This window comes from Streptomyces sp. NPDC091280 (assembly GCF_044768565.1).
GTDB lineage: Bacteria > Actinomycetota > Actinomycetes > Streptomycetales > Streptomycetaceae > Streptomyces.
Genome location: NZ_JBIVUZ010000007.1, coordinates 520343 through 575004, shown reverse-complemented (window position 1 = coordinate 575004; position 54662 = coordinate 520343). Strand labels below are relative to the sequence as shown.

Here is a 54662-nt window from a genome sequence, read left to right as displayed (position 1 = left end):
GAAGGCGTCGAAGTCCTCCAGGGTGCCCAGCCGGGGGTGGATCGCGTCGTGCCCGCCCTCCGGCGAGCCGATCGCCCACGGGACACCGACGTCCTCGGGCCCGGCGGAGAGGGTGTTGTTGGGGCCCTTGCGGAAGGTCGTGCCGATCGGGTGGATCGGGGGGAGGTAGACGACGTCGAAGCCCATCGCGGCGATGCCCGCGAGGCGTTTCGCCGCCGTGCGGAAGGTCCCGTGGGGCTCGGCCGCCGTGCCCTCGGAGCGGGGGAAGAACTCGTACCACGAGCCGAACAGCGCCCGCTCCCGTTCCACCAGCAGCGCACGCGGCTCGGAGGCCGTCACCAACTCCCGCAGCGGACAACGTTCCAGCGCCTCTTCCACGTCCGGCGTCAGCGCGGCCACGAACCGCGTCCCCACCGGCAGCGAGTCGTCGCGAAGCGTCCGGGCGGCCGCCTGCACCGCGGCCCGTGCCGGTCCCTCGGGCATCCCGGTGACGGCGCGCGCGTGCAGTTCCGCGCCCTCCTCCAGCATCAGGCCGATGTCGATCCCGGCCGGGATCTTGATGCGGGCCGCCCGCCGCCAGGTGGCGACGGGGTCGCCCCATGCCTCGACGACGTAGGACCAGCGGCCTGGCGCGTCCGGAGTGACCTCGGCGCCCCAGCGGTCGGTGCCCGGGGCGAGCTCCCGCATCGGGGTCCACGGGCCGGGGCGGCCTTCGGGGTCGTACAGAACGACGTTCGCGCCGATCGTGTCGTGGCCCTCGCGGAACACGGTGGCCGTGACCTGGAACGTCTCGCCGACCACCGCCTTCGCCGGGCGCGCGCCGCTGTCGACGGCCGGTCGTACGTCACGTACCGGAATGCGGCCGATCGGGGCCGGGGTCGTGTTCACGGGTCTCACCTCCGCCGTGCTCGTGGCCGGGCCGTTCGCCCGGTGGGGGCCAAGCTGCGCCGGAAGGGGGACTACCTTCCGGCCGGGGAACGCCGGTCGACGGCGACCGCGACCGCGGCGACCTCGACCGCGGTGACCGTGGCGGTGACGGGTGGCCCGCGGTGTGCGCCGGCCGTCGTGCGGGGGCGTCCGTTCTGCTCCTGGAGGTACGAGCCCACGCTGCTGCGCAGATAGCGTTCCGCGGCCTCCGCCGCCTCGCGCGCGCAGCGCTTCCCCATCAGCACGCACAGGGTGTAGCCCGCGTCCTCGAAGGTGGCCCGTACCGTCCGGTCGTCCGGCGACGCGAGCATCACGCGTTCCCACGCCCGGTAGCGGCGCAGGTGGCGGGCCGCTTCGGCCTTGGCGGGTAGCAGCATGGCGCTGTTCACCTTCCGCCCCGGCGGACCGCGTTTCCCGACCATCGGGTGGCGGCCGTGCGCGGAGCGGCATGGCTCCGGCACGGCAGTCGAGGCTTTCACTCATGGTGCACACGTGATGACCAAGCGTCTTGTTGGATCTTCAACCACCCCACCCGTCGCTCGTGTTGCACGAATGGCCTAGCGCTCGCACCCTGGAGCTGACTCAGAAGCGATCAGTGCTCACGCTTCGTGTGCGGGGCCCCGGCCCCGCAGGGCGAGGAGAAGCGCGGGCTTCGCCGGTAGGGAGCCAACCAAGATGAACACCGCAGTGCCCTGCTACTACCACCTCGACGTGGAAGTCAGTCCGGAACGGGTCGGGCAGGTCAGGCGCATCCTGGCCGCCCATCTCCGCCTCTGGGACCTGGACGTGCTCGTGGACCCCGTCTGCCGCGGCGCCGAGCTGCTGCTGCGGGCCATCGACGAGCACGCCACGGACAAGTACACGTCGATCGAGCTCTGGTGGAACGGCCAGCACCTCATCACCGCGATCGGCGACAACGACCGCGAGCTGCGCCCCGACCAGGACCTGCGCACCTGCCTCAGCCGGATCGCCGCGATGAGCGACGGCTGGGGCTGCTGCGCCACCGACGGCGGAAGCAAGGTCATCTGGTTCTCGCAGCGCGCCCGCAGCGGCGAACGCGTCCCGCGCGTCCCCCGGACCCCGGCGCCGCGCCTGCGGGAGATGCTGAAACTTCCCCGCGACGTACCGGCCGCCCCGCCGGCCCGCCCGCCGCGCGACGTCCTGGAGGACGCCCGGTGACCGCGAGCCCACGCCGGAAAGGGGTGTCCGTGTGGAGCGGGCACCCCCATCCATTGGGTGCCTCCTACGACGGGAAGGGCACCAACTTCGCACTGTTCAGCGAGGTCGCCGAGCGCGTCGACCTCGTCCTGGTCGAGGACGACGGCAGCCACCGCGACATCCGGCTGCCCGAGGCCGACGGCTTCGTGTGGCACTGCTACCTGCCGGGTGTCGGCCCCGGGCAGCGCTACGGCTACCGGGTGCACGGCCCGTGGGACCCGGCCGCCGGACACCGCTGCAACCCGGCGAAGCTGCTGCTCGACCCGTACGCCCGCGCGGTGGACGGACAGATCGACAACGACCCCTCGCTGTACGAGCGTTCGGCGGGACCTGCGCCGGGCGACAGCGCCGGACACGGCATGCTCGGCGTGGTCACCGACCCCGCCTTCGACTGGGGCGACGACCGCCCGCCCCGCCGCCCGTACGCCGACACCGTGATCTACGAGGCCCATGTGAAGGGGCTGACCCGCACCCACCCGGAGGTCCCGGAAGAACTCCGGGGCACCTACGCGGGACTCGCGCACCCGGCCGTCGTCGACCATCTCGTCTCGCTGGGCGTGACCGCCGTGGAACTGATGCCGGTGCACCAGTTCGCGCAGGACGGGGTGCTCCAGGACCGCGGCCTGTCCAACTACTGGGGCTACAACACCATCGGCTTCTTCGCGCCCCACAACGCCTACGCCGCGCACCGCGAACGCGGCGGACAGGTCACCGAGTTCAAGTCCATGGTGAAGGCGCTGCACGCCGCCGGACTCGAAGTGATCCTCGACGTCGTCTACAACCACACCGCCGAGGGCAACGAGAAGGGCCCCACCCTGTCCTTCCGTGGCCTCGACAACGCCTCCTACTACCGTCTGGTGGACGGCGACTGGGGCCACTACTACGACACGACGGGCACCGGGAACAGCCTGCTGATGCGGCACCCCTACGTCCTTCAGCTCATCATGGACTCGCTGCGCCACTGGGTCACCGAGATGCGCGTCGACGGCTTCCGCTTCGACCTCGCCGCCACCCTGGCCCGGCAGTTCCACGAGGTCGACCGGCTCTCCGCGTTCTTCGACCTGATCCAGCAGGACCCGGTGATCAGCCGCGTCAAGCTCATCGCCGAGCCGTGGGACCTGGGGGAGGGCGGCTACCAGGTGGGCAACTTCCCGCCGCTGTGGTCGGAGTGGAACGGCAAGTACCGGGACGCCGTACGGGACTTCTGGCGCGGCGGCGAGCACACGCTCGGCGAGTTCGCGTCCCGGCTCACCGGCTCCTCCGACCTGTACCAGCACAGCCGGCGACGGCCGCGCGCCAGCGTCAACTTCGTCACCGCGCACGACGGATTCACCCTGCGCGACCTGGTGTCGTACAACGACAAGCACAACGAGGCCAACGGGGAGGGGAACCGGGACGGCGAGAGCGTCAACCGGTCCTGGAACTGCGGCGCCGAGGGGGAGACGGACAACCCCTCCGTACTGGAACTGCGGGCCCGGCAGCAGCGCAACTTCCTCGCCACGCTGCTCCTTTCGCAGGGCATCCCGATGCTGGGGCACGGCGACGAACTGGGCCGCAGCCAGCGCGGCAACAACAACGCCTACTGCCAGGACAACGAAGTCTCCTGGATCGACTGGGAGTTGACCGACGAACAGCGTGAACTCGCCGCGTTCACCCGGTACGTGATCGGGCTGCGCGCCGCCCATCCCGTGCTGCGCCGACGCCGGTTCTTCCGCGGCGAGACCGCCGTGCACCCCGGACAGCCGCTGCCCGACCTGGTGTGGCTGCTGCCCGACGCCCGTGAGATGACCGACCGGGACTGGCAGCGCTCCGACGCGCACTCGGTGGGCGTCTTCCTCAACGGCGACGCCATCGCCGAACGCGACCCGCACGGCGGGCCCGTCGTCGACGACTCCTTCCTGCTCCTGCTCAACAGCTACTGGGAGCCCGTCGACTTCCGCCTCCCCGACGACACCTACGGCGAGCGCTGGACGACCCTCATCGACACCGCCGAGCCGCAGGGCACCCCGGACGAGACGGAACACAAGGCGGACACGGAGCTGCCGGTCGAGGCCCGGAGTCTCGTGCTGCTGTCGCGGCCGGCCCGGCGCTGAGCGTCAGGGGGTCGCGCGCGAGGTCACCGTGAACCGGGCGCCGTCCGGGTCGCGCAGCACCGCCTCGTGCTCGGTCTCCCGCAGGACGCTCCCGCCGTGCGTCGCCACGACCCGGGCGCACGAGCGGATGTCCGCGACCGCGAAGTGGACCTGCCAGTGCGGGCGGACGGTCGGGTCGGGAGCCGCCTCCAGCGCGCCCGACCCGATCCGCGCCACGACCTCGCCGCCGCTGCGCAGCACCACCTCGTCGCCCTCGTAGCGGACCTCGCAGCTCGCCGGGTCCGCCGACGCCCAGTCCAGGACCTCGCCGTAGAAGATCGCCGCGTCGAAGGCGTCGCGGGTGTGCAGACGGACGAAGGCCGGGGCCGAGCGGCGCCAGGTCTCCCAGCCGCCCATCAGGTCCCCCTCCCAGATGCCGAAGGCCGCGCCGTCCCGGTCGGCGAGCAGGGCCGCGCGGCCTGGCGGGAAGGAGAGCGGACCCACGGCGACCGTGGCGCCGCGCTCGCGGACCCGGGCGGCGGTCACGTCCGCGTCGGGCACGGCGAAGTACGGCGTCCAGGCCACCGGAACCTGCCACATGGACGCCACCGCGGCCAGACCGGCCACCGGCAGATCGTTCGCCGTGGCGATCCGGAAGCGGTCGCCGAGCCGGGCCGAGCGCCACTTCCAGCCGAACACGGCCTCGTAGAACGCCTCGGTGGTCTCCACGTCGCGGCTGGTCAGGCTCACCCAGCAGGGGGCGCCGAACAGGGAGCGGGTGGAGACGGAGTCCGGTTCCGCGGAGGGCGGCTTCCTGGCGTGGCTCATGCCCCCAGTGTCCGGCCGGAAGGGGCGGCCGTGCCTGTCGAGCGGGTGTCTTGACCATCCTTTTGGGTTAGTTACCTCTGCTAAAGAGGTAATCTCGGGGGTGTGGAGACGGACGACTTCCCGGAAGAGCTGGCCGACGCGCTCGTCGGGGTCCAGCGGCTGATCCGCAGACGGCTGCGCAGCGAGATGACCCTGCCGCGCCTGCGGGGCGCCGAGGTGGAGCTGCTGCGCCTGGTCGAGGCCCGGCCCGGTATCGGTATCTCGGACGCGGCCAAGGAGCTGTTCCTCGCGAGCAACTCGGTGTCGACCCTCGTCAACCAGCTCGTCCGCGACGGCTACCTGATCCGCGGCACGGACCCCGCGGACCGGCGCGCCGCCCGTCTCCAGCTCACCGAGGCCGCCAGGAACCGCCTCGGTGACTGGCACGCACGGCGCGCGGCTCTCGTACGGGGGCAGGTCGACCGTCTCGACCCGGCCGACCGGGACGCGCTGCGCGCGGCGATCCCGGCGCTGCGCCGACTGGCCGTCAATCTGCACGAGGAGGCCGAGGACTCATGACGCAGGACACCGCCACCGAGCGGGCTGCGGCCGTCAGCTGCACCCGGCTCGCCTACTCCTTCGGCGAGACCACCGCGGTGGACGGGCTCGACCTGTCCGTGGGGGAGGGCGAGGTCTTCGGACTGCTCGGCCCCAACGGCGCCGGGAAGACCACCGCCATCCGCTGCATCACCACCCTCCTGCCGGTTCCGGCGGGCATGGTCCACGTCTTCGGCCACGACACGGCCAAGGACCAGATGTCCGTGCGCCGCATGCTCGGCTACGTCCCGCAGCAGCTGTCCGCCGACAGCGGGCTCACCGGCCGCGAGAACGTCGCGCTCTTCGCCCGCGTCTTCGACGTCCCCCGCAAGGAGCGCCCCGCCCGCGTCGCCCAGGCGCTGCGGGCCGTCGACCTCACCGACGCGGCCGACCGGCTCGCCAACACCTACTCCGGCGGCATGGTCCGCCGTCTCGAACTCGCGCAGGCACTGGTCAGCGCGCCCCGCCTGCTCATCCTCGACGAACCCACCATCGGCCTCGACCCGATCGCCCGCACCAGCGTGTGGGAGCACATCAACGCCGTGCGCGAGGCCACCGGCATGACCGTCCTGGTCACCACCCACTACATGGACGAGGCCGACCAGTACTGCGACCGCGTCGGCCTGATGCACCGCGGCCGCATCCGCGCCCTGGGCACCCCGGTCCAGCTCCGCGAGGGACTCGGCGAGCGCCGCCGGGCCGCCGGAGCGCCCGCCACCGATCCGCTGCCCACCCTTGAGGACGTCTTCCGGGACATCGCCGGCAGCGGTCTCGAAGACCAGTCAGGAGGTTTCCGCGATGTCCGAAGCACCCGCCGCACCGCGAACCGCGTCGGCTGACCGCACCCCGGCGTACGACCTGGACCTGCTGCTCACCCCACCCCGCCCCCGGGCCGGCTGGCGCCTGCTGCCCGCCCGCGTCGTCGCCATGTGCGCGGTCGAACTCCAGAAACTCCGCCACGACCGCACCGAGCTGTACACCCGGGCCGTCCAACCGGCCCTGTGGCTGCTGATCTTCGGCCAGACCTTCACCCGCATCAAGGCGATCCCCACCGGCGGCATCCCCTACATCGACTACCTCGCCCCGGGCATCATCGCCCAGTCCGCGATGTTCATCGCCATCTTCTACGGCATCCAGATCATCTGGGAACGCGACGCCGGCATCCTCAACAAGCTCCTCGTCACCCCCACCCCGCGCTCGGCGCTGATCACCGGCAAGGCCTTCGCGGCCGGAGTGAAGTCACTGATCCAGGCCGTCGTCGTGGTCGTCATCGCCGCGCTCCTCGGGGTCGCGCTCACCTGGAACCCGCTGAAGCTGATCGGCGTCGGCGCGATCGTGATCCTCGGCTCGGCCTTCTTCTCCTGTCTCTCGATGACCATCGCCGGCATCGTGCTCAGCAGGGACCGGCTGATGGGTTTCGGACAGGCGATCACCATGCCGCTGTTCTTCGGCTCCAACGCCCTCTACCCCGTGGCGATCATGCCCGGCTGGCTTCAGGCGGTGAGCAAGGTGAATCCGCTCAGCTACGAAGTGGACGCCCTGCGCGGGCTGCTGCTGGGCACCCCGTCGCATGTCGGGACCGACTTCGCCGTCCTGCTGATGGCCGCCGCCCTCGGCATCGCCGCCGCTTCCTCCCTGCTCGGACGCCTGGCCCGCTGATCTTGCCGGGGACGTGATGTGCGGCACGCCCCCGATCGCGGTTCGACGGCCGGAAAGCGGATTCTTCCTGCGCACGGCTTGATCAGTGATCAAGCGGACGAAAACGCTGGCCACAGCGCATTCCGCTCATTTGACAGTGCGCTGAGCACACAGATAGGAAGCAGCTCTCTGAGGTCGAGAGGGTGCACTGTGTACGAGCCGAACGTGGTCGGGGACTGGCACGAGTACGACGAACATGCCGGTCTGCGGGTCCGCGTCCACAGCCTGGCGGCTGCCGAGCCGCCGCGCGGACGCGACGACGCCGCCGAAGGGCTGACGTACTTCACTCTCCGTGTCACCGTCGAGAACCGGGGCGCCCGGCATCTGGGCGTCCACCTGGAGGACGGGCAGCTCGACATCAGGGTCGGCCCGGACGGCGAGAGCGCCTTCATCGACTGGCGCAGCTCGCAGTTCATCGAGGGCTTCGACGTCTATCCGCTGCGCCGCGCCACCGCCGTCCTGTACGCGGCGGGCCCGGAGGCGTCCCTGACCCAGGTCGACGTCCAGGTGCAGCTGCGGGTCGAGGAGGAGTGGACGCAGCGGCGCCTGTGGGCGGGCGGCATCGGGCTGTGCGAGGAGGCCGTCGCGGCCGGTGCCGGACGGGACGGCCTGGCGCACCAGGTGAGCAACTTCCTCCGCGACCAGGCGGAACCCGGCACCCCCTGAGACCCGAGGCGCCGGGCTCCCGCGGTCAGTGCGGGATGCCGTCGATGATCTCGCGGGCGCCCTGCCGCAGCAGCGCCACCGCCACCGAGGTGCCGAGCGTCGCCGGGTCCAGCCGGCCCGCCCATTCGTGGGCGTTCAGCCGGGTCTTGCCGTCCGGGGTGAACACACAGGCGCGCAGCGACAGTTCACCGCTCCGGTCGACCTGGGCGTACCCGGCGATCGGGCTGTTGCAGTGCCCCTGGAGGACATGCAGGAACATCCGCTCCGCCGCCGCCTCGCGATGCGTCGCGGGGTGACCGAGCCCGCTGATCGTGTCGATGACGTCGGTGTCGCCCTCACGGCACTGGAGCGCGAGAATGCCCGCGCCGATGGGCGGCATCATCGCCTCGGCGGAGAGCACCTCGGTGGCCACGTCCGGCCGGTCGATGCGCTCCAGGCCCGACATCGCGACCAGCAGCGCGTCCGCCTCGCCGGCCGCGAGCTTCTCCAGCCGCCGGTTCACGTTGCCGCGGAAGGGCACGCACTCCAGCTCCGGGTGCGTGGCCGCGAGCTGCGCGACCCGGCGGACCGAGGAGGTGCCGACCCGGGTACCGGCGGGCAGCTCGTCGAGCGTCAGCCCGCCCGGGTGGACCAGCGCGTCGCGGATGTCGTCCCGCTTCAGGAACGCGGCGAACGTCGTCCCGGCGGGCAGCGGCCGGTCGGCGGGCACGTCCTTCATGCAGTGCACCGCGAGATCCGCCTCCCCCGCGAGCAGCGCGGCGTCCACCTCCTTGGTGAACGCCCCCTTGCCCTCGACGGCGGACAGGTCGCCCATCCACTTGTCGCCGGTCGTCTTCACCGGCACCACCTCGGTGCGCACCTGCGGATGAAGGACGGCCAACTCGGCGCGGACACGCTCCACTTGGGCCAGCGCCATGGGCGAGTCGCGGGAGACGATTCGGATCAGTTCGGGCACGGACATGCGGACACGATAGACCGTCCGGCACCCCTGCGTGGACCGGACCCCGACAGCGGACGACTGTGACGTACGCGTCACACCGTGTCGGTGAGGACCACACGCAGCGTGCGGTGACCCGTCCCGTCCGCGGCCACGACCGGTTCCCCCGGCCGCCCGTCGACCGTGCACGACCGCACCCGGCTCCCGCCACCGCTCAACGTCACGTCCAGGGTCGTGCCCCGGTATCTCAGCCCGCGCAGACTCACCCCGCCCCAGGCCGGGGGCAGACACGGGCGCAGCCGCAGCGCGTCCTCGGCGAACGTCAGTCCGAACAGTCCCTCGTGGACCAGCCGCAGATACGCCGTCGCCGACCAGGTCTGGTCCGGCTGCGACACGAAGTGGTCGGCACGCCCACTCGCGCCGCCCTGCCAGCCGCCGTCCACGGCACCGGTCACGGAGTCGTACAGCTCGTAGAAGCCTCCGCTCGTCGCGATCAGGGCGGCGAGGGTGTCGACGGCGCGGGCGAACGGCCCGGTGCGGCCCGCGTCGGCCGCCGCCTGTCCGTACAGCCCGTGGACCATCGGCCACACCATCACGTTGTGCCGTCCCGGGTGCCGGTCGTCGAAGCGCGGGAAGTGCGGCCAGACGTTGACGATCCCGTACGGCTGCCAGTGCGTGGCGTCGAGGATCCGGCCGGCGCGTTCGGTGTCGGCGACGCCGAGGAGGACGGCGAGGGCCAGCCCGGCGCCCTCCTGGGAGGGGTCGAGGTGTCCCGACAGGGGGCCCTCGCCGTGGACGAGGTAGCCGTAGGTGCCGGCGTCCGCGCGCCACAGGTGGCGGTCGATCGCCGTGCGCAGCCGCGCCGCGTCCGAGCGCAGCGAGGCGGCCTGTACGGGGCGGCCGAGGGCCTCGGACATGGCGGCGAGGGCGAGATGGGCGCCGTAGTAGAGGCAGTTGGTCGACAGGCACATCAGTGTGTCGGTGTGCGGGTGGTCCAGGACGAACGACGAGTGGACGGCGGTCGAGGCGGGCGGGCTCGGGTAGCCGGAGATGCCGTCGTTCATGAAGCCCGGGCCCTCGAAGAGGCCGAACGCCGGGTTGAGGTGCTGGGCGCGGCGGGCCGCGAGGGTGCGCGCCGAGGTGTCGTGCGCCCGGGTGAGGAAGTCGCGGTCGCCGGTGACCAGGTAGTGGTGGTGGGCGGCGATCACCCACACGATCTGGTCCCACCACTGGTTGTCCTGCTGGACGACGAGCCCGTCCCGGGTGCGGTCGACCACGGACCACAGGGTGTTGCGGGCGATCTCGGGCGCCAGCAGGCTGACCCCGCTCCACGCGTTCACGGCCGCGTCCCGGGTCCAGCGCTGGGGCGCGGGATAGCCGCCGCCCGCCCGGACGACCGTGCCGGGCGGATAGCTGAGCAGGCCCGACCCGTCGTAGACCGAGCGGTCGGCCCCGATGGTGTTGGCGCCGGACACGGACCGGAGCGCGGACGAGTACAGGGCGCCGAGCCGGCGCTGCGTGGCCGGGTCGTCGAAGGCGAGGGTGGGCATGGTGTATCCGTTCCCGGGGTCCGGGCCCTGCGCACCCGCGGGGATGGCCGTCGCTCCGGCGATGCCCAGCGCGATCAGGAGAGCCCGCCGCGAGACCCTGCGTTCAGCTGCCACGTTCCGTCCTCTCGGCCTCCCGGGGGTGAGACGGTCCCGGGAGCCCTGAGAACGATGGTGCCCCGCGGACGGTACCGTCAGGCGCCGTCGCATACGTGATCCACGAAATTTCATTCGCCCTCGTTTGCGTGCACGCGTCCTCACGCGTCGTCCGGCAGATCGGCGGCCGACTCCTCCGGCGCCAGGTCGGGGCGCAGTCGCAGCCAGGACGGCTGGCGCAGCATCCCGGCCCGGGTACGGGTGCTGTAGCGGACCTCGCCGACCAGCCGGGGCACCACCCAGCGCGCCCCGGCCACCGCCGGCACCGGATCGAAGGGGCAGCTGTCGGTACCGGCGGCCCCCAACAGCGCGGCGAGTTCCGCGCGTTCGGCCTCGCTCCAGCCCGTGCCCACATTGCCGACGTACCGCAGCCGCCCGGCCACGCGCTGCCCCACCAGCACCGCGCCCGGCAGCCCCGACAACCGCCCTTTGCCCGGCACCCAACCGCCGATCAGTACGTCCTCGGCGCGCAGATTGCGGATCTTGATCCAGGCCCGGGAACGCACCCCCGGCTCGTACACCGAGTCCAGCCGCTTGCAGACCAGCCCCTCCAGCCCGTGTTCCGCCGTGGCCCGCAGCGCTTCGGCGCCATGCCCGGTGAGAGCGGCGGGAGTCGACCAGTCCGGGCCGCGCAGGTCCAGCCGCTCCAGCTCGGCGCGGCGGTCGGTGTAGGGGAGCGCGAGGAGCGGCCGGTCGAGATGGGGGACGTCGAACAGCACGAGATGGACAGGGGTGTTGGCGGCCCGGTGCGCCGCGAGCGCGGGCGAGGCGGCCAGGCCCATGCGGTTCTGGAGCAACTGGAAGTCGGCGCGCCCCAGTTCGTCCAGGGCCAGCACCTCACCGTCCAGGATTGCCCGCCTGCCGCCCAACTCTCGCCCCAGGGGCAGGAGTTCGGGATAGGCGGCGGTGATGTCCGCGCCGGAGCGGGCGCGCAGCAGGACGGTGCCGTCGCCGGGGAGGTACACCAGGACGCGCTGGCCGTCCTGCTTGGTCTCGTAGGCCCAGCGGGCGTCCTGCCCGGCGGGCGGGAGGGCGCCGGGCGTGGCGAGCATGGGGGCGATGCGGGGGAGGGGCACGCCACAGGTGTCGACGGCGAGCACGGGCGGCACGCCTTTTCGGCGGGTGGTTCGCCTGAACGGGCGCCGTGTCAGCGGCCGGGGCCGGTCGGCGGCGGCGCCTGCACCAGCCCCGACTGGTAGGCCATCACGACGAGTTGGGCCCGGTCGCGGGCGTCCAGCTTCGTCATGGCGCGGTGCACATGGGTGCGGACGGTGAGCGGGCTGACGTACAGCCGCTCGGCGATCTCGTCGTTCGAGTGGCCCTCGGCCGCCATCGCCATGATCTCGCGTTCCCGGGCGGTGAGGACGTCGAGCCGGTCGGGCGTCGCGAGGCGGGCGCTCGGCGTGGGCGCGGCCAGGAAACGGGTGATCAGGGTGCGGGTGGCGAGCGGGGAGAGCAGGGACTCGCCGGCGGCGACCGTGCGGATGCCGGAGAGCAGTGCCTCGGCGGTGACGTCCTTGCCGAGGAAACCGCTCGCGCCCGCCCGCAGCGCCTGTGCCACGTACTCGTCGACCTCGAAGGTGGTGAGGATGAGCACGCGGGTGTCGGACAGCGCCGGGTCGGCACAGATGGCGGTGGTGGCGGTCAGTCCGTCCGTGCCGGGCATGCGGATGTCCATCAGGACGAGGTCGGGGCGGTGTTCGGCGGCCAGCGTGATCGCCTCGGCGCCGTCGGCCGCTTCGCCGACCACCTCCATGTCCTCGCAGGTGTCGATCAGGATCCGGAAGGTGGCCCGCAGCAGGGCCTGGTCGTCGGCGAGCAGCACGCGGATGGTCATGGGGTTCTTTCTCCCGGTTCCGGGGCGCTGGGGTACAGCGGCAGTTCGGTGGTCACTTCGAAGCCGCCCTCGACCCGGTGCCCGGCCCGCAGGGCACCGCCGACCGACCGGGCGCGCTCCCGCATCCCGATCAGTCCGAAACCCTCGCCCGGGGCGGTCGCGGAGACGGCCGTCGCCCCCGGGCCGTCGTCGGACACGGTGAGGATCAGCCGGTCGTGGGAGTAGCGCAGGCGCACCTGCGCCGCCCCGGTCGTGGCGTGCTTGCTGACATTGGTGAGCGCCTCCTGCACGATCCGGTACGCCGTCAGGTCCACCCCGGCCGACAGCGGGCGCCGCTCGCCGACCGTGGTGACGGTGACGGTGAGCCCGGCGCCGGCGAACGAGCCGGTCAGTTCGGCGAGTTGGGCCAGCCCCGGGCTCGGGGCCAGCGGGGTGGCGGGATCGTCGGCCCGGCGCAGCAGCCCCACCGTGCCCTTCATCTCGCGCAGCGCGGAGGAGGTCGTACTGGCCAGCTCGGTCAGGATCCGCTGGGCGTGGTCGGGGTGGGTGCGCGCCAGGTGGGCGGCGGTGCCGGCCTGGGCATGGGCCAGGGCCAGATGGTGGGCGACGACATCGTGCAACTCCCGTGCGATGCGCATCCGTTCCTCGGCCACCCGGTGCCGGGCCTCCTCCTCCCGGCTGCGCTCGGCGTACTCGGCGCGCGCCTGCACCGCCTCCAGGTAGGCGTTCCGCAGCCGGACCGCGTTCCCGGCGACCACGGGCAGCAGCAGCCAGGCGGCCGGGCCGACCGTCTTGAACGGCCAGGGGTGGTGCACCGTGTCCACCACCGTCGCCGTGGTCACCAGCAGCACGACCGACGCGAAGAAGTAGCGGCGGGCCGTCCGGCGGCGGGTGAGGACGGCCAGCCGGTACAGGGCCAGCATCAACGGCCCCAGCAGCAGCGGGGTCAGGAGGCAGCCCTGGGCGGCGGCCCCGGCGGCGGCGACCGCGGTGACGGCGACGACCGAGCGGGGGCGGGTGCGCTGCCAGAACAGGGCCGCGCAGGAGACGGCGGCGAGCGCGATGGTCGGGGCCACCGTGTCGGGACCGGGACCGCGCGGCACGTTCAGTTCGCTGCCGAAGAGGAACATGGCGAACAGCAGCACCGCCGACATGGTGTCGACGGTGCGGATGTGCTCGTCCGCGTAGCGCTGCCAGTTGTCGTGCATCGATGTCTCCGGTGGGTCTCCTGGGACCATGGTGGGTGATGTCCGGTCCGGATGTCGGACCGGGTCCCGCAGGTGGGGTCCGGGGACAGGCGCCGGGGCCGCCCGCGTCACGCGCCGCGGGCGGCCCCTCGTGGGGAGGGCGGGTTCAGGCACGGGTGATCGGTATCGGTTCGGGTACGGCGGGGGCCGCGGGCTCCCTCCGGGTGAGTGCCTCGCCCTCGACGTCGATGTTCGGCAGCAGCCGGTCCAGCCACTTCGGCAGCCACCAGGCGGCCCGGCCCAGCAGCGCCAGTACGGCGGGCACGATCGCCATCCGGACGACGAAGGCGTCGAGCAGCACGGCCGCCGCGAGCCCGAAGCCGATCATCTTGATCATCGACTCGCCGGCCCCGATGAAGCCCGAGAACACCGCCATCATGATCAGCGCGGCGGCGACGACCACCCGGGCGCTGTAGCGGAACCCGGTCGCGATGGCCTGCGCGGGCGGGTCTCCGTGGACGTAGGCCTCCCGCATCCGGGCGACGAGGAACACCTCGTAGTCCATGGCGAGTCCGAAGACGATGCCCACCAGGAAGATCGGCATCATGCTCATGATCGGGCCGGTCTGCTCCACGCCCAACAGGCTCGCGCCGTGGCCCCATTGGAAGACCGCGACGACCGAACCGAGCGAGGCGAGCACCGACAGCAGGAAGCCGAGGGCCGCCTTCAGGGGGACGAGGACCGAGCGGAAGACCAGGAGCAGCAGTACGACGGCCAGACCGACCACCACCGCGAGGTAGGGGATGAGCGCGTCCTGCACCTTCTGGGCCACGTCGATGTTGACCGCGGTCGTGCCCGTGACCAGGAACGTCGTGCCGGTCGCGGACTCGATCGCCGGACGTTCGGCGCGGATCGTGTGGACGAGGTCCTTGGTCTTCTCGTCGCTGGGGCCGGTGGACGGGACGGCCGAGAAGACGGCGGTGTCGCCCGCCGTGTCGAAGCGGGCCGGGGAGACCGAGACCACGCCCTCGGTCGCCGCGATGCGCCGCGAGATCGTCGTCACGGCGGCCTTGGTGCCGGTGGCCGACTTCGCGTCGACCACCACGGTCAACGGCCCGTTGAAACCGGGCCCGAAGCCCTTCGCGAGGTCGTCGTAGGCTCGGCGTTCGGTGGTGGACGTGGACTTCACCTCGTCGCCGGGCATGCCCAGTTGGAGGTCCGCCACCGGGAGCGCGAGCGCGCCGAGGCCCACCACGCCGAGCAGCAGCACGGTGACCGGACGGCGCAGCACGAACCGCGCCCAGCGGCTGCCGCCGTTGTTCTCGCCGTTCTCCTCGAACCGCCCCTTCACGCGGGCGGAGCGGGACAGCACGGCGTTCGGCCAGAACCCGAGCAGCGCCGGGACCAGGGTCAGCGCGATCAGCACGGAGACGACGACCGCGCCGGCGGCGGCCAGCCCCATCTTGGTGAGCGTCGGGATGCCGACCACCGACAGACCGGCGAGCGCGATCACGACGGTGAGCCCGGCGAACACGACCGCCGAACCCGCCGTACCGGCCGCGAGTCCCGCCGCTTCCTGGGGCGGGTGCCCCTTGGCGCGCTCCTCGCGGTAGCGGGAGACGACGAACATGGCGTAGTCGATGCCGACCGCGAGGCCCAGCATGGTGGCCAGCGTGCCGGTGGTGGAGGACAGGTTCAGCGCCTTGGCCAGGGCCAGGATCGAGGACATGCCGATGCCCACGCCGATGACGGCGGTCAGCAGCGGCAGTCCGGCCGCCGCCAGCGAACCGAAGGTGATCAGGAGCACCAGCGCGGCGATGGCGATACCGATCGCCTCGGCGCTGCCGCCCGCCGAGGGCTGGGTGGCGAGCGCGGTGCCGCCGACCTCGACCGTCAGGCCCGACGCGCGGGCGTGGTCGATCGCCTTCTGGAGATGGGACTTGGCGGTGTCGGTGAGGTCGTGCGCCTTCACCTTGAAGGTGACGGTCGCGTACGCGGTCGTCGCGTCGGCGCTCACCGCCTTCGCCGTGAACGGGTCGACGGCGGAGGCGACCTGGGAGCCGTCGGCGGCCTCGGCCACCAGCTTCTCGACGACCGCGCGGTTCGCGCTCGCGGTGATCTTCCCGCCGTGCGGGGCGACGAACACGATCCGCGCGTTCGCACCGTCGGCGGCCGAGCCCGGGAAGCGCTGCCCCAGCAGGTCGAACGCCTTCTGCGACTCGATTCCCGGCATGGACGACCCCTCGTCGGGGGCCTCGGGGGCCCGCACGGCGGCGAAGCCCACGGCGGCCAGCACGGCCACCCAGAAGACGGTGACCCACCAGCGCCGCCGGAAGGCGAGCCGGCCCAGTCGATGGAGAAAAGTAGCCACGGGACGGAATGCTCCACATCTGATCTCGGGGACCGTCCCACACTCCCGGCCGGACCCCCGTCCCGTCGTCGTGCGGCTGCCGACACTCGTGGCTACTGAGAACGCAGTACGCGCGGCCGGCCGGGTCATCCCAGGGCACGACCGGCCGCGCGCGTCACACGTTCTGGAGGTACGCCAGCACGGCCAGCACCCGGCGGTGCCCGCTGTCGCTCGGCGGCAGGCTGAGCTTCAGGAACACATTGCCGATGTGCTTGCTGACCGCGCGCTCGGTGACGACCAGGGTGCCCGCGATGGTCGTGTTGTCGTGGCCCTCCGCCATCAGCTTCAGCACCTCGCGCTCGCGCGGGGTCAGCGAGTCCAGCGGTGAATTGCGGCGCCTGGTCAGCAGCTCGGTCACCACCTCGGGGTCGAGGGCCGTACCGCCGGCCGCCACCCGGTCCAGCGCGTCGAGGAACTCGTCCACGCGGCCGATCCGGTCCTTGAGGAGATAGCCGACCCCGCTCGCCCCGACACCCAGCAGCTCGGCGGCGTACGACTCCTCGACGTACTGCGAGAGCACCAGCACCGGCAGCCCCGGGATCTTCTCCCGTGCCTCCAGCGCGGCCCGCAGGCCCTCGTCGCGGAAACCGGGCGGCATCCGCACGTCCAGCACGGCCACGTCCGGCCGGTGTTCGAGCAGCGCGGGCAGTACCTCGGGCCCGCTGCCCGCGACGGCCACCACCTCGTGCCCGGCCGACGTCAGCAGGAGGACCAGGCCCTCCCTGAGCAGGGCGTTGTCCTCGGCGATCACGACCCTCATGACAGTCCCGCCTCCAGCACACTCACCAGACGCACGGCAGCTCCACTTCGATCACGGTAGGTCCCCCCACGGGGCTGGTCACAGTCACATCGCCGTCGAGCGCGGCGACCCGGCGGCGCATGCCGAGCAGCCCCGATCCACCCGCCTCGTCGGCTCCGCCCCGGCCCTCGTCGCGCACCCGGACGCGCAGTCCGGTGCGGGCGCGGGCGAGGTGGACCTCGGCGCGGTCGGCGCCGCTGTACTTGGCCGCGTTGGTCAGCGACTCGGCGATCACGAAGTACGCCGCCGCCTCCACCGCCGCCGGGGCGCGCGGCCCGTCGTGTCCGTCGGTCAGTCCGTCCACGGTCACACCGACACCGAGCGCGCTGCTGGCGGCGAGCGCGCGCACCGCGCCGACCAGGCCGCGGTCGGTGAGGATCGGCGGATGGATCGCGCGGACGACGTGCCGCAGATCCGTCAGCGCCTCCTCGGCCAGCGTCTGCGCCTCGTCGAGCATCCGGCGGGCCGCCGCCGGGTCCTGGTCGTAGGCCCGCTTGGCGAGCCCGATCCGCATCGACAGCGACACCAGCCGGGCCTGCGTCCCGTCGTGCAGGTCCCGCTCGATCCGGCGCAGTTCGGCCCCGTGCGCGGCGATGGCGCCCGCCCGGGTCTGCACCAACTCCTCGACCCGTACGGCCAGTTGCGCCTTGGGCGAGGGCTTCAGCAGAGCGGTCGACCACTCGGCGTCCAGGTCCGCGAGCCGGCTGATCAACGGCAGGACGAGGGCCTCGCGGCGCAGCAGCCCGCACCACACCCCGTCGACGACGAGCCCCAGCGGCCACAGCGGCAGCATCAGGACGGGCAGGGCGCCGTAGCCGTAATACGCGACCATCCAGCGGAAGTCGGTCAGTGTGCCGGGGTCGCGGACCGCCGTGCGCAGCCGCTCGCGGACGGTGCCGTCCAGCGGCTGGTACGCCTCCGGGATCTTCCGTCCCGTCCAGGCGCCCGCCTGCTGCCGCTTGGCCCCGGCGATCCGCCGGATCAGCAGCACGGTCTCCGGCAGCATGAACGCGCCGACCACCGTGACCGTGAGGATCGCGGTGATCAGGAGCACGGTGATGAAGATGTACGACCCGAAGGCCATCGCGGCGGAGAAGACCAGCTGGAGGGTCGCCCGGCCCGCCTGCCGCAGGGTTGCGCGCATGGAGATCAGGTTAGGCGCAACGGCCCGGGCGCGGGGGAGCCGTACGGCCGGCGGGGGTGCAGCCCGCTCCACCACGGGTTCGGGAGACCGCTCCACCGGGGGTCCGGGAGATCGCTCCCTCGTGTCGTCGGGCGGACGACGCAATCGTTGAAGCACCACGTCAACCAAGGTCCAAGTCTGCTCGATCCGGAGGAAACCATTCATGAAGCCGCTGCTCGCGTCGAGACCCGTGCTGTGGTTCCTGTTCCTGTTCAATCTGGTCGTCGCCGTGGCCGCGCCCTTCGTGGCCGACGGGCCGCAGGCCGTACTGACGGGTGTCGGCATGGGGGCGGTCTCGCTCGGGGCGGGCGTCAGCCTGTTCCGCACCCGCCGGAAGACCGCCTGACGACCTCCTCGCGTGAGGGGTGTGTCCACGGACCCGGCGCCGATCTGGGGGAGTGGCCGGCGGCCGGGTCCGGGACGGCGCCGACCCCCGTCCCCACGGGTTCGGCGCGGGGGCCGTCTTCCGCTCAAGACGGCCCCGGCTCTGGTGAGCGAGGGCTTCCTTGAGTTAGGCAAGCATATGGGACTTACTTGAGTCAAGCAATCGAATGGATATTGCTTGAGTCAGGCAAGTGGAGCGGTAGGCTGAACGCATGTCCACGTACGGCAGCATCAGTGAGGCACGACCCCTCGCCCGCGGCGGCGGACAACACCTGCTCGTCGCCGTGGACGAGCCGCACAACGCCGAACTTCTCACCACGACACTGGAGTTGGCCGGCTACCGGATCGGGACGGCCGGCAGCGGCGCCGAGGTCGTGTCGCGGTTGGCGGAGCACCGGTTCGAACTGGTCGTCATCGACGCGGAGTTGCCGGACCTGCACGCGCTCGGACAGGACGGCGGCCTCGCCGCGCACCGCCCGCCCGTCCTGCTCCTCACCGCCTGGGAACCCCTGGAGGCGCTGCTGCCCGAACTCGGCGCGGGGCAGCGGGACTACATCGCCAAGCCGTTCCGGATCGCCGAAGTCCTCGCCCGCGTCCAGGTGTTGCTGCGCGCCCAGGCCGGTGGCGACCGGGACGGCGCGCTGCACTACGCCGACCTGGTCCTGGACGACACCACCTGCCAGGCGCGCCGCGGACGGCGCACGCTCGATCTCACCCCGGCGGAGTTCCGGCTGCTGCGCCACTTCCTGGTCAACGCGCACAAGGTGCTGTCCAAGGAACAGATCAGCCGCTACGTCTGGGGCGACTGCCGCGGCGACAACGCGATGGAGCAACTGATCTCCCGGCTCAGACGCAAGGTGGACCAGGAGGGCACGGCCCTGATCCACACCCGCCGGGGCTTCGGCTACTGGCTGGGGAGAGCGGCGGGGGAGTGAGGCGCGAGGCGGCGCGCGGGCCGGGGCGGCGCGGCGCCGCGCGGTGAGGACCAGCGGCGCGCGGGCCGCCACGACGACTTCGACGCGCACCCGCTCCCCCCGGCCCGGCTCAGCCGGCGGCCGGGACCGATCCTCCAGATCACGGCGCTGAGCACCGGATCGAGGCTCATGCGCCCCGAGGGCCGGAGTCGGCACCGGACCTCGGCGGCGCGGCCCCGCGCGGTGAGGATCCCCGGCACGCTGGCCACCGCGACGACTTCCCGCTCTGCCCCACCGCTGTAGGCATCGGCGGCTTCCGGGCGGCGACCGCGATCCCCATCGGCAGGTGGGCGTACGGCTGTTGAGGCGCGCCCACCGATCGGAGACTCCGGCGAGCGCCAGGCCGTGAGTGGTGGGGCACACCCCTCGCGCCCTCGCCGAGCCGACGAGCTGCGTCACGACGCCATCGCGGGCCCCGCCCCTCTGCGCATCGACCACGCCCGGCCGACGCTCGGCCGCCACACGCTGCCCTGTCGACCACGCCGGAGCCCGACACGCACCGCAATACGGCGGACAAAATTGTTGACAATCTTGTTTGGCTAGATTTAGGTTCGACAGGCACTCACTCAGGGAGGGCAACGATGCCGAAAGAAGCCCGTCCGAGCACCGGGGAGCAGGCCAAGCAGCATGCGCTCACGCAGCTGCGGCAGGCGATCCTGCACGGCGACATGGCACCGGCACAGCGGCTGGTGGAGAACGAGCTCGCCGAGCAACTCGATGTGACGCGGGCCAGCATCCGCGCGGCACTGATCGATCTGGCGGCCGAAGGACTGGTCGAGCGGATCCGCAACCGGGGCTCACGGGTGCGGGTGGTGACCGTGGAGGAGGCGGTCGCCATCACGGAGTGCCGCATGGTCCTGGAGGGACTGTGCGCGGCCAAGGCGGCCGTCGCGGCCGGCGACGACCAGCTGGCCGAACTGGCGGCCCTGGGCCGGGCCATGACCAAGGCCGTGGCCGACGGCGAGCCGGTCACCTACTCCGAGCTGAACCACGAACTCCACGACAGGGTGAGGGAGTTCTCCGGCCAGCAGACGGCCGTCACCCTGCTGGAGCGGCTCAACGCCCAACTGGTGCGTCACCGCTTCCAGTTGGCGTTGCGGCCGGGGCGTCCGCAGCAGTCCCTGAACGAGCATCTGGCGATGATCGAGGCGATCACGGCCAGGGACCCGCAGGCGGCCGAGGCGGCCGTCCGCGCCCATCTCACCAGTGTGATCGAGGCGTTGCGCGACTGAGGCGCGGCCGATCGGCGCGACTGGGGGCGGGCGCACACCTGTCCACCAAGGAGATTGACGTAATGACGCACGGCAACGCGCCCGCAACCCCACGATCGACACTCGTCGTCACGGCGCACGCCGGGGACTTCGTGTGGCGGGCGGGCGGAGCCATCGCCCTGGCCGCCGCCCGCGGCGAGAAGGTCACCATCGCCTGTCTGACCTTCGGCGAGCGCGGCGAGTCCGCCAAGGCCTGGCGCGAGGGCAGGCAGCTGGAGGAGATCAAGGCGATACGCAAGGACGAGGCCGAACGCGCCGCCGCCACCCTCGGCGCCGAGGTCCGTTTCTACGACGCCGGCGACTACCCCCTGGTCGCCACCGCCGAGTTGACCGACCGACTCGTCGCCGTCTACCGCGAGACCCAGCCGGACGTCGTGCTCACCCACCCCACCGAGGACCCGTACAACGGCGACCATCCCGCCGCCAACCGCATGGCGCTGGAGGCCCGCGTCCTGGCGCAGGCCATCGGCTATCCCGGTGCGGGCGAGATCATCGGTGCCCCGCCGGTCTTCTACTTCGAGCCGCACCAGCCCGAGATGAGCGGTTTCAGGCCCGAGGTCCTCCTCGACATCACCGAGGTCTGGCACACCAAGCGCAAGGCCATGGAGTGCCTCGGCGCCCAGCAGCACCTGTGGGACTACTACACCGACCTGGCCGTCCGCCGGGGCGTCCAGCTCAAGCGCAACGCCGGCCCGAACCTGGGCCTGGCCCACAAGACGATGGCCGAGGCGTACATGCGTCCCTACCCGCAGATCGCGAAGGAGCTGGCATGAGCACGGGCGGCGTGATCGTCACCAACCCCCCGAAGGCCGACGCCCGGGACGTCGAGGCGCTGTCCGCGTTCGGAGTGGCCACCGTCGGCGAGGCCATGGGCCGCACCGGTCTGCTCGGTCCGTCGATCCGCCCTGTGCAGCAGGGAGTCCGGGTCGCCGGCACCGCGGTCACCGTGCTGAGCTGGCCCGGCGACAACCTCATGATCCACGCGGCCGTGGAGCAGTGCGGCGAGGGAGACATCCTCGTCGTCACCACCACCTCCCCGTGCGTGGACGGCCTGTTCGGCGAACTCTTCGCCACCGCCCTCCAGCAGCGCGGGGTGCGCGGAGTCGTCCTCAACACCGGCATCCGCGACACCCAGGAACTGCGCGACATGGGCTTCGCCGCCTGGTCCCGCGCCGTCTCCTCCCAGGGCACCGTCAAGGCCACCGGCGGCTCGGTCAACGTGCCCATCGCCATCGACGGCCAGGTCGTGCGCCCCGGTGACGTGATCGTCGCCGACGACGACGGCGTGGTGGTCGTACCGAGGGAGCGGGCCGGTGAGACCGCCGAGCGGTCCGCGGCCCGCGAGGCCAAGGAGGCCGCCACCCGCGCCGCCTTCCTGGCGGGCCAACTCGGCCTGGACCGCTACGGGTTGCGCGACACCCTCAAGCGGCTCGGCGTCGAGTACCTGTCGTACGAGGAGTACACCGGAGCCGGGTCGTGACCGGGCCCGCGGAGGTGCGCTGCGTGCTGATGCGCGGCGGCACCTCCAAGGGCGCCTACTTCCTGGCCGAGGACCTTCCCGCCGACCCGGCCGAGCGCGACGACCTGCTGCTGCGTGTCATGGGCAGCCCCGACCCGCGCCAGATCGACGGCCTGGGCGGCGCCCACCCGCTGACCAGCAAGGTCGGCGTGGTCTCCGTCTCGGCCGACCCCGAGGCCGACGTCGACTACCTGTTCCTCCAGGTCGCCGTCGACCGCCCCGAGGTCACCGACCGGCAGAACTGCGGCAACATCCTCGCCGGAATAGGCCCGTTCGCCGTGGAGCGGGGGCTCGTGGCCCCCGGTGCCGACGAGACGTCCGTGCGCATCCGCATGCTCAACACCGGGGAACTCGCGGTCGCCAGCTTCCCCACACCGGGCGGCCGGGTCGACTACACCGGCACCGCCGAGATCTCCGGCGTGCCCGGCACGGCGGCCCCCGTGGTCATCGAATTCCCGCAGGGCGCAAGCCCGTTGCTGCCGACCGGCCGGATCCGGGACGTCGTCGCCGGCACCGAGGTGACCTGCGTCGACAACGGGATGCCGGTGGTCCTCGTCCCGGCCGCCGCGCTGGACGTCACCGGCTACGAGCGCCCCGAGGAACTGGAGGCGAACCAGGCTCTCGCCGAGCGCCTGCGGGCGATCCGCCTGGCGGCCGGCGGGCTGATGGGCCTCGGGGACGTCGAACCCACCACGATCCCCAAGCTCAGCCTGCTGGCACCGCCCAGGAACGGCGGAGCGGTGACCACCCGCACCTTCATCCCCGTGCGCTGCCACACCTCCATCGGCGTCCTCGGCGCCGCGAGCGTCGCGGCGGGACTCCTCCTGCCCGGCGGCGTGGGGGAGGGCATCGCGGAGGTGAACCCGCACGGTGACCGACTGCGCGTCGAGCATCCCACCGGATTCCTGGACATCGAGACCAGCGTCGACGCCGGACCCGGGCACCCCGCTCCCGTGGTCCGCAGAACCGCGGTCGTCCGCACCGCGCGAAAGATCTTCGACGGAACGGTCTTCCCCCGGCCCGCCGCCCCGACTCCCGTACCCGCACCCCCTCTTGGAGGCAACGATGGCTCCGCCGCTCGGTGACATCGCCCATATCGGCCACGTCCAGCTCTTCACCCCGGACCTGGACGCCAGTGTCGCCTTCTTCACCGACTACCTCGGGCTGACCGTCAACGGGCAGGACGGCGACACCGTCCACCTGCGGACCTACGACGACTACGAGCACCACAGCCTGGTCCTCACCGCCCGCGACCGGCCGGGCCTCGGCCGTCTCGCCCTGCGCACCTCCAGCGAGGAGGCCCTCCAGCGCCGCGTCAAAGCGGTCGAGGAGGCGGGCGGCACGGGCCACTGGGTCGAGGACGAACCCGGGATCGGCAAGCTGTACGTCACCACCGACCCGGACGGCCACGAGCACGCCCTCTACTGGGAGAGCGAGTACTACCGGGCCCCCGACGAGCTGAAACCGGCCCTGAAGAACCAGCCGCAGGCCAAGCCCAACCGGGGCGTGGGAGTACGGCGCCTGGACCACATCAACTTCCTCGCCGCGGACGTGCTTTCCAGCGCCGAGTTCCAGCAGCACGTGCTCGGAGCGCGGCCGACCGAGCAGATCCGGCTCGACAGCGGCCGGATCGCGGCGCGTTGGCTGACGTACACGGCCAAGTCGTACGACGTCGTCTACACCGAGGACTGGACCGGGGCGACCGGACGGCTGCACCACATCGCCTTCGCGACCGACACCCGTGAGGACATCCTGCGGGCGGCCGATCTCGCCATCGACACAGGCGTGTTCATCGAGACCGGCCCGCACAAGCACGCCATCCAGCAGACGTTCTTCCTCTACGTCTACGAACCCGGCGGCAACCGCGTCGAGTTGTGCAACCCGCTCACCCGACTCGTCCTGGCGCCCGACTGGCCGCTGATCACCTGGACCGAGGAGGAGCGGAAGAAGGGGCAGGCCTGGGGCCTGAAGACCATCGAGTCCTTCCACACACACGGGACTCCGCCGGTCGCCTGAGCGACGCGCGGCGCGGTCGCCGGAGTCACCCCCGACTCGATTGTCGATGAGATTGTTGACAAAAACGTTGACTATCCGGCGGGTGACTCCTTAGCGTCTGGCGCACCAAGCACGAGAGGTAACCAACGATGTCTTCCTCCCCCTCCCCGTCCCCCGCCCTGTCCGCCCGAAGCAGCCGACTGGCCCTGCTGGTCATCGGCCTGTGCTGGCTGGCCGTCCTCTTCGACGGCCTCGACATGTTCATCTACGGCTCGGTGCTCCCGCACCTGCTGGAGACGAAGACCTTCGGTCTCACCGCGGACCAGGCCGGCGACCTCGGCAGCTACGCCACCTTCGGCATGCTGGTGGGCGCTCTCACCGCGGGCACGGTCGCGGACCGGATCGGCCGCAAGCAGCTGATGATCGCCTGCGTGACGCTCTTCTCGCTGGCCTCCGGGATCTGCGCGATCTCCGGCAGCGTGGAGGTCTTCGGCCTCGGCCGCACCCTCGCCGGCGTCGGCCTCGGCGGGCTGCTGCCCACCGCGATCAGCATGGTCTCCGACTACGCCCCGCGCGGCCGGACCGCCCTCACCATCGGCCTGCTGATGACCGCCCACCACGCGGGCGGCATCCTCTCCGCCTACGTGGCCAAGTGGCTGGTGGACCCGGTCGGCTGGCGCGCCGCCTTCTGGGTCTGCGTCCTCCCGCTGCTCTTCGTCCCGGTGCTGCTCAAGCTGCTGCCCGAGTCGCTGAGCTTCCTGGTCGCCAAGGGCCGCACCGACGAGGCCGCGGCCCTCGCCGAGCGCTTCGAGGTCGAACTCCCCGCCGCCACCGGCAAGAAGACCGCCGCCGACCGCTGGGACGCGCTGCGCGACCTCTTCACCGGCGGCCGGTGGATCCAGACCCTGCTGTACTGGTTCGCCTCCTTCGGCGGCCTGCTGCTCGTCTACGGCGTCGCCACCTGGCTGCCCACCCTGATGCGCTCCGAGGGCTACGCGCTGGCCGACGCCCTCACCTTCGTCGTCGTCTTCAACCTCGGCGGCATCGTGGGCATGCTCGCCGCGGGCCGCGCCGCCGACCGCTTCGGCGCCCCGCGCATCTCGGCGATCTGGTTCGCGCTCACCGCCGTCGGCGTCTTCCTGCTCGGCGTCCACATGAACCAGGCCGTCACGATGCTGGTCGTCTTCCTCACCGGCGTCTTCCTCAACAGCGCCCAGACGATGATCTACGCGACGGTCTCCATCCGCTCCACCCCCGACAACCGTGCCACGGCGGTCGGTTGGACCTCCGGAATGGGCCGCTTCGGTGCCGTCTTCGGCCCCTGGCTCGGCGGCCGGCTGCTCGCCTCCGGCAACGGCGACTGGGGCTTCACGTCCTTCGCCATCGCCGGACTGTCGTCCATGGTGTTCATCGGGATCGCGGCCCTGCGCGGCTCCAGGCAGGCCGAACGGACCAGCGCCGAGCAGGAGTTGGTCTCCGCCCACTGACGTGGCGCCCGAAGAGCCCGCGCCGGGAGACGCGGGCTCTTCGGGTACCTTCGGTCAGTCCTCGCCCATCTGGTCCTCCGCCGAGAGGTGTTCCACCGTCCTGCCCGTCTCGGTGAACGTCCGGGTCACATGGCCCGAGGAGTACACCCACAGGATCCGCAGCGGGGTGTCGCCGACGTTCCGGAACAGATGCGGGACCGGCGAGGGGACGTACGTGGTGTCGTAGCGCTCCAGCCGTGTCACCTCGCCGTCGACCCACACCTCCGCCTCGCCCTCCAGGATCGTCACGTGCTCGTCGCAGTTGTGCGAGTGCAACGGCGCCCCGGAGCCGACCGGATACACGCTCATCCCGCTGGTGATCAGGTTCTCCCCGCCCGCCGACGGCGTCGTGACGAGGGGCGTCGTGACGACGGCGCCGCCCCGGTCGAGCAAGGGCACGGACGCGACCTTGATGATCGTGGTCATCGGGATTTCCTTTCCGGCTACACACTCTCGCGTCGCACGACGTTAGGCCTCGCGCGGGGCAATGGGTGCCCTCCGGCGTGCAGCTTTACCTTGCATTTCCGGAGGGGTGAGCTTCCCGGACCCGGCTGTAGCGTCGGCACGCAACGCACGGCAGCACGAACCGCGCACTCAGCGCGCACGGAACGCGCCGGAAAGAAAAGGCAGGTATCGGCCCATGAGGCTCCCCGTTCTGACCGAAGAGGAAATGGACCCGCGCCAGCGGGAACTGGCCGCCCGCATCGCCGGCCGGCGCGGCGCGGTCCGCGGCCCCTTCCGGGTCTGGCTGCACAGCCCGGAGATGTGCGAACGGGCGGAATCCCTCGGCGCGTTCGCCCGCTTCGACAGCAGCCTCCCCAAGCGCCTCAGCGAACTCGCGCTGCTGATGGCCGCCCGCAACTGGGACGCGCAGTACTCCTGGAACGCCCATGTGCACCAGGCGATCGAGGCCGGCGTTCCGGAGGCCGCCGTCAAGGCGATCGCGGAGAAGCGCGAGGCCGTCTTCGACGACGAAGTGGACCAGGCGTTCTACCGTTTCTGCCGCGAGATCCTCGACGACCACTTCGTCACCGACGCCACCTTCGCCGCCGCACTGGCCCACTTCGGCCCCAAGGGCCTGGTCGACACCGTCGGCGCGCTCGGCAACTTCACCATGCTCGGCATGTGCCTCAACACCTTCCAAGTGGACCTCCAGGCGGACAAGGAACCCCCGTTCCCGGACATCCGCGGCCACGGTCGTAGCCGGGAAGAAGGTTGACAAGATTGCCGACAATCCTCTTTCGTTGGTCACCGAGGACAACCTGAACAAGGCACCCCGGTACTGTCCCGAGCCGCCCGCACGACCGGCACCGCCGCCGGGGCCCACCCCTGGCACACGGGGGCCTCCGGAGGAATCATGGACCGACTGCTCCTCATGCACAGCTTCGTCACCGTCGCCCAGGCCGGCAGCTTCAGCGGCGCCGCCAAGAAGCTGGGCTCGTCTGGCTCGCTGGTGTCACGGCACGTCGCCGAACTGGAGCGACAGGTCGGCGTCCGCCTCGTCAACCGCACCGCCCGCTCGGTCAGCCTGACCGAACCGGGGCTGCGGTACGCCGAGTTCGCGGCCCGCATCCTCGACGAGATCGAGGCCGAGGACGCCGGCATCGCGCACCTCCACGACCGCGCCGAGGGCACCCTGAGCATCATCTGCCCCAAGTGGATAGGCAGCCTGGACCTCGGGGACGCCATCGCCGCGTTCTCCGCCGCCCACCCCAAGATCCACGTCCGCTTCGAACTGGGCGGCATGTCGGACCGTACGTACGACTTCCTGGACAGCGGTTTCGACGTCGCCTTCCACACCAGGGATCTGCGGGACTCCAGCGTCCGCCTGAAGAAGATCGCCTCGCTGCCCTTCGTGCTGTGCGCCTCCCGGACGTACCTGGACCGCTGCGGCCCGCTCACCGAGCCCAACGGCCTCGCCCACCACGACTGCCTGGTCCACGTCAACGACCCGGTCTGGCGCATCGGCCACGGACACGCCAGCACCCTGCACAAGATCCGCAACGTGGCGTTCTCCTCCAACTCCTACCTCGCCCTCCAGAAGGCCGCCGTCCACGGCCGAGGCATCGCCCTGCTCCCGCAGCGCCCCGCCTACGACGACCTCCTCTCCGGCGCCCTGACGGTCCTGCTGCCCGAACTCGCCGTACCCGACCGCCCGCTCTTCGCGATCTACGGCCCCGGCCAGGCCACCCCGCGCAAGGTCAGCGTCTTCCTGGACTTCCTCGCCGAATGGTTCGCCCAGAACCCCATTCCGGCCATCGGGTCGTAGCCGCAAGAAACGATTGCGAATTCAGACGAGCCCGGACCATTGAGGCCTTCACGACCCGAAATCTAGGCTCGCCGGGCGACCCGCGAAACGAGGCATCCATGGGAATCCAGAGAATCGAATCGGTCACCTACGGCATCGACGACGTGGACGAATGCGTCCGATTCTTCGACGACTTCGGTCTGTTCCTGCTGGAGCGCACCGAGGAGCACGCGGTCTTCGAGACGCTCGCCGGGCAGACCCTCCACCTGGACACCCTGCCCGGCCCCCTGCTGCCGCCGCCGGTGGAGGCCGGGCCGACGATCCGCGAGGTCGTCTGGGGCGTCGACACCCCTGCGGAACTGGCCCGCCTGGTCGCCGCCGCGGGCCGTGACCGCGAGGTCCACGAGAGCGCCGACGGGGTCTTCCACACCGTGGACGAGAGCGGCTTCGGCGTCGGACTCGCGCCGGCCCGTCCGAAGAACACCGACGTGAGTCCGCGGCCCGCCAATGCGACGGGCAGCGTCGACCGCTGGAACACCCCGCTGGAACCCCTCACCCGGGCCTTCCCGCTGCGCATGTGCCATGTCGCGCTGAACATCGTCAAGGAGGGCCGCGAGGAAGCCGTCGCCTTCTACACCGAGCGGCTCGGCTTCCGGCCCACCGACATCGTCGAACCGATGGGCGTCTTCATGCAGGCGCCGGGCGACGACGACCAGCACACCATGCTGCTGTGCCACCGCCCCGACCGCGCCGGCGTCAACCACATCGCCTACGAGGTCCCCGGCTTCGACGACGTCATCGAGGGCGGCAACCACATGATCGAGCGCGGCTGGCGGGAGGCCCGCAGACTCGGCCGCCACACCGTCGGCTCGAACGTCTTCCGGTTCGTCCACGCCCCCTGCGGAGGCCGGGTCGAGTACGCGGCCGACATGGACCGCGTCGACGACACCTACGAGACCCGTGTCCACGAGACCACTCCGCCGCACCACATCTGGGCACTGCGCTCCCACCGCGACCAGGACGCCCCCGCCACCTGACTCTCCTCCCAGCCTGAGAGGGCACCCACTCATGACCTCCGACCACGGCTACCCCGCCGTCCGCATGTACATCGCGGGCGAGTGGTGCCAGGGCGGCACCGGACGGACCGCCCCGATCGTGAACCCGGCCACCGAGAAGGTGATCGGCGACGTACCCCTCGCCACCACAGCCGACCTCGACCGCGCCCTCGAAGCGGCCACCGAGGGCTTCCGCGCCTGGCGCGCCACCCCGGTCGCCCGGCGCTCCGCGATCCTGCACACCGCCGCCGACCTGATCACCGAGCGCGCCGCCGGGATCGGCCGGATCATGGCGCAGGAACAGGGCAAGCCGCTGCAAGAGGGCACCACCGAGGCCCTGCGCACCGCCGACACCCTGCGCTGGCACATCGAGGACGCCCGCCGCGCCTACGGCCGGATCATCCCCTCCGCACCCGGCACCCTCCTCACCGTCCGCCGCGAACCCGTGGGCCCCGTCGCCGCGTTCGTCCCCTGGAACTTCCCGGTCGGCGGCCCCAACCGCAAACTCTCCTCCGCCCTCGCCGCGGGCTGCTCGATCGTCATCAAGGCCTCCGAGGAGACCCCGGGCACGGCCGCCGCCCTGGTCGCCTGCTACGCCGACGCGGGCCTGCCGGCCGGAGTCCTCAACCTCGTCTTCGGCGAACCCGCCGAGGTCTCCGCCCACTTGATCCCCTCACCGCGGATCCGCCTGGTCGCCTTCACGGGCTCGGTCCCGGTCGGCAAACTCCTCGCCGCCCAGGCGGGCGCGGCCATGAAGCCCACCCTGATGGAACTCGGCGGCCACGCCCCGGTCGTCGTCTGCGCCGACGCCGACCCGGTGAAGTCCGCCCGCAGAGCGGCCCGGGCGAAGTTCTTCAACGCCGGCCAGGTGTGCACCTCACCGAGCCGCTTCTACGTCCACGAGAGCGTCGTCGCGGACTTCACCGCCGAGTTCGTGCGGGCCGCCGAACAGGTCACCGTGGGCGACGGCCTCGACGCGGGCACCACCATGGGGCCGCTCGCCAACGAGCGCAGGCTCCAGGCCGTCGAGAGCCTGGTCGCCGACGCCGTCGCACGCGGCGCCAATATCCTCACCGGCGGTCAACGGCCCGAGCGCGACGGCTACTTCTACGCCCCGACCGTCCTCACCGACGTACCGGCCGACGCGCGGCTGCTGCACGAGGAGCCCTTCGGCCCGCTCGCGCCGATCCTCCCGTTCACCGACCTCGACGAGACCCTCGCGCTCGCCAACGCCCTGCCCTACGGCCTCGCCGCCTACGGCTTCACCGAGTCCGCCGCCACCGCCGAGAAGCTCGCCGACACACTGGAGGCCGGCATCATCTCCGTCAACCACTGCGGCGGCTCCGTCGCCGAGGCACCCTCCGGCGGAGTCAAGGAGAGCGGCTACGGCAGGGAGGGCGGCCCCGAGGCCCTCGACGCCTACCTGGTCACCAAGCGCGTCTCCCACCTGCTGGCGGGCTGAACCGCCATGAGGTACACCCGCGTCGCGGTCGGCGGCCGGGCGGTCTGGGGCCGCGTGGGGGAGCGGGACATCGAGCTGCTGTCGGAATCCCCGCTGGACGGCGATCCGTCCGTCCTCGGCACCGTCCCGGTCGCGGACGCCCACTGGCTGCCCGTCGTCGTCCCGCCCGTGTTCTACGCCGTCGGCATGAACTACCCGCGGCACATCGCGCACGCCGGCGCCGAGACCCCCGCCCGCCCCGAGGTCGGCTACCGCGCCAACAACGCGCTCACCGGCCACCGTTCGCCCATCGTCAAGCCGGACGGGGTCGAGGGCCGCTTCGAGGCCGAGCCCGAACTCGTCGCCGTCATCGGCCGCAGACTCCGGCACGCCACCCGCGACGAGGCCCGCGAAGCGGTCTTCGGCTGGACCATCGGCAACGACGTCAGCGCCCGCGCCTGGCAGCACCAGGACCGCTCCTTCTGGCGCAGCAAGAACAGCGACACGTTCAAGCCCATGGGGCCGTGGATGGAGACCGACGTCGACGCGCTCGCGCAGACCACGACGCTCCGGGTGAACGGAGAAGTACGCGCCTCGTTCGCCACCGGCGACATGGTCTTCGACCCCTACGACCACATCGTCGAGCTCACCAAGCACATCACCATGCACCCGGGGGACGTGCTGTGGATGGGCGCCGAGACCACCTGCCAACTCGAACCCGGGGACACCGTGGACATCGAGATCAGCGGCATCGGCGTCCTGTCCAACCCCGTACACCGTGAAGGGAATCCGTCATGAGCAGCGCACCCCGCTACATCCACCACGTCAACTTCCCCACCACCGACCCCGACCGGACCGCCGAGTGGTACACGAAGGTCTTCGGGATGAAGCGGATCCAGCCCAAGTCCAACACCCGCGTGGTGCTGATGACCCGCGGCAACTTCGACCTGCACTTCACCCCCGTCGAGGAGATGGAGCGCATGGCGCCCTACCACTTCGCCGTCGAGGTCGACGACTGGGACGACTTCCTCGCTCACCTCAAGGATCTGGGCATCCGGCACACCCGGCCCATCGAACGGCCCGAGAACCAGTCGAAGTTCTGCTACATCCACGACCCCGACCACACCATGATCGAACTCGTCTTCCACGGCCGCCGCCCCAACTGACCCCGCACGTACAGGAGTTCACTCCCATGCCCATCGCCGACTCCGACGGCACCTCCATCTACTACGAGCGCCACGGCAGCGGTCCGGCGATCCTGTTCGTGCACGGCAGCGGCGGCCACCACGCCGCCTGGTGGCAGCAAGTGGCCGCTCTGCGCGAGGAGTTCACGGTCCTCACCGTGGACCTGCGCGGCTTCGGCAAGTCCGACGCGCCCATCTCTCCGCACTCGTCCGGGCCCGAGTTCGACGGCCAGGACTTCCCCGGCGACGTCGTCGCCGTACTGGACCAGGAGGACCTGACCGACGCCATGCTGGTGGGCCAGTCCATCGGCTCCGTCGCCGCGCTGCGCGCCGGACTGCTGCGGCCCGAGCGCGTCGGCTCCGTGGTCCTCGGCCACTCCCTCGGCGGCATCAGCCACCCCGAGCTGAAGGAACTCGCCGCCGCCGACCGCGCCGAGGCCGTCAAACTCCCCGTCATCGACCGCCTGTTGACGAAGCGCTTCCAGCGGGAACGGGCCGATCTCACCTTCCTGTTCCAGCAGATGGGCACGTTCAACGTCGCCAGGATGCAGGACCTGCGCAACCTCGACACCGACGGCCCGTCCCTGGACGACATCCGGGACTCGGGCGTCAGGGTCGCCTTCCTCGCGGGCGAGAAGGACGCGGTGCTCAGCGTGAAGACCGTGACCCGCGCCCACGAACTGCTGGCCGGCTCGCACCTGGAGATCGTCCCGGACGCCCCGCACTCCATGTACTGGGAGACGCCCGCCGAGTACAACGCCGCCGTCGCCCACCTGCGCCGCACCCTCACCGCACCGAAGGAAGCAGCATGAGCAGCCTCACTCTGGACGCCGCCGAGGAGATCATCGACGCCGCCCACCAGCGCGCCCGGGAGATCGGGAAGGCGGTGAGCGTCGCCGTCGTGGACGCGGGTGGCTTCCCCGTCGCCATCCGCCGCCCGGACGGCGCCCGCCCGCTCACCCCGGACATCGCCCGCGCCAAGGCGTACACGGCGGCCGTCATGCAGCGCCCCGGCACGATGCTGAAGAAGTGGCAGGAGAGCCAGCCGGTCTTCTTCGCCCAGCTCTCCCAACTCCCCGGCGCCGCCATGCCGATCATGGCCACCGAGGGCAGCCTCACCATCAAGAAGGACGGCGAGATCATCGGCGGCCTCGGCATCGCCGGCGGCACGGCCGACGAGGACCAGCGGATCGCCGAGGAGGTGCTCGCCTCGCTCGGCTACGAACTGGAGTTCGCCGCCTGGGGAGTCGCCGGCCACCCCGCACCCTCCGCGCCCGGAAAGGACGCCTGAGCCATGGCCGACACGTTCAACTACCGCATCGACCACCACGGCAGCCTGGTCCGCCCGATCGAACTGACCACCGCTCGCAGGGCCGGCGACCCCGAGGCGCTGCGGAAGGCCGAGATCCAGGCCGTCGAGGACGCGGTCGTCCTCCAGCGCAAGCTGCGCTCCACCGTCGTCACCGACGGCGACTTCCCCCGCGACGACTTCCGCAGCGCGGTACTTGACGGAGTGTCAGGCCTGCGCCGCACCGGCGAGACCGACGCCGACGGCCTGGTGCGCTGGGTCGCGGAGTCCCTGCCGAAGGCGAGCGGCCCGCTGCTCGGGGACTGGGCGGCACGGCTCGCCGAGCTGACCGTCATCGCCCCCAAGGCCGCGCTGCCCTCGCCCGCCTACCTCGCCGCCACCACCTTCGAGCCCGGCCACGGACCCTCCTCCGCACGGGAGTTGGGGGAGGCCTTCGCCGAGATCGTGCGCGCGGAGATCGAGTCGCTGGTCGCCAGGGGCGTACGCCTGATCCAGCTCGACAACCCGCTGCTGCTGGGCCAGTTGGCCACCACCCCGGCCGACCCCGGCGCGCTCTCCTTCGCGGACGCCCTGGCCGTCGACGCCCTCGCGGTACGCCTGGACGACCGCCCCGAGGGCGTGAAGATCGCGCTGTCCCCCGGCTGGGCCGCGCCCACCGAGGTGGACCGGGCCCGCGCCGAGCAGCTCTACGCCGGCATCGGCGCCGACCGCTGGATCCTGCCGTTCGACCAGGGCACCCCGGCCGAACTCGCCCTGGTCGAGACGCTGCCCGACGAGCGGGACTTCTGCCTGGGCATCGTCGACGCGACCGTGCCCGAACTGGAGGACATCGACACGGTGATGGCCAGGATCGACGCGGTCGGCGAGTTCAAGGACCTGGAGGACGGGGCCGTATCGCCGTCCCGGGGCTTCGCCGACGTGGCGGACCGGCCGTGGCTGACCGTCGAGCAGCAGCGCCGCAAGGTCGTGCTGGTGGAGACGACCGCACGCTATGTCTGGGGCAACGAGTTCTGACGCGCGGGCCGGGAAACGCGTCCGCGCGCTTCCCGGCCGGCTCCGTCACAGCACCTCGGCGAACGTCACCTTCCGGTCGGTCAGCAGCGGCCACACCGTCCGCACGATCAGCTCGTCGAAGTGGTCGGCGGCCTTGTGCGCGTCGAAACCGGCCCGGTCGGCGTACTGCTCGTACAGCACGAAACTGCCCGGCACCTCCGCCTCCGCGTGCACCTCGTACGCCAGGTTCCCCGGCTCGGCCCGGGTCTGCTCGCGCGCCTTCAGCAACGCGGCGCGCACCGTGGCCTCGTCGACGGGCTCGCAGAAATAGCGGGCGATGACTGCGTAGGCCATGTCGTGTCTCTCCTCGGTGGATCTTCGGCAGCTGCCGTCCGGCCTGCCGATTCCAGCACGGATCAACCCTGTGCCGACCCGCGCGCGGCGCAATCAATGCCTGCCGGCGCGGGGCTGGTGGCACCGCCCTCACATGGTGTGTTGTCGCATTCGGCCCACTGCGGCCGACGACTGCGCAGACCGCGGACCCGCACCGCGGCGGACGAAGGAAGTGATCTTCATGCGAAGCCTGGAAACCCTCTCCGGTGGAGAGTGGGTGACGACCGGCGAGTGGATCGAGGTGCACGACCCCGCCGATGTCCGCACCCCCTTCGCGCGCATCCCCGCCCTCGCCGCCAAGGACGTCACCCGCGCCTACGACCACGCCGAGCGCGGCTTCGCCGTATGGAAGCGCACCAGCCCCTTCGAACGCGCCCGGATCTTCACCGACGCGGCCCGGCTGATCCGCGAGCGGCTCGACGAGATCGCCGCCGACGTCACCGCCGAGAACGGCAAGACCGGCGCCGAGGCCTGCGGCGAGACCCTCAAGGCGGCCGACTTCCTCGACTACTACGCGGGCCTGGCCCGCCAGGGCTACGGCACCCTCCTGCACGACGCCCGTCCCGACACCCGCGTGCACACCCAGCGCGAGCCGATCGGCGTGATCCTCGTGATCAGCCCCTGGAACGACCCGCTGATCACTCCGGCCCGCAAGCTCGCCCCGCTGCTCGCCACCGGCAACGCGGCCGTGTTCAAGCCGGCCACCGAGACACCGTTGTCGGGCCTGCACTTCGCCCGCGCCCTGCACGACGCCGGACTGCCCGCCGGGGTCCTGAACGTGGTCACGGGCCGTACCGCCGAGATCGAGGAGGCGCTCCTCGACGACCCGCGGATCGTCGGCATCACCTTCACCGGCTCGAACGAGGTCGGAGCCCGCATCCGTCGCCGTCTCGCCGACCGCAACGTCCGCTTCCAGGGCGAACTCGGCGGCAAGAACGCCTCGGTGGTGCTCCGGGACGCCGACCTGCCGTTCGCCGCGAGGACCGTGGTGGCGGCATCCTTCGGACAGGCCGGTCAGCGCTGCACCGCCACCAGCCGGGTGATCGTGGAGCGGCCGGTGTACGAGGAGTTCACCCGGCTGCTGGTCGCCGAGGTCGAGGCGTTGCGGACCGGTCCGGGCAGTGATCCGGCGACCACCCTGTGCCCGCTGTCCAGCCCCGGGCAGCGCGACAGCGTCCTCGCCCACATCGTGGGCGCCGTGGACCAGGGAGCCACCGTCCTGACCGGCGGCGCGGCGGACACCGAGGGCGACCGCGCGCACGGCTGCTTCGTCCAGCCGACGGTCCTCGCCGAGGTCACCGCCGAGACGGCGATCTGGCGCGAGGAGGTCTTCGGACCGGTCCTCGCCCTCCGTGCCGTGGACGGCTTCGCGCAGGCCGTCGACGCGGTCAACGACTCCGACTTCGGGCTCGCCGCCGCAGTGTTCACCCGCGACCTCGCCTCCGCGTACCGCTTCGCCGACGACGCCGAGTGCGGGCAGATCGCGGTCAACACGACCACCCCCGGCTGGGACGTGCACCTGCCCTTCGGCGGCTTCCACGACTCCGGCACCGGCTACAAGGAGCAGGGCGACGAGGTCCTGCGCTTCTCCACCCGCGTGAAGACCGTCGCCGTCCACCTCGGCGCCTGAGCCGGCGAGCACGACAGAGAGGAGGACGCCGATGGCCGACGAGACGATCGGCATCGTCGGCGCGGGCATCGTGGGCCTGGCCACCGCCCGCGAGATCGCCCTGCGCCGCCCCGGCACCCGGGTCGTGGTGCTGGAGAAGGAACCCGCGGTCGCCGTCCACCAGACCGGCCACAACTCCGGTGTCGTGCACGCCGGCATCTACTACGCGCCGGGCAGCCTCAAGGCCGACCTGTGCGTCCGGGGCGTAGCGATCCTGCGCGAGTACTGCCAGGACCGCGGGCTGCCGTACGACGAGATCGGCAAGCTCGTCGTCGCCGTACGGCCGGACGAACTGGTGCGGATGGAGGACCTGTACGAGCGGGCCGCGAACAACCACGTGCCCGAACTCCGCAAGCTCTCCCGCGAGGAGATCAAGGAACTGGAGCCGCACGTCGGCGGGATCGCGGCCTTGCACTCCCCGCGCACCGCGATCACCGACTACCCGGCCGTGGCACGGGAGTTCGCGAAGGACATCGAGGCCTCCGGTGGCGAGGTGCGGCTCGGCTTCCCCGTCACGTCCCTCACCGACGTGCCGGGCGGCATCGAGGTCGGGTCCGGGCAGGAGCGGGTGCGTGTCGACCGGCTCGTCCTGTGCGCGGGACTGCATTCCGACGCCGTGGCGAGGCTCGCGCAGGACAAGAAGGAGCCGCGGATCGTCCCGTTCCGGGGCGAGTACATGCTGCTCAGGCCCGAACGGGCCCACCTGGTGCGCGGGCTCGTCTACCCGGTGCCGGACCCCCGCTACCCGTTCCTCGGCGTGCACTTCACCCCGCGCGTCGACGGCAGCGTGGAGGTCGGCCCGAACGCCGTCCTCGCGCTGGCGAGGGAGGGCTACCGGCTCGGCCACCTCTCCGTGCGGGACCTCGCCGGACTCGCCGCCTACCCGGGCGCCTGGCGGATGGCCGCCCAGCACTGGCGCACCGGCATCAAGGAGTACCGCGGCTCGCTGTCCGCGAAGGCCTTCATGAAGGACGCGAGCCTGTACGTCCCCGGGGTCGGCATCGCCGACGTCGTACGCGGCGGAGCGGGCGTCCGCGCCCAGGCGCTGGATCCCGACGGCACGCTCGTGGACGACTTCCGCATCCATCGGGTCGGCCGGATCACGGCCGTCCGCAACGCGCCCTCGCCGGCCGCCACCGCCTCCATGGCGATCGCCGAGCACATCGTCGGCGCGGTGTTCGACACCTCGTCCACACCGTGAGAACGCCCTGCGTACAGCGGTGTTCCGCGCAACTACAGCTTGCACGTCCAGCGCTCGGCAAGGCCCCGTCGCCCGCCTAGCGTTCCTTCCGTAGAGACCTTCTAGAGAAAGAGTTCCGGACATGTTCGTCGTCGACACGCAGATCCACATCTGGAAGGAAGAGAGCCCGGACCGCCCCTGGGTTCCGGGAGCGCGCGAGCGCATCCGTCTCAACGGCCACCGCGAGGACCCCTTCTCGTACGAGGAGGCCCTGGAGCTGATGGACGAGGCCGGCGTCAACCGGGCCCTGATCCTGCCGCCGTCCTGGGAGGGCGACCGCATCGACTACGCCCTGGAGGCCTGCGAGGCACACCCCGACCGCTTCGGGATCATGGCGCGCATCCCGCAGAACAAGCCCGAAGAGGGCAAGGCGATGCTCAAGGACTTCGCGCAGAACCCGCATGTGAAGGGCACCCGCCTCACCTTCCACCGGCCGCAGGACCGCAACTGGATGATCGACGGCACCAACGACTGGTACTGGCCGGTCGCCGAGGAGTTGCGCATCCCGACGATGGTCCACGCGCCCATCTGGAAGCGGGAGTTGGGCGAGATAGCCGCCAAGCACCCCGAACTGAGGATCATCATCGACCACATGGGCATCATGGCCCGCTGCGTCGACGACGCGATCGGCTACTGGGTCGCGGAGACCGCCGACCTGGCCGCCCACCCGAACATCTACGTCAAGGTCTCGGCGCTCCCCGGCTACTCCACGCAGCCCTTCCCGAACAACAACATCCAGAAGTACGTGCGCGAGATGGTCGACAGGATGGGCCCCCAGCGCTGCTTCTACGGCACCGACATCACGCGGCTGCTCGGGCACGGCATCACCTACACCGACACGATCGAGCAGTTCACCAAGCACTGGGACTTCACGCCCGAGGAGCTCGAATGGATCATGGGCCGTGGTATCTCCGAGGTCCTGAACTGGCCGATCGAGGGCTGAGGAAGCGCGAGAGATGACCGACACCACCAACCCCCCGGGCGCCGACGGCGGCGACGCTCTCGTCACCGCCTTCAACGCCGTCGGCGCCGACTACCTCTTCTGCTCCTCGGGCTCCGAGTGGGCCCCCGTCTGGGAGTCCCTGGCCCGCCGCCACCGCGACGGACTGCCCTGCCCGCGGTACCTGGACCTGACCCACGAGACCGTCGCCGTCGGCATGGCCACCGGCTACGGACTCCTCAAGCGCCGGCCGCAGGGCGTGCTGCTGCACGCGGCCCCCGGCCTGCTCCAGGGCTCGATGGCCGTGCACGGCGCGCTGCTCGCGGGCGTCCCGATGGTGGTCGCCTCCTCCGAGTCGACCACCTACGGCGACGGCCCCGGCCAGGACCCGGGCGGCCAGTGGTACCGCAACCTGTCCGTCGTGGGCGGCCCGCACCAGATCGCCCAGCCCTTCACCAAGTGGTCCAACGAGGCCGCCAGCGTCCACACCCTGCCCACGATGGTGACCCGGGCGGCGGAACTCGCCTGGCGCGCCCCGGCGGGACCGGCCTACCTCAACGTCCCGCTGGAGATCCTGCTGGAGGAGTGGGACGGGCGCGAGGCCAAGCCGGTCGTGGCCCCGGGCTCGACCCACAGTTCGCCCGAAGAGGCCGACGCCGTCGCCCAGTTGATCCGTGAGGCGTCGAACCCTGTCGTCGTCACGGAGACGGCGGGGCGCGAGGCGGGCGGCTTCGAGGCGCTCGTCGCGTTCGCCGAGGCCTGGAACATCCCGGTCGTCGAGCCTGACTCGGCGGTCTGCGGCAACTTCCCGCGCACCCACCCGCTGCACGCCGGCGGCGACATCGGCCCGTGGATGGATGAGGCGGACCTCATCCTCCTCGTCAACTGCCGCGCCCCCTTCTACCCGCCCTCGCGCCGCCCCTCGAAGGCGACGGTCGTCGTCATCGACGAGGTGCCGCAGCGCCCGCACGTCGTCTACCAAGTCCTCTTCGCCGACGCGTACTTGGAAGGCGACGTCGCCAACACCCTGCGCCAGCTCACCAAGCGGGCCAAGGACCTCGACGAGACGGCCGTGGCCCGGCGAGGGGCCGCGCAGGAGGCACGCTTCGAGGCCGAGCGGAAGGCCGTCGCCGAGGCCGAGACGCAGGCCGCCGGTGCCGAGGGCATCGACCCGGTCCTCGTCGCCGCGACCCTGCGCACGCTGCTGGAGGGCCGGAACGGAATCGTCGTCGACGAGACCATCACCCACAGCCGGGTCGTCAAGCGCCACGTCCGGACGGCCGACCCCGACTCGTACTTCTACGTCCAGGGCGGCCTCGGCCAGGGCATCGCCGTCGCGCTCGGCGTCAAACTCGCCGCGCCGGAGCGCCCGGTGGTCCTCACGATCGGCGACGGCGCCTTCACCTACAACCCGGTCGTCCCGTCCTACGACGCCTCGAACGCCTACGAACTCCCCGTGCTGATCGTGGTGTTCAACAACCGCGTCTACAAGTCGATGAACCTCAACCACCGCAGGTTCTACCCCGAGGGCGCCGCCGCCGACACCGGCGAGTGGCTCGGCACCGATCTGCGCCGGCTGCCCCGACTGGCCGCGTTCGCCGAGCCGTTCGGGATGCACACCGAGACGGTCGACGTACCCGAGGCGCTCGCCCCCGCGCTGGAGCGCGCGCTCAAGGCCGTCACGGAGGGCACCACCGCCGTCGTCGACGTCCTCGTCACCCGCTGAACCAGGAAGGCATCCGCCACCATGTCCGACACCGCAACGCCCAAGCCGGGCAAGGTCCTTGTCGCCGCCGACGATCTGCGCGCCTTCTCCGCCGCCCTCCTGGAGAAGGGCGGCCTGAACGCCGAGCAGGCGCGCACCACCGCCGACGTGTTCGTGTGGGCCGCGCTGCGCGGCGTCGACTCGCACGGCATCGCCCGCGTCCCCGCCTATCTGGAACTGCTCGCCAAGGGCGTCGCCAACGCCGACGCCGACATCAGGATCGAGTCCACCGCACCGGCCGCCGCCGTCCTGGACGCCGACCGGGCCCCCGGCCCGGTGGCCCTGTGCGCAGCCGCCGCCGAAGCGGTGACCCGGGCCAGGGCCGGCGGAGTCGCCGCCGTGGGGGTCCGCCGGACCGTCCACACCGGGGCCATCGGCTACTACGTGTCGAAGATCGCCGAGCAGGGTCTCGTCGGCATCGGCTATGTCGCCGGTATGCCCAACATGGGCTACACGGGCGTCAAGGGCGCCGCCGTGGCGACCAGCCCGCTCGCCGTCGCGGTACCGGCCGAGGCGCACGCCCCGCTGGTCCTCGACATGGCGACCGCGACCATCGCGCTGGGCAGGATCCGGCAGGCGAAGGTGAGCGGCACCCCGCTGCCCGAGGGCGCGGCGGCCACCGCCGACGGCACCCCGACCACCGATCCCGAACTGGCCGTCATGCCACTGCCGTTGGGCGGCGCCAAGGGCTCCGGGATGTCCCTCGCCTTCGAACTCCTCACCAGCGTGCTGGTCGGCGCCCCGATCTTCGCCGCGTTCCACTCCGACGACCCGCAGGGCCGCGAGCACCGCCAGAACGCGCTGCTCATCGCCCTGGACCCGGCGGCCTTCGGCGACCCGGCCGCCTTCACCGAGGCGGTCGACGCCACGCTGGCCACCCTCAAGCGGCTGCCCCCGGCCGACGACGCCGAGGGTGTCTTCTACCCCGGTGAGCGCAGCGCGTCGATCGCCGAGGGACGGGCCGCGAAGGGCATCCCCGTGGCGCCGAAGGTGTGGCGTGAACTCGGCGAGGCGGCCGGGAAGTTCGGCCTCACCCCGCCGGAGCCGGTGCCGTCGGTGTGACGCGGTGCCACCGCGCCGACCGTACGAAGGGGGGACGGTCGGCGCGGTGCTCCGGTCAGGCGGTGCCCACCGCCTCCTTGATCTGACGGGCGATCAGCGCGTAGCTGCGCAGGGCCAGTTCGTCGTCCTGGCCGTCGTAGCCGTGGTCGGCGCCGGCCACGTCGACGTGCTCCACCAGAGCACCCGCCGTACGCAACCGCTCGGCGTAGCGCACGCCTTCGGCATGGAGCAGGTCGTACTCCGCCGTCACGACCAGCGCCGGGGCGATCCCCTTGAGGTCCGCGGTGTCCGAGGGATGGGCGGGCGACACCAGCCGGTCGGCACGCACCTTCGGGTCCGGGACGTACGACGTGTCGAAGACCTCGGCCATCCAGGGCCGCAGCACCGGCTTGGCGATGGCGGACCGTTTGTCCTTCGCGCTGGTGGCGAGGTCCAGCGGCGGATAGTGCAGCACCTGGAGCGCGATCGAGGGACCGCCCTCCTCCAGTGCCTGCCGGGCCACCGCCGCCGCGAGTCCGCCCCCGGCGCTCTGCCCGCCCACGGTGACGCGCTCGCCGTCCCAGCCCTGTTCGCCTCCGTGCTCGGCGATCCACCGCACCACTTCGAAGGCCTGCCGGGGCGGTGCGGGGAACGGGTGCTGCGGGGCGACGACGTAGTCCACGTTGACCACCACGACACCGGCCTCCGCCGCGAGGAAACGGCACAGCGGGTCGTCCAGTTCGGTCAGCGGTACGACGTAGCCACCGCCGTGGAAGTTCACGTGCACCGGGGGAGGCGGGCCCTCGCCGGCCGGCAGATACACCGTGGCGCGGGCCGGGGCGACCGCGGTCGGGATCGTCAACTCCCGTGTGTCGCGCGGGAACTGCGGCAGACGCTGATGCGAGGCGGCGGCGGAGCCGCGCCCGCTCGGGCGCCGGTCGGCCATGATCGACAGGCGCTGAAGGGACTTGGCGGCGAAGGCGGCCACTGCCGGCCGGGCCAGAACAGACATACCGCTCCATTCATGGAGTGCACGCGACCGGAGGAACGTGGTCCGACCGCCCGGGTCGATCGACAGGTTTCCTGGCGATGAATAGGGCGACGATAACACGCGCGCAAGTGCGGACGGAGGTGGTGATCAGTCCTCTGGAGCGCGGGAATCGCCCTGTGGTCAGCGGTGGTGGAGGTGCCCGCCCGCGTGCGGGTGCGCGCAGCACACGCCGTGCGGCGGGGCTGTGGCAATCGCCGGGCCGGCCGTCACGCACGCCGCGTGTTGCGCGGTCTCGATCATCTGCTCGCTGTCGGTCGCCGCGTCCGCCAGGCTCGCGCAGCACACGACGAGCAGCGCCGCGCCCGCGACGAACGGCAGGGCCCGGCGCCGGGGAGGCGGCGCCAGCAGCGCCCGCACGCGTTGCGGCACCGCCCCGCCGGTGGCGGCCAGCGCCGGGCGGGTCCGGTTCGCCGAGGTGGCGAGCGCCGCCCGGCCCACGGCGTGGGCGACGACCTTGCGATCACCTACGCGGGCCGCCGCCTCCTCGTCGGCCCAGCGTTCCAGGACGAAGCCGCCCGCGGCGGACAGCGGCCGTAGCAGCGGATTCACGGCGGCGCAGAGGCGCCAGAGGGTCTGGAAGAGGTGGTGGCGGCCGTGCAGATGGGCCCGCTCGTGCGCGAGCAGCGCCTCGCGCTCGCGGTCGCCCAGGCAGCGCAGCATGCCGCTGGACACCACGATCCGGCCTGGCTTCCCCGGCAGGGCGAAGGCCTCGGGCGACGCCGTGTCCAGGACGGCCAACTCCGTGTCCCCGGGCAGCTGTTCGCACTCCCGACGGGCCCAGCGCAGATGCCGTGTCTGACGGGTGGCGGCGACGGCGAGGCCCGTGGCGGAGGCGAGGAGGGTGAGCGCGGCGAGCCCCGCGACCGTGAGGTACACCGGGTCGGAGGCGCGTACGGCGGCGACCGACCACTGCCCCTCCTCGGCCACCTCGGGGAGCTGCACCAGACCGGCGAAGGCCAGCAGTGCCAGCGAGCCCAGCCAGCCGAGCGAGGCCATCAGCGCGGCGGAGGCCAGCGACCAGGCGGCCGGGCGCGGGGGCAGCAGCGGTGCGGCGCGGGGTGCGAACACCGCGATCACCATGGTGATGAGGAGAGGGACGTACACGCTGATCAGCACCGGCTCACGGACCTTCGTCGGCGCGGCCGGCGGGGTGCGGCCCGTCGTGCCCGGAGAGCAGGCGCTGGAGCAACTGCTCGTCCTCCTCGGACAGTTCGGAGACGAAGCGGGTGAGCACCGCCTCGCGGTCGGCGCCGTGCTCCAGCAGGGAACGCATCCGCTCCGCCGTGTGCGTGGCCTCGTCGCGGGCGGGCGCGTACGCGTACCCGCGGCCCGCGCGATGCCGGACGAGCATCCCCTTGTCGTACAGGCGCGACAGGATCGTCAGGACGGTGGTGTAGGCCAGGTCCCCGGGCAGTTCGTCCCTGACCTGGCGGGCGGTCCGGGGCTGGTCGGCCCCGTAGAGCGCGGCCAGTACACCGCTCTCCAGTTCACCGCGCGCCCGCCTGCCGGATCCCTCGCTCTTCCGGTCGCCGTCCACCGCTCGCCCACCGCCTTCCACCGCTCGGCGACCCAGCCTACCCGGCTGCCTACTACATGTTGTACGACGTGACCTACTACATGTTGTAGAGTTTCGCCGCTCCACTCCATCTGCGGAGGAAAAAGCCCATGCCCCACCTCGGAAGTACGGTGCGTCCACGTGCCCTCGCGGTCGCCGACCGGGTCGTGATCGTCTCGGCGAGCGTCGGGGCCGGTCACGACGGCGCCGCGGCCGAGCTGGAACGGCGGCTGGTCGCGACCGGATTCGCCGTCGACCGCCTCGACCTGCTGGACGTGCTGCCTGCCCGGCTCGGACGGCTCGTCCGGGACGGCTACCACCGCATGCTCGTCCGGACGCCCTGGCTCTACCAGCGGATCTACAGCAGCACCGAACGCGCCGGAGGCGGCGGCCCGCTCGCGCGCGCCCTGCTGCGCTCCGCCGAGACCCGGCTGCTGCGCGCCCTGCCCGCCGACACGGGCGCCGTCGTCTCCACCTACCCGGGCGCGAGCCGGGTCCTGGGCAGCCTCCGGCTGGCCGGCCGCCTCACCGTGCCCGTCCTCACCTACCTCACCGACTTCTCCGTGCACCCGCTGTGGGTGGCCGACGGCGTCGACGTCCATCTCGCGCTGCACGACGTGCCCGCCGCGCAGGCCCGCGCCGCCGGCGCGCGCGACGTCCGGGTGTGCGGCCCGGTCGCCGACCCGCGCTTCCGTCCCGTGGACGCGTCGGGGCACGCGGCGGCCCGCGCCCGTTTCGGCCTGCCCGCCAACGCCCCGCTCGCCCTGCTGGTCGCCGGCTCCTGGGGCGTGGGCCCGGTACGGCAGGTCGCCCGCGAACTGCGCGACTGCGGCGCGGCCGTACCGGTCGTGGTCTGCGGACGCAACGAGGCGCTGGCCGAGCAGCTCCGCGCGGACGGCATCGAGCACGTCCACGGCTGGGTCGACGACATGCCCGGCCTGATGCACGCCGCCGACGTCCTGGTCCAGAACGCCGGCGGACTGACCTCCCTGGAGGCCTTCGCCACGGGCCTGCCCGTCGCCAGCTACGGCTGCATACCCGGCCACGGACTGACCAACGCGTCCGCCCTGGACGAGGCCGGCGTCGCCGCCTGGATCCGGGAACCGTCCCAACTCAAGCACGTGCTGGGCGAGTTGATCGACGGCCCGCGCGGCCTGCTGCAACGGGAGGCGGGACTCGCGCTGTTCACCGGAGAGGTCCCGGAAACCGCGACCGGCACGGACCCGCACGAGGCCACGGACCGGGGCCCCGCCGCCGAGACGGTACGGGTCTGCCGGGCCGGGGCCGGACCCGCCGCCCCGATCGCCGTCCGCCGCAGCCGCGCGGTCCGTCCGGCCGGCCTCAGGCTCGCGCTCACCACCGCCCTGGCCTGCGCGGTCTGGGCGGGCGCGGTCGGCACGGCGGTCGCCACGACCGACGGCGGCCCACGTCTCATCCACGCCATAGGGCAGCACCTCGACCTCGACGACACACCCCGCGCGCACCACGGCGGCCACGAAAGCCGCGAGGACCACGGGGACCACAGGGATCCTGAAGGCATGGAGGGCCACGAAGGCCACCTGGAGGCCCGCCGCTCATGACCGCCACCCGCCTCCTGCGCACCGCCGCCCGCGCCGCGCTCCCCGCGCTTCCCCTCCTCGCCGCCGCGTACGCCGCCCCCGTCGTCTCCACCTACGGCCCGCTCCGCAACCGCGTCATGCCCCGACTCGCGGGCCGGGGCCGGTCCGACCACGTGGCGCTCACCTTCGACGACGGACCGGACCCCCTCTCCACCCCGCTCTTCCTGCGCCTGCTCGACGAGCGCGGGGTCCACGCCACCTTCTTCCTCCTCGGCGCACAGGCGGTACGCGCCCCCGGCCTGGTCCGCGAGATGGCCGCCGCCGGACACGAGATCGCCGTCCACGGCTGGCTGCACCGCCCCCTTTTGCTGCGGGGCCCGCGCGCCACCCACGACGACCTGGCCCGCGCCCGCGACACGGTCGGCGACCTCACCGGACGCCCACCACTGCTCTTCCGGCCGCCCTACGGCGTGATGTCGACCGCCGCCCACCTGGCGGCCCGCGGGCTGGACCTCACGCCGGTGCTGTGGACCGCCTGGGGCGAGGACTGGAGGGCCCGCGCCACACCGGAGTCGGTCCACCGCACGGTCACCGCGGACCTGCGCGGCGGCGGCACGATCCTGCTGCACGACTCCGACTGCACCTCGGCCCCCGGCTCCTGGCGCGCCACCCTCGGCGCCGTGCCCCGCATCCTCGACACCTGCGCGCTGCGCGGGCTGTCGGTGGGGCCGCTGCGGGACCACGCGCGTCCTGCGGATGACGTACTCTCTGCGCCGTAGACGGGGTAAACGTGCGCCGTAACTTACTTGAGTTACGCAACAATATGGTAAAGTGGGTCTCATGTCCACACCTCCGGTCCCCACCGACCCCGCCTCCCCGGAGGTGACCGAGATAGAGCGAGCCCTCACTCGGATCACCTACCTGAGCACCCGCGCCCGTCAGCACGACCGGCTCATGGCCCTCGCCGGTGTGCCCCTGGACCGTGCGGCGGTGGCGCTGCTGCGGCAGGTCGCCGACTCCGAGCCGCTGCGCCCCGGCGAACTGGCGAACCGCCTCGGGGTCGAGGCCTCGCATGTGACGCGCACGGTGCAGCAGTTGCAGAAGTCGGGCTACGTCACCCGGGTGCCCGACCCCGACGACCGCCGTGCCCAGCGGATCGAGCTGACCGAGGCCGGCCGCCGAGCCGTCGACAGTGTCCGCGACGCCGGTGCGCGCGGCATGCAGATGGCCCTCTCCGACTGGTCGACGGACGAACTACAGCAATTGGCGACGCTGTTCCACCGCATGGTCGACGACTTCCTGAACCACGCGATCGAGGAGGACGGCGAGCCGGAGGTGCCGGCGCAGGCCCGCACCGTCTGACCGACCGGTGCGGACCGCGCTCTGCCTCAGCCGAGGTCGGCGACGATCTGCGGCAGGTCGGCCGTGGTGCGGATCCCGGGGGCCGCCGCGCAGACGAAGGGGACGGCGTTGACCGCGCGGTTCGCGGTGTAGGAGGGGGACATCGCGCCCATCCGGTCGAGGGGGACGGGGAAGCGCAGATCGATGTCGAGCGGCGCGTCCCCCTCGACCGAGACGTGCCAGCCCGTCGACCGGAGGTCCCAGGCGGGGTCGAGGTCGGTCGTGCAGTACCAGTTGGCCCGGAACCGCAGCAGGGGCCGCCCGTTGCGCAGCCCGGAGACGGTGATCCGCTGCGCGGCCACCGTGCCGGCGGGCAGGGTGCCCGCCGCGATCGTGGTCGTACGCCGGGCGAGCGCGACCTCGCCGCGCGCCTCCACGGAGTCGAGCGGTGTCCCGAGCGCCTCGGCCAACAGCCGCAACGACGGTCCGAAGCTGTCGCGCAGTCCGGTCAGCCGCTGTTCGCCGAACTCGGCAGGAGGCTGCCCGAAGCCCATCACCTCGAACAGCAGCCCGGGGGAGTCGCGCGGGGAGAGATCCGCGAACTCGTCGATCGTCAGCGCGTCGAGCCGCCGCTGGATCGAGGTGAGCACGAACGGCAGAGCCTCCGTGATGAATCCCGGGCTGCTGCCGGTGCTGTGCACGGAGGTCCCGCCCTCGGCGCACGCGTCCTCGATCCGCTTGCGTAGGACCGGGTCGAGGCTGGGCGCGTGATGGAACTCGCCGCGCGTCGAGACGACGTTCACGCCGGAGGAGAGCAGCGCGCACACATCGTCGAAGTCGCAGGCCCGCGGGGTGTAGAGGACGCAGTCGGCGTCCAGCGCCAGGATCTCGTCGATGTCGTGCGTCGCGAGGATCCCGGTCGTGCCGGACTCCCCGCCGCTCAACTCGCCCGCGTCCAGGCCCGACTTGGCCGGCGTGTGGACATACACGCCGGCCAGGGTCAGCTTCGGATGCTCCAGTACGGCACGCATCGTGCGGGCACCGATGTTCCCCGTGGCCCACTGCACGACCCGGTAGCGCTGTACTCCATGCCGTGACGGCTCGGTCATCGCCCACCTCCCGTTCGGTGGGCGAGAACCGTACTCTCCTCTGTGGAGAGCGTCAATTACGTACGGGGACCCCCGAGAGGCCGCCGAGGCAGAAGTGCCAGACCTCCTCGGCGGTGACCGCCGCCGAGTGGCTGCCGGCCGGAACGCCGTTGCCCTGCGCGACGAACATGACCGTCTGCATCAGGATCGAGGCCTGGCGGCGCGGCTTCCCGGCGGGGATCGCGCCGGCCTCCTCGGCCTGCTCGACCAACTCCGTGAACACCGTCAGCAGGGGGAGATGAGCGGTCGCCACCTGGGCCGGATGCTTCACCAGGAGTTGCAACGCGAAGTCGCTGAACAACGGGCGCTCCACACCGGGGTTGGAGAGCGACTGCTCGAACAGCATGGTCACCGCCTGCCGCAGCGCCTCCAGCGGGTCCGACAGCGCTCCGGCGGTCTCGCGGATCTCGGCCGCCGACTTGGACAACGCGTCCTCGAACAGCGCGAGCAGCAGCTCGTGCTTGCCGTCGAAGTGCTGGTAGAAGCTGCGCAGTGACTGTTTGGAGCGGTCCACGACCTCCTGGACGGTGAAGTCCGTCGTCCGCTTCTCCGCGATGAGTTCCTGGGCCGCGTCGAGGAAGCGCTGCACCCGTTGTTCGGCGCGGAGCTTCGCTGCACGGGTGGAACGCTCAACGGCGCGCTGGCGCCAGGCTGGTTGTTCTTCGGGGACAGCTGTCACAAGAAGAACGATACTCCACTTCAGCGGTAACACATCGGCTTCCCCTACCGAAGGACGCACTGCAACTTTCGAGACCCTTACTCGCGTGAGATGAGAATGATATTCTCACCGACATCCGTCCGGGTTGGCAGGAGGTTCGTCTGACATGGCATGGGACTTTTCCACCGAGCCGGAGTTCGAGGAGAAGCTGGAGTGGACCAGGCGGTTCCGCGCCGAGCGCGTGGAACCGCTGGACCTGCTGTATCCGGACCGGGCCTACCACCCGCTCGACGACGAACTCGGCCCGATCGTCAGGGCGTTGAAGCAACAGGTCCGCGACGCGGGCCTGTGGGCACCGCACCTCGGCCCCGAACTCGGCGGGCTCGGCTTCGGCCAGGTCAAGCTGGCACTGATCAACGAGATCCTGGGCCAGTCGAGCTGGGCCCCCGTCATCTTCGGCACGGCCGCCCCCGACACCGGCAACGCCGAGATCATCGCCCGCTACGGCACCGACGAACAGAAGGAGCGCTACCTCCAGCCGCTGCTGGAGGGCGAGTGCTTCTCCTGCTTCTCCATGACCGAACCGCAGGCCGGCGCCGACCCCACGATGTTCACCACCCGCGCCGAACGCGACGGCGACGACTGGGTCATCACCGGCCGCAAGTTCTTCTCCTCCAACGCCCGCACCTCGAAGTTCGTCATCGTGATGGCCGTGACGAACCCCGACGTCAGCCCCTACAAGGGCATGTCGATGTTCCTCGTGCCCAGCGACACCCCCGGCGTCCGCATCGAGCGCCACCTCGGCATCATGGGCGAGGCCACCGACGAGGGCATGCACGCGCTCATCGCCTACGACGGCGTCCGCGTCCCCGCCGACGCGCTGCTCGGCGGCGAGGGCCAGGCCTTCGCGATCGCCCAGACCCGGCTCGGCGGTGGCCGCGTCCACCACGCGATGCGGGTCGTCGGCCAGAGCCAGAAGGCCCTCGACATGATGGCCGAGCGGGCCCTGTCCCGCGAGACCCAGGGCGAGCGGCTCGCGGACAAGCAGCTCGTGCGCGCCGACCTCGCCGACTCCTACGCCCAACTCGCCCAGTTCCGGCTGTTCGTGCTGTACACGGCCTGGCAGATCGACCGGTACCAGGACTACCGGCGGGTCCGGAAGGACATCGCCGCGATCAAGTTCCTCACCCCGAAGGTGCTGCACGACATCGTGTACCGCTCGATGCATCTGCACGGCGCCCTCGGTGTCTCGAACGAGATGCCGTTCTCCGAGATGTGGAACGGCGCCGCCGTCATGGCCGTCGTCGACGGACCCACCGAGGTCCACAAGATCACCGTCGCCCGTGACGTCCTGCGCGGCTACGAAGCGGCCCCCGGCCTCTGGCCCACCCAGCATCTGCCCACCCGCCGCGAATGGGCCCGGAAGCAGTTGGAGGACCTGCTGTGACGCTCGCGAACACACCGTCCCTCGCCCGCTGGCTGGACGGCCAGGGCATCGCCCCCGGCCAGCCGGTCGAGACGTCGTACATCTCCGGAGGCACCTCCAACGACATCTACGGTGTCCGGCGCGGAGGGCTGGACATGGTGCTGCGCAAGCCGCCGGAGAAGGTTCCGCCGGGGCGCAACGAGACCATGCTGCGCGAGTACCGCGTCCTCAAGGCGCTCAACGGAACGGACGTCCCGCACCCCGAGGCCATCGCCGTGTGCGACGACACGAGCGTGCTCGGCTCCTGCTTCTATCTCATGGCCCACGTCGACGGCTGGTCGCCGATGAACTCCGGCGGCTGGCCCGAGCCGTTCCTCGGCGACCTGTCCCTGCGGCCCGGTCTCGCCTACCAACTCGTCGAGGGCATCGCCAAGTTGGGCAACGTGGACTGGCGGGCCCAGGGACTTGAGGGCTTCGGCCGCCCGGACGGCTTCCACGACCGGCAGGTCGACCGCTGGCTGGCCCATCTCGCCAAGTTCGAGTTCCGCGAGATACCCGGCCTGGAGCAGGCCGCCGCCTGGCTGCGCGCACACCGTCCCGCGCACTGGACACCGGGCATCATCCACGGCGACTACCAGTTCGCCAACGTCATGTTCCGGCACGGCGCGCCCGCCGAGCTCGCGGCCCTGGTCGACTTCGAAATGGCCACCGTGGGCGACCCGTTGCTCGACCTCGGCTGGGTGATCATGGGCTGGCCGGACGCCGACGAGGACCGCACCCAGAAGGGCTACGTCGACTACACCGGCATGCCCGACCGCGCCGACCTGCTGGAGCACTACGCCAAGGTCAGCGGACGCGACGTCAGCGAGATCGACTACTACGTGATCCTCGCCCGGTTCAAGATGGCCGTGGTCCTGGAGGGCGGCTACGCCCGGCATGTGAAGGGCGAGGGCGGCAACCCCAAGATGGCCCACTACGGCGACGTCGTCCTCCAGATGGCCGCCCAGGCGGCCGAACTCGCCGCCACGACCCGGCTATGAGAGCCGCCCGCTGCAACGCCCTCGGCGGCCCGGTCGTCGTCGAGGACATCCCCGAACCGCCCTTCCCCGACCCGGAGTTCACCGCCGACGACGGCGGCATCCCGGTCGACGTGCACTACGCGGCCGTCAACTTCGCCGACGTCCTCGTCATCGACGGCGCCTACCAGGTGAAGGCCGAGCCGCCCTTCACCCCGGGCAGCGAGTTCGCCGGTGTGGTCGCCGCCTCCGCGCACGGATTCGAGAAGGGCGAGCGGGTCTTCGGCTCGATGTTCGTCGGCGCCTTCGCCGAACGCGTCACCGCCCGCCCCGCCGGACTGAGCCGCGTCCCGGAGGGCGTCCCCACCGACCGCGCCGCGGCCTTCGGAGTCAGCCACGCCACCGCCTACGACGCGCTCCGCCTGGTCGCCGACGTACGACCCGGCGAGCGGGTGGCCGTCCTCGGCGCGGCCGGGGGAGTCGGCCTCGCCACCGTCGAACTCGCCGCACTGCTCGGCGCGGAGGTCGTCGCCGTCGCCTCCACTGAGGAGAAGCGCGCGGTGTGCGCCGAGCAGGGGGCGCGATCGACCCTGCCGTACGACGACCTGAAGCGGACCCTGCGGGCGGCGGGCGGCGCCGATGTCGTGATCGACCCGGTCGGCGGGCCGTACGCGGAGGAGGCCTTGCGCGCGATGCGCTGGGGCGGTCGGTTCGTGAGCGTGGGGTTCGCGAGCGGGGAGATCCCGCGCATCCCGCTCAACCTCCCGATGCTCAAGGGCGTGAGCGTCCACGGCTTCGACCTCGGCGGCTGGGCGCGGCACCGGCGCGACGACCTGGTCGCCGCCCGCACCGAACTCCACGGACTGTTCGCCGCCGGGAAGATCAGGCCGCGCGTGCACGCCGTGTATCCGCTCGCCGACGTCGCCACCGCCCTCACCGTGGGGCGCCGCGCCATCGGCAAGGTCCTTCTGGAGGTCGCGCATGGAGTTTGAGTTCGACGACGAGCAGCGGCTGCTCCAGCGAGTGGCCCGCGACACGGTCACAAGGTCACGAGACCTGCCCGAGGACCAACTCTGGGCGACGTACCTGGAGTTGGGCTGGCTCGAAGCCCCGCCGGTGGAACTCGCCATCGTGCTGGAGGAGTTGGGCTACGCCGCCGACCCGACACCCTTCCTCGCCACCGCCACCTGGTTCGCGCCGCTCGCCGGTCGGCTGCCGCGCGGCTCGGGCACCGGTGTCTTCGACGGGGCGGGCGGCTTCGTCCTGGACGCCGACCGCGCGGACGAGGTCGCCCTCCTCACCTCCGAGGGCGTGGTCGTCCGCGACGGCAAGGAGCTGGCGGCCGAACGGCTCTCGGTGTTCGACCCGACCCTGCACATCGCCCGGGTGGACGCCCCGGACCTGGTCGCCGGTGTACCGGACCTGGCCCTGATGGGCCTGGCGATCAGCGTCGTCGGCAGCTGCCGGCGCATCCTCGACCTGGTCGTCGCCCATGTGCAGGAGCGGCACCAGTTCGGCGTGCCCATCGGCTCGTTCCAGGCCGTCAAGCACAAGGCCGCCGACATGTACGTCGCCATCGAACGCGCCAAGGTGCTCGCCTACTTCGCCGCGCTCACCATCGCCGAGGACGACCCGCGCCGCGGCCGGGCCGCCGCGATGGCCAAGGCCGCCGCCGGAGACTGCCAACAGGTGTGTTTCCGCAACGGGTTCCAGCTCTTCGGCGCCATGGGCTACACGTGGGAGAACGAACTGCAGATCCATCTCAAGCGGGCCAAGGCCGGGGACCTGCTCCTCGGCACGGCGTCCGAGCACAGGAAGGCGCTGCTGGTATGAGACTGGCCCCCGACCCCGAGGTGGAGAAGTTCCGCGCCGATTTCAGCGCCTTCCTCGACACCCACCTGCCCACCCCCGAAGAGGTCACCGTCCGCTCCAGGTCCAGCGCGGACATCCCCGACTGGGCCCGGCGCTGGCAGCGCACCCTCTTCGACGAGGGCTGGCTGCTGCCCGCCCAGCCGCCCGAGTACGGCGGGCGCAACGCCACCCTGCCCCAAGTCGTCGCCCACCTGGAGGAGTTGTCCAGGCGGCGGATCTACCACAGCTTCAACCCGCAGGGCCTCAACATCATCGCGGCCTCCCTGCTCACCTTCGGCACCGAGGCACAGAAACGCGACTGGGCCCTGCCGCTGCTGCGGGCCGAGATCACCGCGTCCCTCGGCATGAGCGAACCCGGAGCCGGCTCCGACCTGGCCGGGCTGCGCACCCGCGCGGTCCTCGACGGCGACCACTTCGTCGTCAACGGGCAGAAGGTGTGGACCTCCGGCGCCCACGACGCCGACGTCCTGCTCACCTTCGTCCGCACCGACCCCGACGCCCCCAAGCACAAGGGGATCAGCGTGCTGCTGATCCCCACCGACTCCGAGGGCCTGGTCCGGCGGCCGTTCGGATCGATCGCCGCACCCGACGACCTCGACTTCAACGAGGTGTTCTTCACCGACGTCCGCGTCCCCAAGGAGAACCTCGTCGGCCCGCTCAACGAGGGCTGGCGGGTGGCGAGCGGCTCGCTCGGCCACGAACGGACCCTGCTGTGGGTGCACTACGCCGAGCGGATGGACGGCCTGATCCAGGACTCGCCCTGCGCCGAGGAGTGGTACGCGACGCTCCAGATGGACGTCCAGGCACTGCGGTTGCTCGGCTACCGGCTGCTCGGGGCCGACCGCAACCCGGTGGAGATCTCGGTGCTCAAGCTCTTCGGCTCCGAGGCCGCGCAGAGCGCCGAACTGCACGCCCTCGAACACCACGGGACCGAGGCGCTGCTGCATCCGGTGCAGACCGGGCCCCAGACCCATATGAACCTCGACGCGTTCACCGCCAGCTGGTTCGAGCGGTACGCGCGCAGCTTCGGCGGGACCATCGCCGGCGGCACCTCCGAGATCCAGCGCAACATCATCGCCGAGCGCATCCTCGGCCTGCCCCGCTAGAGCCGACGGAAGACGGGACCCATGACAGACACAGCAGCCGGCGACGAGATCCTCTACGAGGTCGACGACAGGGTCGCGGTCATCACCCTGAACCGGCCCGAGGTCGCCAACGCCCAGAACGCGGTGCTCCTCGACGCGCTGGACGCCGCCTGGCGCCGGGCCGCCGCCGACGAGGAGGTCAAGGTGATCCTCCTGAGGGGCAACGGCAGACACTTCTCCTCCGGCCACGACCTCAAGGACCGCTGGCCGGCCCCGAACGAGATCACCCTGGAGTGGATCTACGGCGCCGAGTCCCGCCGGTACCTGGAGTACACGCTGCGCTGGCGCAACGTCCCCAAGCCGTCGATCGCCGCGGTCCAGGGCAAGTGCATCGCCGGCGGACTGATGCTGTGCTGGCCCTGCGACCTGATCGTGGCCGCCGAGAACGCCGAATTCTCCGACCCCGTCGTGCACATGGGCATCGGGGGAGTCGAATACCACGGCCACACCTGGGAGTTGGGCCCGCGCAAGGCCAAGGAGATCCTCTTCACCGGCCGGGCCGTCACCGCCCGGGAGGCGGAGCAGGTCGGCATGGTCAACAAGGTCGTCCCCCTGGACCAACTGGGCACCGAGGCCATGGAGTTGGCCCGGCAGATTGCCCGCATGCCGTCCTTCGGCCTGCGCCAGGCCAAACGCGCCGTCAACCAGAGCCTCGACGTCCAGGGGTTCTACGCGGCCGTCCAGTCCGTGTTCGACATCCACGAGACGGGCCACGGAAACGCGCTCAGCGTCTCCGGATACCCCATCCTCACCAAGCTCGACGACATGAAGGAACGCCTGAAGGGCCAGTAGGCGCCGGCGTGGCCCCGCGGCGCGCCCCACCCGCCGGCCCCCCCCCCCGCCGGGGGCGGGCCCGCCCGTATCCTCCCCCGCGGGGGGCGCCACCACCCGTACCCAGATACC

General features: G+C 71.7%; 55 protein-coding genes. 37 read left to right on the top strand and 18 right to left on the bottom strand.

Going from position 1 to position 54662, the window contains the following annotated elements:
* Both ACIQPR_RS23815 and ACIQPR_RS23810 read right to left on the bottom strand, forming a co-directional pair.
* The coding region (locus tag ACIQPR_RS23815; RefSeq protein ID WP_403651477.1) for a maltotransferase domain-containing protein at positions 1-888 on the bottom strand (888 nt) is incomplete at its 3' end.
* Between the two features lie 71 nt (positions 889-959).
* Positions 960-1304 carry a DUF5133 domain-containing protein gene (locus ACIQPR_RS23810; RefSeq protein ID WP_403651475.1) on the bottom strand — a complete coding sequence of 115 codons (345 nt, stop codon included), beginning with the start codon at positions 1302-1304 and terminating at the stop codon, positions 960-962.
* A gap of 298 nt (positions 1305-1602) precedes the next feature.
* Here ACIQPR_RS23810 and ACIQPR_RS23805 point away from each other — a divergent pair, with 298 nt between their 5' ends.
* Both ACIQPR_RS23805 and glgX read left to right on the top strand, forming a co-directional pair.
* Complete coding sequence (locus ACIQPR_RS23805; RefSeq protein WP_403651473.1) at positions 1603-2106, top strand: pep a2; 504 nt, start codon at positions 1603-1605, stop codon at positions 2104-2106.
* Positions 2103-4238, top strand: a complete 2136-nt coding sequence (glgX, locus tag ACIQPR_RS23800; protein WP_403651471.1) for a glycogen debranching protein GlgX — start codon at positions 2103-2105, stop codon at positions 4236-4238. Before ACIQPR_RS23805 ends, glgX begins: the two co-directional genes overlap by 4 nt.
* Positions 4239-4241: 3 nt before the next feature.
* Here glgX and ACIQPR_RS23795 read toward each other — a convergent pair whose 3' ends face one another.
* Positions 4242-5045: a VOC family protein gene (locus tag ACIQPR_RS23795; RefSeq protein WP_403651469.1), complete on the bottom strand. Its 804-nt coding sequence runs from the start codon at positions 5043-5045 to the stop codon at positions 4242-4244.
* 102 nt (positions 5046-5147) lie between these two features.
* On the opposite strand from ACIQPR_RS23795, the gene ACIQPR_RS23790 reads away from it, so the two are divergent.
* From ACIQPR_RS23790 to ACIQPR_RS23775, 4 genes are all read left to right on the top strand, one after another.
* A complete protein-coding gene (locus tag ACIQPR_RS23790) occupies positions 5148-5603 on the top strand; it encodes a MarR family winged helix-turn-helix transcriptional regulator (RefSeq protein ID WP_403651467.1) in 456 nt (151 codons plus the stop codon).
* Positions 5600-6460, top strand: a complete 861-nt coding sequence (locus ACIQPR_RS23785) for an ABC transporter ATP-binding protein (protein ID WP_403651465.1) — start codon at positions 5600-5602, stop codon at positions 6458-6460. Before ACIQPR_RS23790 ends, ACIQPR_RS23785 begins: the two co-directional genes overlap by 4 nt.
* Positions 6420-7280, top strand: coding sequence for an ABC transporter permease (locus ACIQPR_RS23780; protein WP_403651464.1), 861 nt, complete (start codon positions 6420-6422; stop codon positions 7278-7280). Before ACIQPR_RS23785 ends, ACIQPR_RS23780 begins: the two co-directional genes overlap by 41 nt.
* A gap of 189 nt (positions 7281-7469) precedes the next feature.
* The gene (locus tag ACIQPR_RS23775) at positions 7470-7985 is read left to right on the top strand and encodes a hypothetical protein (RefSeq protein WP_403651462.1); all 516 of its coding nucleotides are present in this window, start codon (positions 7470-7472) and stop codon (positions 7983-7985) included.
* Positions 7986-8010: 25 nt separating this feature from the next.
* Here the strand turns inward: ACIQPR_RS23775 and hemC are convergent, their stop codons facing one another.
* From hemC to ACIQPR_RS23735, 8 genes are all read right to left on the bottom strand, one after another.
* Positions 8011-8946: a hydroxymethylbilane synthase gene (hemC, locus tag ACIQPR_RS23770; protein WP_403651461.1), complete on the bottom strand. Its 936-nt coding sequence runs from the start codon at positions 8944-8946 to the stop codon at positions 8011-8013.
* Between the two features lie 71 nt (positions 8947-9017).
* Positions 9018-10586 (bottom strand): MGH1-like glycoside hydrolase domain-containing protein, encoded by a 1569-nt coding sequence (locus ACIQPR_RS23765; RefSeq protein ID WP_403651459.1) that lies wholly within the window; start codon positions 10584-10586, stop codon positions 9018-9020.
* Positions 10587-10726: 140 nt separating this feature from the next.
* Entirely contained in the window at positions 10727-11677 is a 951-nt protein-coding gene (locus ACIQPR_RS23760; protein WP_403651500.1) for an ATP-dependent DNA ligase, read from the bottom strand.
* Positions 11678-11772: 95 nt separating this feature from the next.
* A complete protein-coding gene (locus tag ACIQPR_RS23755; protein WP_403651457.1) occupies positions 11773-12462 on the bottom strand; it encodes a response regulator in 690 nt (229 codons plus the stop codon).
* Complete coding sequence (locus ACIQPR_RS23750; protein ID WP_403651456.1) at positions 12459-13670, bottom strand: sensor histidine kinase; 1212 nt, start codon at positions 13668-13670, stop codon at positions 12459-12461. Before ACIQPR_RS23750 ends, ACIQPR_RS23755 begins: the two co-directional genes overlap by 4 nt.
* A gap of 145 nt (positions 13671-13815) precedes the next feature.
* A complete protein-coding gene (locus ACIQPR_RS23745) occupies positions 13816-16020 on the bottom strand; it encodes an MMPL family transporter (protein ID WP_403651455.1) in 2205 nt (734 codons plus the stop codon).
* A 154-nt stretch (positions 16021-16174) separates the two neighbouring features.
* The gene (locus tag ACIQPR_RS23740) at positions 16175-16819 is read right to left on the bottom strand and encodes a response regulator (RefSeq protein WP_403651453.1); all 645 of its coding nucleotides are present in this window, start codon (positions 16817-16819) and stop codon (positions 16175-16177) included.
* A gap of 22 nt (positions 16820-16841) precedes the next feature.
* Positions 16842-18002: a histidine kinase gene (locus ACIQPR_RS23735; RefSeq protein WP_403651451.1), complete on the bottom strand. Its 1161-nt coding sequence runs from the start codon at positions 18000-18002 to the stop codon at positions 16842-16844.
* Positions 18003-18204: 202 nt separating this feature from the next.
* Between ACIQPR_RS23735 and ACIQPR_RS23730 the strand changes: the two genes are divergently transcribed.
* From ACIQPR_RS23730 to ACIQPR_RS23695, 8 genes are all read left to right on the top strand, one after another.
* The gene (locus ACIQPR_RS23730; RefSeq protein WP_403651450.1) at positions 18205-18387 is read left to right on the top strand and encodes a hypothetical protein; all 183 of its coding nucleotides are present in this window, start codon (positions 18205-18207) and stop codon (positions 18385-18387) included.
* 250 nt (positions 18388-18637) lie between these two features.
* Positions 18638-19360, top strand: a complete 723-nt coding sequence (locus ACIQPR_RS23725; protein ID WP_403651448.1) for a response regulator transcription factor — start codon at positions 18638-18640, stop codon at positions 19358-19360.
* Between the two features lie 620 nt (positions 19361-19980).
* Positions 19981-20631, top strand: a complete 651-nt coding sequence (locus ACIQPR_RS23720) for a GntR family transcriptional regulator (RefSeq protein ID WP_403651447.1) — start codon at positions 19981-19983, stop codon at positions 20629-20631.
* Between the two features lie 62 nt (positions 20632-20693).
* The gene (locus ACIQPR_RS23715; RefSeq protein WP_403651445.1) at positions 20694-21443 is read left to right on the top strand and encodes a PIG-L deacetylase family protein; all 750 of its coding nucleotides are present in this window, start codon (positions 20694-20696) and stop codon (positions 21441-21443) included.
* The gene (locus ACIQPR_RS23710; protein WP_403651443.1) at positions 21440-22150 is read left to right on the top strand and encodes a 4-carboxy-4-hydroxy-2-oxoadipate aldolase/oxaloacetate decarboxylase; all 711 of its coding nucleotides are present in this window, start codon (positions 21440-21442) and stop codon (positions 22148-22150) included. The genes ACIQPR_RS23715 and ACIQPR_RS23710 overlap by 4 nt, the downstream gene beginning before the upstream one ends.
* Positions 22147-23274 carry a 4-oxalomesaconate tautomerase gene (locus tag ACIQPR_RS23705; RefSeq protein ID WP_403651441.1) on the top strand — a complete coding sequence of 376 codons (1128 nt, stop codon included), beginning with the start codon at positions 22147-22149 and terminating at the stop codon, positions 23272-23274. The genes ACIQPR_RS23710 and ACIQPR_RS23705 overlap by 4 nt, the downstream gene beginning before the upstream one ends.
* On the top strand, positions 23255-24205 hold the full coding sequence (locus ACIQPR_RS23700; RefSeq protein WP_403651439.1) for a catechol 2,3-dioxygenase: 951 nt from the start codon (positions 23255-23257) through the stop codon (positions 24203-24205). Before ACIQPR_RS23705 ends, ACIQPR_RS23700 begins: the two co-directional genes overlap by 20 nt.
* A 128-nt stretch (positions 24206-24333) precedes the next feature.
* Positions 24334-25671 carry an MFS transporter gene (locus tag ACIQPR_RS23695; protein ID WP_403651437.1) on the top strand — a complete coding sequence of 446 codons (1338 nt, stop codon included), beginning with the start codon at positions 24334-24336 and terminating at the stop codon, positions 25669-25671.
* Between the two features lie 54 nt (positions 25672-25725).
* On the opposite strand, the gene ACIQPR_RS23690 is transcribed toward ACIQPR_RS23695, so the two are convergent.
* Entirely contained in the window at positions 25726-26136 is a 411-nt protein-coding gene (locus tag ACIQPR_RS23690) for a cupin domain-containing protein (RefSeq protein WP_403651435.1), read from the bottom strand.
* A 244-nt stretch (positions 26137-26380) separates the two neighbouring features.
* On the opposite strand from ACIQPR_RS23690, the gene ACIQPR_RS23685 reads away from it, so the two are divergent.
* The 9 genes from ACIQPR_RS23685 (at position 26381) to ACIQPR_RS23645 (ending at position 33961) form a co-directional block, all read left to right on the top strand.
* Positions 26381-26929 carry a carboxymuconolactone decarboxylase family protein gene (locus ACIQPR_RS23685; protein WP_403651498.1) on the top strand — a complete coding sequence of 183 codons (549 nt, stop codon included), beginning with the start codon at positions 26381-26383 and terminating at the stop codon, positions 26927-26929.
* A 138-nt stretch (positions 26930-27067) separates the two neighbouring features.
* Positions 27068-27979 (top strand): LysR family transcriptional regulator, encoded by a 912-nt coding sequence (locus ACIQPR_RS23680; protein WP_403651433.1) that lies wholly within the window; start codon positions 27068-27070, stop codon positions 27977-27979.
* A gap of 98 nt (positions 27980-28077) precedes the next feature.
* Complete coding sequence (locus ACIQPR_RS23675; RefSeq protein ID WP_403651431.1) at positions 28078-28995, top strand: VOC family protein; 918 nt, start codon at positions 28078-28080, stop codon at positions 28993-28995.
* Between the two features lie 31 nt (positions 28996-29026).
* On the top strand, positions 29027-30475 hold the full coding sequence (locus ACIQPR_RS23670; RefSeq protein WP_403651429.1) for an NAD-dependent succinate-semialdehyde dehydrogenase: 1449 nt from the start codon (positions 29027-29029) through the stop codon (positions 30473-30475).
* Between the two features lie 6 nt (positions 30476-30481).
* Entirely contained in the window at positions 30482-31252 is a 771-nt protein-coding gene (locus ACIQPR_RS23665; RefSeq protein WP_403651427.1) for a fumarylacetoacetate hydrolase family protein, read from the top strand.
* Positions 31249-31620, top strand: coding sequence for a VOC family protein (locus ACIQPR_RS23660; protein WP_403651425.1), 372 nt, complete (start codon positions 31249-31251; stop codon positions 31618-31620). The genes ACIQPR_RS23665 and ACIQPR_RS23660 overlap by 4 nt, the downstream gene beginning before the upstream one ends.
* A gap of 26 nt (positions 31621-31646) precedes the next feature.
* On the top strand, positions 31647-32450 hold the full coding sequence (locus ACIQPR_RS23655) for an alpha/beta fold hydrolase (protein ID WP_403651423.1): 804 nt from the start codon (positions 31647-31649) through the stop codon (positions 32448-32450).
* Positions 32447-32929 (top strand): heme-binding protein, encoded by a 483-nt coding sequence (locus ACIQPR_RS23650; RefSeq protein WP_403651422.1) that lies wholly within the window; start codon positions 32447-32449, stop codon positions 32927-32929. The genes ACIQPR_RS23655 and ACIQPR_RS23650 overlap by 4 nt, the downstream gene beginning before the upstream one ends.
* A gap of 3 nt (positions 32930-32932) precedes the next feature.
* Complete coding sequence (locus ACIQPR_RS23645) at positions 32933-33961, top strand: methionine synthase II (cobalamin-independent)-like protein (protein WP_403651420.1); 1029 nt, start codon at positions 32933-32935, stop codon at positions 33959-33961.
* Positions 33962-34006: 45 nt separating this feature from the next.
* Here the strand turns inward: ACIQPR_RS23645 and ACIQPR_RS23640 are convergent, their stop codons facing one another.
* On the bottom strand, positions 34007-34294 hold the full coding sequence (locus ACIQPR_RS23640) for a putative quinol monooxygenase (protein ID WP_403651419.1): 288 nt from the start codon (positions 34292-34294) through the stop codon (positions 34007-34009).
* A 220-nt stretch (positions 34295-34514) separates the two neighbouring features.
* Here ACIQPR_RS23640 and ACIQPR_RS23635 point away from each other — a divergent pair, with 220 nt between their 5' ends.
* From ACIQPR_RS23635 to ACIQPR_RS23615, 5 genes are all read left to right on the top strand, one after another.
* On the top strand, positions 34515-35963 hold the full coding sequence (locus tag ACIQPR_RS23635; protein WP_403651417.1) for an aldehyde dehydrogenase family protein: 1449 nt from the start codon (positions 34515-34517) through the stop codon (positions 35961-35963).
* 31 nt (positions 35964-35994) lie between these two features.
* A complete protein-coding gene (lhgO, locus tag ACIQPR_RS23630; protein WP_403651415.1) occupies positions 35995-37203 on the top strand; it encodes an L-2-hydroxyglutarate oxidase in 1209 nt (402 codons plus the stop codon).
* 121 nt (positions 37204-37324) lie between these two features.
* Positions 37325-38185: an amidohydrolase family protein gene (locus ACIQPR_RS23625; RefSeq protein WP_403651413.1), complete on the top strand. Its 861-nt coding sequence runs from the start codon at positions 37325-37327 to the stop codon at positions 38183-38185.
* 13 nt (positions 38186-38198) lie between these two features.
* On the top strand, positions 38199-39908 hold the full coding sequence (locus ACIQPR_RS23620) for a thiamine pyrophosphate-dependent enzyme (RefSeq protein WP_403651412.1): 1710 nt from the start codon (positions 38199-38201) through the stop codon (positions 39906-39908).
* 21 nt (positions 39909-39929) lie between these two features.
* Complete coding sequence (locus ACIQPR_RS23615) at positions 39930-41009, top strand: Ldh family oxidoreductase (protein WP_403651410.1); 1080 nt, start codon at positions 39930-39932, stop codon at positions 41007-41009.
* A gap of 55 nt (positions 41010-41064) precedes the next feature.
* On the opposite strand, the gene ACIQPR_RS23610 is transcribed toward ACIQPR_RS23615, so the two are convergent.
* The 3 genes from ACIQPR_RS23610 to ACIQPR_RS23600 all read right to left on the bottom strand — a co-directional run bounded on the left by ACIQPR_RS23610 (position 41065) and on the right by ACIQPR_RS23600 (position 43576).
* Positions 41065-42000 (bottom strand): alpha/beta hydrolase fold domain-containing protein, encoded by a 936-nt coding sequence (locus ACIQPR_RS23610; protein WP_403651408.1) that lies wholly within the window; start codon positions 41998-42000, stop codon positions 41065-41067.
* A gap of 159 nt (positions 42001-42159) precedes the next feature.
* Entirely contained in the window at positions 42160-43155 is a 996-nt protein-coding gene (locus tag ACIQPR_RS23605; RefSeq protein WP_403651406.1) for a M56 family metallopeptidase, read from the bottom strand.
* A 4-nt stretch (positions 43156-43159) separates the two neighbouring features.
* A complete protein-coding gene (locus ACIQPR_RS23600) occupies positions 43160-43576 on the bottom strand; it encodes a BlaI/MecI/CopY family transcriptional regulator (RefSeq protein ID WP_403651404.1) in 417 nt (138 codons plus the stop codon).
* A 128-nt stretch (positions 43577-43704) separates the two neighbouring features.
* On the opposite strand from ACIQPR_RS23600, the gene ACIQPR_RS23595 reads away from it, so the two are divergent.
* The 3 genes from ACIQPR_RS23595 to ACIQPR_RS23585 all read left to right on the top strand — a co-directional run bounded on the left by ACIQPR_RS23595 (position 43705) and on the right by ACIQPR_RS23585 (position 46515).
* Positions 43705-45174, top strand: a complete 1470-nt coding sequence (locus ACIQPR_RS23595; protein ID WP_403651402.1) for a glycosyltransferase — start codon at positions 43705-43707, stop codon at positions 45172-45174.
* Entirely contained in the window at positions 45171-45932 is a 762-nt protein-coding gene (locus ACIQPR_RS23590; RefSeq protein WP_403651400.1) for a polysaccharide deacetylase family protein, read from the top strand. The genes ACIQPR_RS23595 and ACIQPR_RS23590 overlap by 4 nt, the downstream gene beginning before the upstream one ends.
* Positions 45933-45993: 61 nt before the next feature.
* Entirely contained in the window at positions 45994-46515 is a 522-nt protein-coding gene (locus ACIQPR_RS23585) for a MarR family winged helix-turn-helix transcriptional regulator (RefSeq protein WP_403651398.1), read from the top strand.
* A gap of 26 nt (positions 46516-46541) precedes the next feature.
* Here the strand turns inward: ACIQPR_RS23585 and ACIQPR_RS23580 are convergent, their stop codons facing one another.
* Together ACIQPR_RS23580 and ACIQPR_RS23575 are read right to left on the bottom strand one after the other, a co-directional pair.
* Positions 46542-47603, bottom strand: a complete 1062-nt coding sequence (locus tag ACIQPR_RS23580; RefSeq protein WP_403651396.1) for a dihydrodipicolinate reductase — start codon at positions 47601-47603, stop codon at positions 46542-46544.
* Between the two features lie 52 nt (positions 47604-47655).
* Entirely contained in the window at positions 47656-48321 is a 666-nt protein-coding gene (locus ACIQPR_RS23575; RefSeq protein WP_403651394.1) for a TetR/AcrR family transcriptional regulator, read from the bottom strand.
* A gap of 145 nt (positions 48322-48466) precedes the next feature.
* Between ACIQPR_RS23575 and ACIQPR_RS23570 the strand changes: the two genes are divergently transcribed.
* The 6 genes from ACIQPR_RS23570 to ACIQPR_RS23545 are packed head-to-tail and all read left to right on the top strand — an operon-like array spanning position 48467 to position 54551.
* Positions 48467-49747 carry an acyl-CoA dehydrogenase family protein gene (locus ACIQPR_RS23570; RefSeq protein WP_403651392.1) on the top strand — a complete coding sequence of 427 codons (1281 nt, stop codon included), beginning with the start codon at positions 48467-48469 and terminating at the stop codon, positions 49745-49747.
* Positions 49744-50766, top strand: a complete 1023-nt coding sequence (locus tag ACIQPR_RS23565) for a phosphotransferase family protein (RefSeq protein ID WP_403651390.1) — start codon at positions 49744-49746, stop codon at positions 50764-50766. Before ACIQPR_RS23570 ends, ACIQPR_RS23565 begins: the two co-directional genes overlap by 4 nt.
* Positions 50763-51734: an NADPH:quinone oxidoreductase family protein gene (locus ACIQPR_RS23560; RefSeq protein ID WP_403651388.1), complete on the top strand. Its 972-nt coding sequence runs from the start codon at positions 50763-50765 to the stop codon at positions 51732-51734. Before ACIQPR_RS23565 ends, ACIQPR_RS23560 begins: the two co-directional genes overlap by 4 nt.
* Entirely contained in the window at positions 51724-52575 is an 852-nt protein-coding gene (locus tag ACIQPR_RS23555; RefSeq protein WP_403651386.1) for an acyl-CoA dehydrogenase family protein, read from the top strand. The genes ACIQPR_RS23560 and ACIQPR_RS23555 overlap by 11 nt, the downstream gene beginning before the upstream one ends.
* Positions 52572-53720: an acyl-CoA dehydrogenase family protein gene (locus ACIQPR_RS23550; RefSeq protein ID WP_403651384.1), complete on the top strand. Its 1149-nt coding sequence runs from the start codon at positions 52572-52574 to the stop codon at positions 53718-53720. The genes ACIQPR_RS23555 and ACIQPR_RS23550 overlap by 4 nt, the downstream gene beginning before the upstream one ends.
* A 21-nt stretch (positions 53721-53741) precedes the next feature.
* Positions 53742-54551 (top strand): enoyl-CoA hydratase, encoded by an 810-nt coding sequence (locus ACIQPR_RS23545; protein WP_403651382.1) that lies wholly within the window; start codon positions 53742-53744, stop codon positions 54549-54551.
* Positions 54552-54662 lie beyond the last annotated feature (111 nt).

Excerpts from the sequence above, each read along its gene's own strand:
- ACIQPR_RS23665 (WP_403651427.1), top strand. The coding sequence starts at position 30,482 with ATGAGGTACACCCGCGTCGCGGTCGGCGGCCGGGCGGTCTGGGGCCGC.
- ACIQPR_RS23655 (WP_403651423.1), top strand. The coding sequence starts at position 31,647 with ATGCCCATCGCCGACTCCGACGGCACCTCCATCTACTACGAGCGCCAC.
- ACIQPR_RS23615 (WP_403651410.1), top strand. The coding sequence starts at position 39,930 with ATGTCCGACACCGCAACGCCCAAGCCGGGCAAGGTCCTTGTCGCCGCC.
- ACIQPR_RS23690 (WP_403651435.1), bottom strand. The coding sequence starts at position 26,136 with ATGACCACGATCATCAAGGTCGCGTCCGTGCCCTTGCTCGACCGGGGC.
- ACIQPR_RS23555 (WP_403651386.1), top strand. The coding sequence starts at position 51,724 with ATGGAGTTTGAGTTCGACGACGAGCAGCGGCTGCTCCAGCGAGTGGCC.
- ACIQPR_RS23710 (WP_403651443.1), top strand. The coding sequence starts at position 21,440 with ATGAGCACGGGCGGCGTGATCGTCACCAACCCCCCGAAGGCCGACGCC.
- ACIQPR_RS23755 (WP_403651457.1), bottom strand. The coding sequence starts at position 12,462 with ATGACCATCCGCGTGCTGCTCGCCGACGACCAGGCCCTGCTGCGGGCC.
- ACIQPR_RS23695 (WP_403651437.1), top strand. The coding sequence starts at position 24,334 with ATGTCTTCCTCCCCCTCCCCGTCCCCCGCCCTGTCCGCCCGAAGCAGC.
- ACIQPR_RS23550 (WP_403651384.1), top strand. The coding sequence starts at position 52,572 with ATGAGACTGGCCCCCGACCCCGAGGTGGAGAAGTTCCGCGCCGATTTC.
- ACIQPR_RS23685 (WP_403651498.1), top strand. The coding sequence starts at position 26,381 with ATGGACCCGCGCCAGCGGGAACTGGCCGCCCGCATCGCCGGCCGGCGC.
- ACIQPR_RS23805 (WP_403651473.1), top strand. The coding sequence starts at position 1,603 with ATGAACACCGCAGTGCCCTGCTACTACCACCTCGACGTGGAAGTCAGT.
- ACIQPR_RS23645 (WP_403651420.1), top strand. The coding sequence starts at position 32,933 with ATGGCCGACACGTTCAACTACCGCATCGACCACCACGGCAGCCTGGTC.
- ACIQPR_RS23780 (WP_403651464.1), top strand. The coding sequence starts at position 6,420 with ATGTCCGAAGCACCCGCCGCACCGCGAACCGCGTCGGCTGACCGCACC.
- ACIQPR_RS23595 (WP_403651402.1), top strand. The coding sequence starts at position 43,705 with ATGCCCCACCTCGGAAGTACGGTGCGTCCACGTGCCCTCGCGGTCGCC.
- ACIQPR_RS23810 (WP_403651475.1), bottom strand. The coding sequence starts at position 1,304 with ATGCTGCTACCCGCCAAGGCCGAAGCGGCCCGCCACCTGCGCCGCTAC.
- ACIQPR_RS23735 (WP_403651451.1), bottom strand. The coding sequence starts at position 18,002 with ATGCGCGCAACCCTGCGGCAGGCGGGCCGGGCGACCCTCCAGCTGGTC.
- ACIQPR_RS23660 (WP_403651425.1), top strand. The coding sequence starts at position 31,249 with ATGAGCAGCGCACCCCGCTACATCCACCACGTCAACTTCCCCACCACC.
- ACIQPR_RS23740 (WP_403651453.1), bottom strand. The coding sequence starts at position 16,819 with ATGAGGGTCGTGATCGCCGAGGACAACGCCCTGCTCAGGGAGGGCCTG.
- ACIQPR_RS23725 (WP_403651448.1), top strand. The coding sequence starts at position 18,638 with ATGTCCACGTACGGCAGCATCAGTGAGGCACGACCCCTCGCCCGCGGC.
- ACIQPR_RS23675 (WP_403651431.1), top strand. The coding sequence starts at position 28,078 with ATGGGAATCCAGAGAATCGAATCGGTCACCTACGGCATCGACGACGTG.
- ACIQPR_RS23570 (WP_403651392.1), top strand. The coding sequence starts at position 48,467 with ATGGCATGGGACTTTTCCACCGAGCCGGAGTTCGAGGAGAAGCTGGAG.
- ACIQPR_RS23760 (WP_403651500.1), bottom strand. The coding sequence starts at position 11,677 with ATGCTCGCCACGCCCGGCGCCCTCCCGCCCGCCGGGCAGGACGCCCGC.
- hemC (WP_403651461.1), bottom strand. The coding sequence starts at position 8,946 with ATGTCCGTGCCCGAACTGATCCGAATCGTCTCCCGCGACTCGCCCATG.
- lhgO (WP_403651415.1), top strand. The coding sequence starts at position 35,995 with ATGGCCGACGAGACGATCGGCATCGTCGGCGCGGGCATCGTGGGCCTG.
- ACIQPR_RS23625 (WP_403651413.1), top strand. The coding sequence starts at position 37,325 with ATGTTCGTCGTCGACACGCAGATCCACATCTGGAAGGAAGAGAGCCCG.
- ACIQPR_RS23730 (WP_403651450.1), top strand. The coding sequence starts at position 18,205 with ATGAAGCCGCTGCTCGCGTCGAGACCCGTGCTGTGGTTCCTGTTCCTG.
- ACIQPR_RS23795 (WP_403651469.1), bottom strand. The coding sequence starts at position 5,045 with ATGAGCCACGCCAGGAAGCCGCCCTCCGCGGAACCGGACTCCGTCTCC.
- ACIQPR_RS23610 (WP_403651408.1), bottom strand. The coding sequence starts at position 42,000 with ATGTCTGTTCTGGCCCGGCCGGCAGTGGCCGCCTTCGCCGCCAAGTCC.
- ACIQPR_RS23750 (WP_403651456.1), bottom strand. The coding sequence starts at position 13,670 with ATGCACGACAACTGGCAGCGCTACGCGGACGAGCACATCCGCACCGTC.
- ACIQPR_RS23545 (WP_403651382.1), top strand. The coding sequence starts at position 53,742 with ATGACAGACACAGCAGCCGGCGACGAGATCCTCTACGAGGTCGACGAC.
- ACIQPR_RS23640 (WP_403651419.1), bottom strand. The coding sequence starts at position 34,294 with ATGGCCTACGCAGTCATCGCCCGCTATTTCTGCGAGCCCGTCGACGAG.
- ACIQPR_RS23720 (WP_403651447.1), top strand. The coding sequence starts at position 19,981 with ATGCCGAAAGAAGCCCGTCCGAGCACCGGGGAGCAGGCCAAGCAGCAT.
- ACIQPR_RS23620 (WP_403651412.1), top strand. The coding sequence starts at position 38,199 with ATGACCGACACCACCAACCCCCCGGGCGCCGACGGCGGCGACGCTCTC.
- ACIQPR_RS23560 (WP_403651388.1), top strand. The coding sequence starts at position 50,763 with ATGAGAGCCGCCCGCTGCAACGCCCTCGGCGGCCCGGTCGTCGTCGAG.
- ACIQPR_RS23635 (WP_403651417.1), top strand. The coding sequence starts at position 34,515 with ATGCGAAGCCTGGAAACCCTCTCCGGTGGAGAGTGGGTGACGACCGGC.
- ACIQPR_RS23700 (WP_403651439.1), top strand. The coding sequence starts at position 23,255 with ATGGCTCCGCCGCTCGGTGACATCGCCCATATCGGCCACGTCCAGCTC.
- ACIQPR_RS23650 (WP_403651422.1), top strand. The coding sequence starts at position 32,447 with ATGAGCAGCCTCACTCTGGACGCCGCCGAGGAGATCATCGACGCCGCC.
- ACIQPR_RS23585 (WP_403651398.1), top strand. The coding sequence starts at position 45,994 with ATGTCCACACCTCCGGTCCCCACCGACCCCGCCTCCCCGGAGGTGACC.
- ACIQPR_RS23715 (WP_403651445.1), top strand. The coding sequence starts at position 20,694 with ATGACGCACGGCAACGCGCCCGCAACCCCACGATCGACACTCGTCGTC.
- ACIQPR_RS23680 (WP_403651433.1), top strand. The coding sequence starts at position 27,068 with ATGGACCGACTGCTCCTCATGCACAGCTTCGTCACCGTCGCCCAGGCC.
- ACIQPR_RS23590 (WP_403651400.1), top strand. The coding sequence starts at position 45,171 with ATGACCGCCACCCGCCTCCTGCGCACCGCCGCCCGCGCCGCGCTCCCC.
- ACIQPR_RS23785 (WP_403651465.1), top strand. The coding sequence starts at position 5,600 with ATGACGCAGGACACCGCCACCGAGCGGGCTGCGGCCGTCAGCTGCACC.
- ACIQPR_RS23670 (WP_403651429.1), top strand. The coding sequence starts at position 29,027 with ATGACCTCCGACCACGGCTACCCCGCCGTCCGCATGTACATCGCGGGC.
- ACIQPR_RS23580 (WP_403651396.1), bottom strand. The coding sequence starts at position 47,603 with ATGACCGAGCCGTCACGGCATGGAGTACAGCGCTACCGGGTCGTGCAG.